We start from the raw sequence: 46,495 nt of genomic DNA on the forward strand, positions 1-46,495 counted from the left end.
CTGGGCCACGTACTTCAGCACCACTCCTGCCTGCTTCACGCCGAGCGCGGCGGTCGGTTCGTCGAGGATCAGCACCTTGGCGCCGAAGTGCACGGCGCGGGCGATGGCGACGCACTGCCGTTCGCCGCCGGACAGCGTGCCTACGGGCTGCTCTACGTCGCGGAGGTCGATGCCCATGTCGGACAACGCCTTCTTGGTGATCTCCTTGCCCTTCTTCCGGTCCAGGAAGCCGAAGCGAGTCGTCGGTTCCGAGCCGAGGAAGAAGTTGCGCCACACCGACATCAGCGGCACGACGGCGAGGTCCTGGTACACGGTCGCGATGCCGCGGTCGAGCGCCTCGCGCGGCGAGGAGAACTTGATCTCCTCGCCCTCGACCTTGAACGTGCCTTGGTCGTGCTGGTGGACGCCCGCCAGGATCTTGATCAGCGTGGACTTGCCGGCGCCGTTGTCGCCGAGCACGCAGGTGACCTCGCCGGCGTTGACGACGGTCGACACGTCGCTCAAGGCGATGACGCTGCCGTAGGTCTTGCCGATGTTCTCGACTTCGATCAGCGAGGTCATCGCTTCACCCTTTCCGCCCGGCGCCGCAGCATGTTGTTCACCAGCACCGCAGCCAGCAGCATCACGCCGAGGAACAGCTGGAACCAGTCGCTGTTCCAGCCCGCGTAGACGATGCCCTGACGCGCCATGCCGAAGATCAGCGCGCCGATCGCCGCGCCCACCGCGGAGCCGAAGCCGCCGGTGAGCAGGCAGCCGCCGATCACCGCCGCGATGATGTACTGGAACTCGAGGCCGATGCCCTGGTTCGCCTGCACGCTCGCGTACCGCAGGATGTTGATCGACCCGACGAGCCACGCGGCGAACGCCGTGGTCATGAACAGCAGGATCTTCGACCGCACGACGGGGACGCCGACCGCGCGCGAGTTCTGCGCGGCGCCACCGATCGCGAAGATCCAGTTGCCGAACCGGGTGCGCATCAGCACGGTCGACGCGACGACGGTGAACAGGACCCACCAGATGATCGACACGTAGAAGCTGGTGCCGCCGAGCTGGAACGTCGAGGCGAACAGGAACCCCGCCGACTCGTAGCCGGCGGTCTCCCGCATGCCCGACACCTGCACGCTGCCCGTCACCAGGCGCGTGACGCCCAGGTTGAGGCCCTGCAACGCGAGGAAGCTGCCCAGCGTCACGATGAAGCTCGGCAGGCCCGTGCGCATCACGAGCCAGCCGTTCAGCGCGCCCACCGCCAACGCGAAGGCGAGCGACACCAGCAGCGACAGCCAGACGTTGAGTCCGAGCCGGGTGGCGAGGAGAGCCGTGACGAGCGCGGTCGAGGCGGTCATGACACCGGCGGACAGGTCGAACTCACCGCCGATCATGAGCAGCGCCACGGCGACCGCCATGATGCCGAGCATGGAGGCGTCGTCCAGCCAGGTGGCCGCGCCGCCGAGGCTCAGGAACTGCTCGGTGACCACCGAGAAGAACAGGAACACCAGCAGTGCGCCGAGCATCGCGCCGATCTCGGGGCGCTTGATCAGCTGGTCCATCGGCTTCGGCTTGCCCAGCCGTTCGTCGGCAGCCGGTGGCGCTGTGGCCGTCACGGTCATCTCCCCGCTTCCCCTTACCTCTTGCCGTTCTTGGCGTACTCCGCGACCTTGTCCACGTTGGACTTGTCGACGAAGCCGGGACCGGTGAGGACGGGCTTGCCACCGCCGAGCGTGTTGGCGTTGTCCTTGAACAGCTTCAGCATCACGACCGGCAGGTAGCCCTGCTGGTACTGCTGCTGGTCGACGGCGAACAGCACCTCACCGGACTTGATCGAGTTGACCACGTCGGCGTTGAGGTCGAACGTCGCGACCTGCGCCTTGGAGCTCGCGCCCTTGATCGCCGAAGCCGCGTTGACGGCGACCTGCGGGTTCAGCGCCAGCACGCCGTCGACGGCCGTGTCGGACTGGAGCTTGGCCTTGATGCGGGCCTCGATGTCGGTCGGGTTGGAGATGTCGACCTGGAGGTTCTCCACAGCGCCGCCGAAGCCACTGCGTGCGCCGTCGCAGCGCTGGTTGAGGCCCGAGTTGCCGGCCTCGTGGATGACGCAGAGCAGCTTGGTCTTGCCGGCGGCCTTGAGCTTCTTGCCGGCTTCCTCACCGGCGATGGACTCCTCCTGGCCGACGTGCGCCATGGCACCGAACTCGGCGCTCTTCGCACTGCCGGAGTTGATCGTGATGACCGGGATGCCGGCCTTCACCGCGTTCTCGATGGAGGTCTTCAGCGCGTCGGGGTTGGCCATCGACACGACGATGCCGCCGACCTTCTGCGACACGGCGTTGTCGATCAGCTTGGCCTGGGCGCCGGGGTCTCCGTCGGAGTTGTAGGTGACGCCGACGCCGAGCTGCTTGCCCGCGTCCTCCGCGCCGACCTTCACCACGCTCCAGAACGCGTCGCCCGCGGTGCCGTGCGTGATGACCGCGACCTTGAGGTCACCGGAGGCGGCCGGCGCGCTGTTGTTGCCCGTGTTCTGCGACTGAGTGCCGGTGGGACCGCTACAAGCGGCGAGCAGAGCGACACCGGCGAGCGCGACGCCCGCACGGAGTACCAGACGAGACTTCATCGTCTCCAGTCCCTTCAGAGGATCTTGCTGAGGTGCGCAAGACTGCGCGCGGTGTCCTGAAGTGGCTTGTCCACGGGACTTCCATCCTTGAGCTGCGTGTCCTGCTCAAGCACGAACCAACCGGTGTAGCCCGCCTCTTGGACGAGCTCCACCAGTGCTTCCACGTCCACGTCGCCGTCCCCGAGCGGCACGTAGATGCCCTGTTCCACGGCATCGGTGTAACTGAGCTCGCCGCTGCGCACCTTCGCCGCGATCTCGCCACGCACGTCCTTGAGGTGCACGTGACCGATCCGGTCCGGGTAGCGGCGCGCCAGCTCGACCGGGTCCGCGCCACCGATGAGGAGGTGGCCGGTGTCCAGGCAGAGCTGGAGATCGGAGTCCGCGAGGAACCGCTCGACCTCCGCCTCCCGCTCGACGTGGGTGCCCACGTGCGGGTGCAGCACGGTCGTGAGGCCGTGTCCTGCGGCGATGTCGCGGATCTTCGCGCAGGTGCCGACGAGGGTGGTCCACTCGTCGTCGCTGAGCTTCGGGGTCTCGTCGTAGCCGTCGAGGCCGGTGGCCGCGGCGAGCACCAGGACCTCGGCACCGCCGGCCTTCAGGATGGCGGCGACGCGGTCGGCCTCGTCCAGGGTGGACTGGACGTCAGTGTGCAGCGTGACCGCCAGGAAGCCGCCGACCAGCGTCAGGTCGTGGCTGCTCAGAAGGGTCTTCAGCTGCTCGGGATCGGCCGGCAGGTAGTCCGGCGGGCCGAGCTCGGTGGCGGTGAGGCCGAGCTCGTGCATCTGGCTCAGCACGGTGTCCGACGGCAGCACGTTGCCCCAGCCGGGCACCTCGCACACACCCCAGGAGATGGGTGCTCCCGCGATCTTCGCCATCCCTCAGTTCCCCTCGATCTTCACCGGCGCGCCACTGCGACGCGACTGCTCACACGCGACGGCCAGGCGGAGGCTGATCAAACTCTCTCGCGCCGGCGACGGATTCGCGACCTCTCCCTTGATGACCTGCGTGAACAGGTTCATCTCGTTCACGTACGCGCGGTGGAAGCGCTCAGGGAAGCCGGGATAGGCGTCGGCGCCCGCCACATGACCGCCCGGTTCCAGCGAGTTGAGCGGGGTGCGCGGGTCGACGCCGGCGACCAGCGAGTCCTTGCTGCCCATGACCTCGATGCGGTGGTCGTAGCCGACCGGGTCGTGGCGGCCGCCGGCCAGCGTGGCGTGCGCGCCGCCCGCGAACTTCAGCAGCACGACGGCGTTGTCGACGTCGTCGGCGTCCGCGAAGGCCTGGTGCACCAGCACGGACCCGCTCGCGTAGACCTCGACGACCGGCTCGCCGACCAGCCACGGCACCGCGTCCAGGTCGTGGATCAGCAGGTCGCGGAAGATGCCGCCGGAGCTCGGCAGGTAGGAGAAGTCCGGTGGGTTCGCGTCGTTGCCGACGGCCCTGACCAGGTAGATGTCGCCGACCTCGCCCGCGCGGATGCGGCGGTGCAGCTCGTAGATCGCCGGGTCGAAACGGCGCTGGAAGCCCACCAGCACCTCGACGCCGGACTTCTCGACGTCCGCGATCAGCGCGGCCATCTCGTCGACGTCGCTCGCGATCGGCTTCTCGCACAGCGTGGGGACGCCCCGGCCGATGGCGGCGCGCAGCATCTCCGGGTGGGTGTCCGTCGGGGTCGCCAGCAGGACGCCGTCGACGTTGCCCAGCAACGTGTCGAGGTCGTCCACGGCCTTGGTCCCGGCGAGCTCCGCCGAGGCCTGCGCGGCGCGACCGGGCACCGGGTCGAAGAGGAGCACCTCGTCGACGCGATCCAGTGCGGCGAGGTTGGTCGCATGCATGGTGCCGATCCTGCCGACACCCGCTACTCCGATCCGCATCGCAGGTTTCCCCTGTTCATCGGTTGGATCCGTTAGAGCGCTCTATTGGTTGGAGCGCTCTAATGCTGTAGCTTGCGTCACACGGGTGTCAAGGGTGCGTTTCCTGCCCGTGACGTGAGGGGAGGTGTTACCGGTGGTCAGGCCGACGATGGAAGACGTCGCTCTGCGGGCGGGCGTCTCCCGCGCACTGGTCTCACTGGTGATGCGCGGCTCGCCCAAGGTGAGCGACATGCGACGCACCGCGGTGCTGAAGGCGGCGGAGGAGCTGGGCTACTCGCCGCACGCGATGGCGCGTTCGCTGGCCTCGCGCACGTCGACCGTGCTCGGCGTGATGGTGTCCGACCTGCACAACGCGTTCTTCGCGGAGGTCGTGGACGGCATCGACGAGGTGGCGCGCGAGCAGGGGTTCGACATCATCATCAACACCGGCGGCCGCTCGCCCGCCCGCGAACGCCGCGCCCTGGAGTCCTTGCTGTCCTTCCGTCCCGCGGGCTTGGTCCTGCTGTCGCCCGTCGTGCCGGCGACGGCCATCTCCAAGGCCGCCGAACAACTTCCCGTCGTACTGGTCGCCCGGTCGTCCCGACTGTCCACTGTGGACACCGTGAACGACGACGGCGAGGTCGGCGCTCGGCTCGCCGTCGACCACCTGGTTTCGTTGGGACACCAGCGGATCGCCCACCTGGACGGCGGCGAGGGAACGCAGGCCGGACCTCGTCGGCGCGGGTACGTCGCCGCGATGGAGGCGCACGGGCTGGTGCCGCAGGTCGTCTCCTCCGAGTACACCGACGCGGCCGGGGCGCGGGCGATCCGCGGGTTGATCGCCGACGGCTCGTTGCCCACGGCCATCCTGTCCTGCAACGACTTCAACGCCGTCGGCGCCATCTCCGCGTTGGAGGACGCCGGGCTGCGGGTGCCCGCCGACGTGTCCGTCGTCGGGTACGACAACACGTCGCTGGCGGCGTTGCGGCACGTCTCGCTGACCACGATCGACCAGCCCCGTGCCGAGTTCGGCCGGCTGGCTGCCTCCGCGCTGCTGCAACGGGTGCGGGACGACCGCACCGAGCCGGTGCGCCATCTCCTCACCCCCTCGCTCGTTGTCCGGACCACGACAGCTTCCCCAGGAGGACCGCGTTGAGCACCATCCCCCACTGGATCGACGGCGCCCGCACCACCGGGGTGTCGTCCCGGACTTCCGACGTCTTCGACCCCGCCTCGGGCTCGGTGGCCGCGCAGGTCGTGCTGGCCGAACAGGCCGACGTCGACCTCGCCGTCTCGTCGTCGCTGAAGGCGGCGCAGTCGTGGTCGGAGTCGTCGCTGGCCACGCGCTCGCGGATCCTGTTCCACTACCGCCACCTGCTGTCCGAGGCGCGTGACGAGCTGGCCGCGATCATCACGTCCGAGCACGGCAAGGTGCTGTCCGACGCCGCCGGCGAGGTGCAGCGCGGCCTGGAGGTCGTCGAGTTCGCGTGCGGCATCCCGCAGCTGCTGAAGGGCGAGCACTCCGAGCAGGTCTCGCGCGGCGTCGACGCGTACTCGCTGCGGCAGCCGCTGGGCGTGGTCGCGGGCATCACGCCGTTCAACTTCCCCGTGATGGTGCCGATGTGGATGTTCCCCGTCGCCATCGCGTGCGGGAACACGTTCGTGCTCAAGCCATCCGAGCGCGACCCGTCGGCTTCGCTCCGGCTGGCCGAGCTGTTCCAGGAGGCGGGCCTGCCCGACGGCGTGCTGAACGTCCTGCAGGGCGACGCCTTCGCCGTCAACGCGCTGCTGGACCACCCGGACGTGGCCGCGGCGTCGTTCGTCGGCTCGACCCCGATCGCCCGGCACGTCTACTCCCGCGGCACGGCGGCCGGCAAGCGCGTCCAGGCCCTCGGCGGCGCCAAGAACCACATGGTCGTGCTGCCGGACGCCGACCTCGACGTGGCAGCGGACGCCGCCGTCTCCGCCGGCTACGGCTCCGCGGGCGAGCGGTGCATGGCCATCTCGGTGGTCGTGGCGGTCGGCGAGACCGGAGACTCGTTGGTCGAGAAGATCGCCTCGCGAACCCGCGCGCTGCACGCGTCCGTGCTGCCAGGGACTCACCCCGACGCGCAGATGGGCCCGCTGGTCACCGGCGTGCACCGGGATCGCGTCCGGTCCTATGTGGACGCCGGTGAGGCCGCCGGCGCGTCGCTGGTGGTCGACGGCCGCGGATACGCGCCTTCCGACGCGCCGGGCGGGTTCTGGCTCGCGCCGACGTTGTTCGACCACGTCTCCACGGACATGACCATCTACACCGACGAGATCTTCGGGCCGGTGCTGTCGGTGGTGCGCGTCGAGACGTTCGAGGAAGCGCTGGAACTGGTCAACGCCAACCAGTACGGCAACGGCACGGCGATCTACACCGGTGACGGGCTTGCGGCGCGCGAGTTCCAACGGCGTGTGCACGTCGGGATGGTCGGTATCAACGTGCCGATCCCCGTGCCGATGGCCTACTACTCGTTCGGCGGGTGGAAGGACTCGCTGTTCGGGGACACGCACGTGCACGGGGCCGAGGGGGTGCGGTTCTACACGCGGGCGAAGGCGATCACGGCGAGGTGGCCGCAGCAGCACGGCGTGAACCTGGGCTTCCCGACCCACGGCTGACCCTGTTCGGCCCATTGGCCGTCTTGTTCGCATTGCGCGAGCGAGGCGGCCTTTTCCATTCGATACGGACTAATTCACACGATTGCCGTAATGAAATTCCATTCAAACTTGATCATGGAATCTTGCACGAAAAGAATCCCTCCACGCATGCAGATACCCGCTGTAGTATCTCCATTCGAACCCGCACACCTCTTTCTCACGAGCGCCACTCGCTCGCCACGAAGAGGAGTAGGCCGCAGGAGGACGCATCAGGATGCCGCTCCACGAGGACACCAGTCCACTCGAGATGGCACGTCGCGCAACCTGCAAAGCCGAGTTCATCGCCGCCCTGAGCAAGCTTCGCAAGGCGAGTGGGCTGTCGTACAGCCAAATCGAGCTCAAGACAGATCATCGCTATCGAGTGTCGAGCAGCACGGCACAAAGGCTGTGCACTGAACAGCTGCCCAAGCACGAGGTGCAATTGCGAGCGTTCCTGATGGCTTGCGACGTGTCCGCAGAGGCGATCGCGGATTGGGTCAAGGAGTGGCAGAGACTGCTGTTCAGCTGATCCGCTGGAGCGCGTGACGGCCTCCTGCGCCAACAGGAGGCCGTACCCCGCAGCTCAGCTGGTCCATAGCCATGCCAGGGCTTTCACGACCTGATAATCCGGTCTCACACAAGCCTAATACCGCAGGCAGCTCGATGCCAGGGTTTGGATCCCTTTTGGACTCATTGGAACGGCCTCGATCTGCTCAGCCTTTCGCACCTGCACGAGAAGTTGACAAATTCTGGCCAGTTGGACGCCGTTGGACTGAGTTGGACTTCCTGTCCACACGACGTGGAAAAAGTGGGACGCCTCAGCCGTTGAGTGATCCTTCGACAGGATGCAAGTATTGCCGGACCGCACTGCGCGAGGTCAACGGTATCGCCAAGTACCGCCAGACCGCATCCCGCGCTCCGGTTGTTCGCTGTACCCCGAAATGAGCTGGTCCACCCGGCGTGCGGTCTCCGCACGCCGGGCAGCCGAAGTCAGGAGAAACTCATGCCTCTCGCTCCCAGCAGGCGCCCTCACCAACACAGACCCTCCGCCCAGCTCAACGGTGTTGTCGTGGCACTCACGCTCATCGCTTTCGGCTTCACCGGTTGGATGCTGACTCAGGGATACACACCCACCATGTCGGTCGCGACGGCCGGTGCGGTCATGGCGATTACGACGACCTTGGGCCGGGCCCGCATCGTCGGGCTCAGGCCGGCGTTGCCGCAGGAGGAGCGATGACCCCGGAACTCGAGCGGTTTCACAGGTTGCTCCGATCTGCCGTGGCAGAGCATCGCCCAGCCGGCCACTTCATGAAGCTGCTCGACCAGAACGGCCCTGCTCCGTGGCCGGACTACGCAGTCGCGATGTTCGAGATGACGATCGATCCAATTGTGAAGCGATCGCTGCGCCAGGCCTAGCAGGAGGCTATGTGGAGGCGTGATTCGCCTCGGAGTCACGAGAGTCATCCGATAACTCCCACATCACTGGAGGAGCTTCGTGCTTCGACAGTGGCCGAGTTCCTCGCTCTGCTGAAGAAAATCCAGGTCCGCTCCGGTCTGTCGCCTGCGAAGATCGCAGATCGAGCAGGCAGCAAGTTGGGCCGCAGTCAGGCTTACTCGATGCTGAACAGGGGGACGCTGCCGACCAAGCCAGAGCAAGTGCGTCTGTTCACCGTCACGTGCGGCCTGTCCGAGCCGCAGGTGTCTCGAGTGATGGAGCTGTGGACCAAGTTGCGGTGAGACGAGGAGAAAGCCCCCGCCGGGAGAGCGGGGGCTTTCTCCGTGCGAACGCGGTCAGGCGTCGACCTTCTCGCGTTCCGGCTCCGCGGGAGCGGCGGGCGGCTTCGGCAGGAACCGCCTGATCAGCGGGAAGAACAGGATCAGCAGGATCACGACGTAGACGATGACCGCCATCGGGCTGTTCACCAGGCCGGTCAGCGACCCGTCGGACAGCTGCAGCGACCGGCGCATCTGCTGTTCCGCGGCCGGGCCGAGGATCACGCCGATGATCGCCGGGAGCACCGGCAGGCCGTAGCGGCGCATGCCGAAGCCCAGCAGGCCGATCACGAACATCAGCAGCAGGTCGAAGATGTCCGCGTTCACCGCGTAGGCGCCGACCGAGGCGAAGAAGAGGATGCCCGCGTACAGGTACGGGCGCGGGATGCGCAGCAGCTTCGCCCACAGCGGGGCCAGGGGCAGGTTCAGCACCAGCAGCAGGGTCAGGCCGATGAACAGCGACGCGATCAGCGCCCACACCAGACCGGCTTCGCGCTGGAACAGCAGCGGGCCCGGCTGGATGCCGTAGGTCTGGAACGCCGCGAGCATCACGGCCGCGACCGCGGTGGTCGGCAGGCCCAGGGTCAGCATCGTGACCAGGGTGCCGGCGGCGGAGGCCGACGCCGTGGACTCCGGGCCCGCGACGCCTTCGATGGCGCCCTTGCCGAACTCGTCCTTGTGCTTGGAGAGCCGCTTCTCCGTCACGTACGACAGGAAGGTCGGGATCTCCGCGCCGCCGGCCGGGATCGCGCCGAACGGGAAGCCGATCACCGGGCCGCGCAGCCACGGCTTCCAGGTGCGCTTCAGGTCCGCCCGCGACAGCCACGGGCGGCCCACCGGGATGGGCGTGAACGGCTTGCGGCGCAGGTGGGCGGCGACCCAGAGGGCCTCGCCGACCGCGAACAGGGCGACCGCCACGACGATCACGTCGATGCCGTCGGCCAGGTGCAGCGAGCCGAACGTCAGGCGCTGCTGACCGGTCATCTCGTCGAGGCCGACCAGGCCGAGGGTCAGGCCGATGAGCAACGACGCCAGGCCGCGGATCCGGGACGCGCCCAGGACGGACGTGACCGCGATGAACGCCAGCACCATGATCGCGAACAGGTCCGGCGCGCCGATGTCGACGGCGTGCTTCGCGACGAACGGGGCCAGCAGGACGATCAGGATCGTGCCGATGATGCCGCCGGTGAAGTGGCCGATGGCGGCAGCGGCAAGCGCTTGCGCGCCACGTCCCTTGCGGGCCATCGGGTTGCCTTCGAACGCGGCCACGACCGCGGCGCTCTCACCCGGTGTGTTCAGCAGGATCGACGTGGTCGAGCCGCCGAACATGCCGCCGTAGTAGATGCCCGCGAACATGATGAACGCGCCGGTCGGCTCCATGCCGTAGGTGACGGGCAGCAGCAGCGCCACCGCCATGGCCGGGCCGATGCCCGGCAGGACGCCGATCGCGGTGCCGAGCAGCACGCCGACCGCGGCGAGCAGGAGGTGCGTCGGCGTCAGCGCGGTGGCGAAGCCGTCGAGGAGCTGGTCCACCTAGAACACCTCCATCAACGGGCCACCGGGGAGGGGGACGCCGAGCAGGTTGTTGAACACGACGAACGTGAAGATCGACAGGCCGGCCGCGATCAGCGGGTCGCGGACCAGGTTGCGGCTGCCGAGCGCGTAGGCCGCGCCCCAGAACAGGATGGCGCCGGAGATCGGGAACCCGACCACGCCGATCAGCGCCGCGTTCGCGAGGAACGCTCCGCACAGCAGCAGGACCGTGCGCCAGTCGGCGGGGGCGGACAGGTCGACGTCCTCGCCGGCTTCCGCCTCGCCCTTGCCGCCGCGCAGCACGTCGCGGGCCAGCAGCACGGCGACGACCAGCAGCAGCGAGCCGACCAGGACCGGCACGGCCTTCGGGCCCACGGGACCGCGCTGCGCGAAGTCGGTGGGGATGCGCAGCGCGTCGGTCAGCACCAGCACGCCGAGCACCACGAGCAGGACGCAGATGCCCAGCTCGGAGCGTTCGCGGAGCCAGCCGCGGGCCTCCGTCTTCGTCACGGTCGTCATGCGAGCCCCAAGTCCTTCAGCACCGTTGCCACCCGCTTGTTCTCGTTGTCCAGGAACGCCCCGAACTCGTCTCCCGGGGCGAACGCGTCGGTCCAGCCGTTGCGCTGCAACGCTTCTCCCCACTGCGGCGTCTTCTGCAGCCGCGTGAACACCTCGACGAGCTTGGCGCGGTCGGTGGGCGAGATGTCCGGCGGCGCGACGATGCCGCGCCAGTTGGTGAACTCGACGTCCACACCGGACTGCCGCAGCGTCGGGGCGTCGATCCCCTGGAGACGGTCCTTGCTCGTCACCGCCAGGACCCGCAGCGTGCCGGCCTGGATCTGGTCGCGGTACTCGCCGACGCCGGAGACGCCGAACGCGACCTTGCCGCCGAGCACGGACGCCAGCAGCTCGCCACCGCCGTCGAACGGGATGTAGTTGACGGTCTTCGGCGGCAGGCCCACCGCCTTGGCGATCAGCATCGGCGCCAGGTGGTCGGGGCCGCCGGGAGCCGAACCGCCGCCGACGGTCACGGTGCCGGGGCTGGCCTTCCACGCGTCGACCAGCTGCTGCATCGACGTGTACGGCGAGTCCTTCGCGACCACGACGATGTCCGGTTCCTCGATCAGCTTCGCGATCGGGGTGGTGTCGAGCAGCGAGTTCGGCGACTTGTTCGTGTACACCGCGCCGACGACGCCCAGGCCCATCGACATGATCAGCTTGCCGTTGCCGCGCTCGCCGACCGTGCGCCCGAGCCCGACCGTGCCGCCGGCGCCGGGCAGGTTGAACACCTCGGCGTTGCGCAGCAGGTCGGCGTCCTCCATGGCCTTCGCCGCCGTGCGGGCGGTGATGTCGTACCCGCCGCCGGGCGAGTTCGGCACCAGCACGCGCAGCGACCGCACCTGGCCGCCTTCACCGCTGTCCGCACCCGGTGACAGCAGCGGCGGCACCAGCAGGACGGCGAGCAACGCCGTCGCCACCGACACCCACACCTTCACCGACACTGTGATCCCCGCCTCTCGTCCGCGTGGTTGGACATGTTGCACTCGTGTAAACCTTGATGTCGCTCTTGCGCTCTCAAGGTTTCTTTCGGTCTTTCTGGTCACAGCTCCACCCGTGGGGAGGTCACGTGCGCCGCCGCCGTTCCCTGGCCAGTCAGCTCCTCGCCTGGCAACTCGTAGTCGTCACGCTGCTGCTGGGCGCGGTCGGCGCGCTGACGGTCGTCCAGACGGGCAGCAACTTCCGCTCGGACGAGGAACGCCGGATGCTGTCCGTGGCCGAGACGGTCGCGGCGAACCCGCTGGTCGGGGAGCAGATGGGCAACTGGCGGCTGCTGTCGGCGCCCGCCGAGACCGCCCGCAGCCTGTCCGGCGCGTCCTACGTGCTGATCCTCGACGCCAAGCGGCTCGTGATCGCCTCGCCGTACCCGGACCAGATCGGGTCCACACTGGACACCAGGACGACCGCGCTCGAAGGCCGGTCGTGGACGGGCACGGTCCGCGACTCGATCGAGGCGCACGTGCCGGTGTTCGACCCGGTCAGCCGCCGCGTGAACGGCATGGTGATCGCGGGGGCGGAGAACCCCGGCATCTTCGCCGGCGCGCTGGAGCAGCCCGTCGACGTGCTGCGCTACCTGGCGATCGCGCTGCTGATCGGCGTCACCGGGTCGTTGCTGCTGGCCAGGCGCGTGAAGAACCAGACGCTCGGGCTGGAGCCGCACGAGATCACCGCGCTGGTCGAGAACCGCGAGGCGCTGCTGCACGGCATCCGCGAGGGCGTCGTCGGCCTCGACGGCCAGAACCGGATCACGCTGGTCAACGACCACGCGAGCGACCTGCTGGTGCTGCCGGAGGACGCGGTCGGCCGGTCCGTCGAGGAGCTGGAGCTCAACGACCGGCTGCGCGACGTGCTGACCGGCCGCGCGACCGGCGTCGACCAGCTGGTGCTGCGGCAGGGCGTCGTGCTGACGTTGAACCGCATGCCGATCGACGGCGGCGAGGGCGCGGTCGTGACGCTGCGGGACCGCACGGAGCTGCTCGAGCTGCGGCACGAGCTCGACGCCTCCCAGCACGCGACGGACACGCTCCGCGCGCAGGCCCACGAGTTCGCGAACCGGCTGCACACGATCGCCGGGCTGATCGCGCTGAAGGAGTACGACGAGGTCACCCACTACGTTCACCGGATCAGCACGGCGCAGGACCAGTGGCGCGGCGAGGTCAGCTCGTCGATCGGCGACCCCGCCGTGGCCGCGCTGCTGATCGCGAAGGCGTCGCTCGCGGCCGAGCGCGGCACGGAGCTGCGGATGGCGCCCGACAGCGTGCTGGGCCGCGTCGACGACGCGTTGTCGGCGGATCTGGTGATGGTGCTGGGGAACCTGGTCGACAACGCGCTGGACGCGCTGGGATTGTCCGGCGGAGCGGGTAGGTGGATCGAGGTGGGTGTGGTGCAGGCGGACGACGAGGTCCAGGTGGTGGTGCGCGACTCCGGTCCCGGGGTGGCGCCGGAGCTCGCCGAGGAGGTGTTCCGGCACGGGTTCACGACCAAGGCGGCCTCGCACGGCGAACGCGGCATCGGGCTCGCGCTGATCAGACGGGCGTGCCTGCGGCGCGGTGGCTCGGTGACCGTGTCGGGGTCGGTCTTCACGGCAAGGCTGCCCTGGTGATCCGGGTGCTCGTCGTCGACGACGACTTCATGGTGGCCAAGGTCCACAGCGGCTACGTCGCGCGCACCGACGGGTTCGAGGTCGTCGGCGTCGCGCACACCGGCGGCGACGCGCTGCGGCTGGTCGCGTCGCTGAAACCGGACCTCGTGCTGCTCGACGTCTACCTTCCCGACCAAAGTGGACTGGAAGTGCTGAAGTCGTTGCGCGCCAACGAGGACGTGGACGTCATCGTGATCACCGCGGCGACCGACGTCGGCACCGTGCGGGGTGCGATGCGCGGCGGCGTGCTGCACTACCTGATCAAGCCGTTCGACTACTCGGCCCTGCGCGACCAGCTGGCGCACTTCGCGTCGCTGCGGGAGAAGCTGCACGGACTGGCGTCGGCCGGGCAGGCGGACGTGGACCAGGTCTTCGGTGCGCGCCCCACCTCGAAACCGTTGCTGCCCAAGGGTCTGACACCGGAGACCGCCCGGCTCGTGGAGACCGCGCTGCGCTCGCACCCGGACGGGCTGTCGGCGTCGGAGTGCGCGTCGGAGATGGGCGTCGCCCGCGTGAGCGCGCGGCGGTACCTGGAGCACTTCGTGTCGACCGGACGCGCGGAGGTCCGGTTGCGGTACGGCGGAACCGGTCGCCCCGAACGGATCTACGCGTTAGTCCCAGGAGCCTGACCGGCCGCGGCCGCGCTTGGTGTCGGCACGGCGCTTCTTCGAGGCGATGCGCCGTTCCTGCGACCCCTTGGTGGGCTTGGTCGCCCTGCGCACCGGAGGCGGCGGCGCGGCGGCACTCCTGAGGACCGCGGCGAGCCGTTCCCTCGCGGCGGCGCGGTTCTGCAGCTGCGCGCGGTGCTCGGACGCGGCGATCGTGAGGACGCCGTCGACGAGCCTGCCCCGCAACCGGTCGAGCATCCGCGCCTTGAGGTGCTCGGGGACCGACGGTGAGGAAGCCAGGTCGAACGAGAGCTCGACACGGCTGTCCGCCGTGTTCACCCCCTGCCCGCCCGGCCCGCCTGACCTGGAAAAACGTTCGCGCAACTCGGACGCCGGGATCACCAGCGTCCGAGTCACGGTCACGTCGTTCATGCGTTCAGGTTAGAAGGTCAGACCCGGAAGTGTCGCGATCTTTATCAGCGCATCCCTGCCGAGAACCGGTTCCGGCCGTGCGACCGGAGCGCTGACGTCCGGTACCGAGGGGTCGTCGCGGAAGGCGCCGAACGGGTCGCTCTGAATCCGGACGACCGTGCCGTCGGGCCGGATCGCGGACAACACCCAGAGCCGGGCACCGTCGTCCCTGCGGTCCAGGTACGTCACCACCTGGGTGGTGCCCACGACCTCGGTGCGGCAGTCGCGGTCCGGCTGCACCATGCCGCACCTGGTCTGGCCCGCGTCGGGACCGGACAGGATGATCGTCAGCCCGCCGCTGCCCCTCGCATCGGTCAGCTTCGCCACCGCGTACCGGTACTGGTCCTTCGAGTAGAACGTGAGCGCTCTGGCCTCACCCACGTCCTGCACCGCCACCCCCGGCGGAACGACGTCCGCGTCGCGCAGGACGCGGGTCAGCTCGGCATCGCGGTCGGCTCGCGTGCCGCCGAGGTCGGCGGACGTGGCCTTCTCGGAGGTCCGGCTCGGCAGCACCGCGACCGTGCCGAACCCGGCCAGCAGCACGAACGCCAGCGCGCCCGCGATCGCGGCACGCCGGCGGACCAGCTTCGTCTTCCCCTTGCGGATCACCTCGGAGGTGTGGATGCGCGACGCCGGCTCGTCCACCAGCAGGTCGCGCAACGCGGCCAGCCCCTTGGCTGCCTGGCTCTTCACCGTGCCCTCCGTCCTGCCGAGGACGCGGGCGGTCTCGGTAATGCTCAGGTCCTCCCAGTACCGCAGCACGACGACCGCGCGTTGCCCCGGTGGCAACGCGTCGAGCGCCTCCCGCAGGTCGAGGTCGGCGGACGTGTCCGCGACCGCGTGCTCGGGCACGGCGTCGACCGTGCGTTCGCGCTGGAAGAACCCGCGCCGGGTCTCGTCGATGGCGGTGCGCACCAGCACCTTGCGCGCATAGGCGTCCAGGCTGTCCTTGCGCACGCGCGACCACGCCACGTACAGCTTGATCAGCGCGGTCTGGACGATGTCCTCGGCGCGGTGCCAGTCGCCGCACAGCAGGAACGCCGTGCGGCGCATCAGCAGAGCGCGTGCGTCGACGTACTCCCCGAACTCGCGGTCCCGGTCCAACTTCCCCTCCTCGGTCGTCGCTTAGTACGCGACGACCGGGCCGGGAGGTTGCCCTGGAACGTCAGAAACGCGGGTGGTCGCCGACGAGCGCGGCGCCGCCCTCCTCGGACTTGGTGATCTCGCCGAGCACCCACGCCGGGACGTGGCGGGCGGTGAGCACGGCCAGCGCGCGGTCGACGTCCTCCGGCGCGACGACGGCGACCATGCCGACGCCCATGTTGAACGCCTTCTCCATCTCCTCGCGCTCCACGCGGCCGCGCTGGGCGATGAGCTGGAACACCGGCGCGGGCGTCCACGTGCCGCGGTCGAGCTGGGCGTGCAGGCCGGCCGGCAGGACGCGGGCCAGGTTCGCCGCGAGGCCACCACCGGTGACGTGCGAGAACCCGCGGACCTCGGTCTCGGCGATCAGCGCGAGGCAGTCCTTGGCGTAGATCTTGGTCGGCTCCAGCATCTCCTCGCCGAGGGTGCGGCCGAACTCCTCGACGTGGCCCTCCAGCGGCATCCGCGCGATCTCCAGCAGCACGTGCCGGGCGAGCGAGTAGCCGTTGGAGTGCAGGCCCGACGAGCCCATCGCGATCACGACGTCGCCGTCGCGGACCCGGTCGGGACCGAGCAGCTTGGACTGCTCGACCACGCCGACGCCGGTGCCGGAGACGTCGTAGTCGTCGTCGCCCATCAGGCCGGGGTGCTCGGCGGTCTCGCCGCCGAGCAGGGCGCACCCGGCCTGGACGCAGCCCTCGGCGATGCCCTTGACCAGCGCCGCGATCTTGTCGGGGACGACCTTGCCGACCGCGATGTAGTCCTGCACGAACAGCGGCTCGGCACCGCACACGACCAGGTCGTCGACGATCATGGCGACCAGGTCGATGCCGATGGTGTCGTGCTTGTCGAGCGCCTGCGCGATCGCGATCTTGGTGCCGACGCCGTCCGTGGAGGAGGCGAGGACCGGCTCCTTCCAGCGGTCGAGCTTGAGCTGGAAGAGGCCGGCGAAGCCGCCGATCCCGCCGAGCACCTCTGGCCGGTGCGCCTTGGCCGCCCACGGCTTGAGCTTCTCCACCGCCTCGTCCCCTGCGGCGATACTGACTCCGGCGGCGGCGTAGGTGGCCTTGGCGCTGTCGGTCACGTCAACTTCTTCCACTTGGATCTCGGGTGCCTCTTCAGGGACGACGCAGAGCGTCTTCGGCACCATAGCCGTTCGGCAGGACGGGAGCGGCCGAGCCCGAGACGCCCTTGAGGCCCTCGAGCAGGTGCTTGCCGATGAGCGCGTCCTGCGGCAGTTCGATCGGGTACTCGCCGTCGAAGCAGGCCGAGCACAGCCGGGTCTTGGGCTGTTCGGTGGCCGCGATGAGCTGCTCCAGCGACACGTACCCCAGCGAGTCGGCGCCGACCGAGCGGCGGATGCCGTCGTCGTCGAGGCCGTTCGCGATGAGCTCGGCCCGCGAGGCGAAGTCGATGCCGTAGAAGCACGGCCACTTCACGGGCGGCGAGGCGATCCGGACGTGCACCTCGAGCGCACCGGCCTCCCGCAGCATGCGGACCAGCGCGCGCTGGGTGTTGCCGCGCACGATCGAGTCGTCCACGACGACGAGCCGCTTGCCGCGGATGACGTCGCGCAGCGGGTTCAGCTTCAGCCGGATGCCCAGCTGGCGGATGGTCTGCGACGGCTGGATGAACGTCCGGCCGACGTAGGCGTTCTTGACCAGGCCCGACCCGTACGGGATGCCGCTGGCCTGCGCGTACCCGATGGCGGCCGGCGTGCCGGACTCCGGCACCGGGATCACCAGGTCGGCCTCGACCGGGTGCTCCTTGGCGAGCCGGCGGCCGATCTCGACGCGGGTGGCGTGCACGCCGCGCCCGGAGATCGTCGTGTCCGGCCGCGCCAGGTAGACGTACTCGAAGATGCAGCCCTTGGGCTCGGGCGTCGCGAACCGGGTCGACCGCAGGCCGTCCTCGTCGATCGCGATCAGCTCACCGGGCTCGACCTCGCGCACGAAGCTCGCGCCGACGATGTCGAGCGCCGCGGTCTCGCTCGCGACGACCCAGCCTCGTTCGAGCCGGCCCAGGACCAGCGGCCGGACGCCGTGCGGGTCGCGCGCCGCGTAGAGGGTGGACTCGTCGGAGAAGGTCAGGCAGTACGCGCCCCTGACCGCGGGCAGCAGCTCCAGCGCGGCCTGCTCGACGCCCTTGTCGGCCGCCGCGTGGGCGAGCAGGCCGCAGAGGATGTCCGAGTCGGTCGTGGCGCCGTTGCGCTCGACGATGCCGAGGCCCTTGGCCTTCTCCAGCAGCTCGGCGGTGTTCACCAGGTTGCCGTTGTGGCCGAGGCTCAACGCGCTGCCGGTGGCCGTCGTGCGGAACGTGGGCTGCGCGTTCTCCCAGGTCGTGGACCCGGTGGTGGAGTAGCGGCAGTGCCCGACGGCCACGTGGCCCTTGAGGCTCTGCAGGACCTGCTCGTCGAAGACCTGGCTGACGAGCCCGAGGTCCTTGAAGACGACGACCTGCGCCCCGTCACCGACGGAGATGCCGGCGGCCTCCTGGCCGCGGTGCTGCAGGGCGTAGAGGCCGTAGTAGGTCAGCTTGGAGACATCTTCACCGGGAGCCCAGACGCCGAAGACGCCGCACTCCTCACGGGGTTCCTGTTCGGGCTGGGAATGGTCGGCGACCACCGAGTTGGCTCCCTCACGAGTGGGGCTGGCTGCACCCCGAGTGTAAGTGGCGCAGGGTGTGGTAGACCCCCCTCGAACCCCTGGTGGGGTGACCAAACTCATGCCTTCGGCCGCACGCGCGCGGGTGTCAGGCCTTCCGGCAGGTCCTCATGTGGGTCACGACGTTCGAGTTGCCGAACGCGCTGCCCTTCTCCTGCTCCACCAGGCAGAGGACCTCGTCTCCGACGTCGGCACCACCGGAGACGTCGCTCTTCAGGTTGGACAGCCTGGTCAGGTCGCTCGGGTCCAGGGCGCCCTTCGGAGCCTCGCCCACCAGCTCGAGCCGGAAGAGCTCGGTCGGGGTGCTGTCGTCGAACGACACGATCTTGTAGCGCACTTCCCCTGCCTGCCAGCTCGCCGCACAACCGGTGAGCAGCAGGCAGCCGAGCAGTGCGGCGGCGAGCTTGCGCATCAGTGCCCCCGTCCGACCTGCAGGACGTCCAGCACGCGCCGGTCGCCGGTCATCTCCTTGAGGTTCATCCGGTTCCAGAGCCAGAAGTAGACGAGCTCGGCCTCACCGGTCACCTGTGCGTCGCCCTCCTCGCCGGGGGCGGCCGCACGGATCTCGGGGGCCTCGTCGGGGGTCAGGGAGATCAGCCAGGACTCGGGGACGTCGGTCGTCCTGACGACGGCCGTGCCGGGGGCGATGTTCGGCACGTCGCCCTCGGTCTTGGCGGCGACGATCGTGGTCAGCACCTCGTCGACGCCGTCGACGCAGAGGCCGGGGTCGGTGCCGGCGACCTGCCGGACCACCGTCTGCGCGTCGAAGCGGCGCAGCACCGTCTCGTGGGCGATGCGGCGGTGCCACACCCACGCGAGGTCGGGGGCGGCCGGCGAGAACGTCCACACCGGGCGGTTCCCCGGTACCGCGGCCAGGATCTCGGCGGCCGCGGTGAGCTGCAGGTCGAGGTACTCCAGCGGCGAGAGGCCGGCGGGCGGCGGGGGCGGCTCCAGCTGGGTGCGGCTGCCGGTGCGCAGGTACTCGGTGGAGGTCTCCAGGAAGCGCGCGAGGTGCACGACGAGGTCCTGGACGGTCCACCCCGGGCGCGTCGGCACCTCGGCCGTCGGATCGGCTTCCGCCACCGCCTTGCGGAACATCTCCGCCTGCTCGACGAACACGGCGGTCCACCGCTGTGCCGTCCACCCCGTCTGCACCATGAACGACATCGTGCCCCAAACAGTCATCGCATGAGCGGGGAACCGGACATCATGCTTCTGCGTCGCATGGATCGAAGACCAACCATGGGGGTGGCGGATGGCGATGTTCGGCGTTGAGCCCGAACTGCTGCGCAACGCGTCGAAGGAGTTCGGCAACGGCTCGGACGCGGTGCGCGAGGCGGCGGAGATGATCTCGATGCTCAAGCTGGACGCCGGTGCGCTCGGCGAGGTCGACGCCGCCGCCGAGTTCGCCGACGCGCTGTCGAAGTTCGCCGGCACGCACTCCCAGGACCTGCAACGCGGTTCCGCGTGGCTCACCGACGCCGCGGAGGGCCTCGTGTCGAACGCCGAGGCCTACCAGCGCACGGAGGAGGACCACGAGACCGTGCTGAAGAAGCTCTTCTCGGGACTGGGGGGCGGCAAGTGAGCTACGTGGACCCGGAGGCCCTGTACGGCAGGCTCGCGGCAGGGGACGTGGGCCGGATCGCCGCCGCCGCGGACCCGATCACCGGTGCGATCAGCGCGGTCAGCCGTGCGGGTGACTCGGTCGCCCGCGGCGGCAGGACAGCCGTGAGCAGCTGGGTCGGTGACGCCTCCGGGAAGTTCACCGCGCGCGCCGACCTGTCCGCCACCGCCGCCAAGGCAGCCGGGGAACGCCTCGGCGCGGGTGTGGACATCGTCCAGGCCGCCTCCCGCGCGTACGGCCAGATGCGCGGTGCCGCGGACCAGGCGATCGGCGTGTGGCGCAGCCGTCCGCCGGGGTTGGACGAACAGCAGACCCGCACGCTCGCCAACCAGGTCAACGACGCCCTGAGCAGGGTGAAATCCGGCTACGAGAACGTGCTGCGGTCGTACGCGGGTGCCCTGGGGAAGATCCCGCCCGGTTTCGAACAGGCGGCAGGAGCGGACAGCGGCTGGAGCCGCGCCGCCCAGCGCGCCGGCGGGCCCCTGCCTCCCGTGCCGCCGCCGGGCAGCGACCCCAAGATGGTCGCCGACTGGTGGAAGTCGCTCAGCAAGGACCAGCAGGAAGCGCTCAAGAACACCAAGTACCAGGAGCTCGGCCAGCTCCGCGGGCTGCCGGCCGACGTGCTGGACCACGCGAACCGCAAGCGCATCCCCGAGGACGTGACCCGGTTCAACCAGCAGAAGGACCAGCTGCAGCGGCAGCTCGCCGACCGGGCGCGCGAGCTGGGCGTCGACCCGAACTCGGCGGCGGGCCAGCGAGCGCTGCGCAACGACGCCCAGGGCTCGCAGCTGATGTCGCAGTACGACGAGGCGGCCAGGCGCGCGAAGAACGCGGAGGACGCGGCCGGTGCGTTGAAGACGGCCGACGAGCTCAGCCAGGAAACCGGCAAGCAGGCCTACGTGCTCGCGTGGAGCCCGGACGGCGCCGGTGCCAAGGAGGGCGCCATCGCCGTCGCGTTCGGCAACCCCGACACGGCCGACAACGTCGCGGTGACCGTGCCCGGCACCACGTCCAAGCTCAGCAGCTTCGGCCTCGACCAGGCCGCCAACCTCAGCGCCGAGATGGGTCCGAACGGCGCGGCGATCCAGTGGCTCGGCTACGACGCGCCCGAGTTCCTGCCGGGACAGGTCAACGACCCGGCCCAGGCGCGGGAGGGCGCGGCGATCCTGGCCCAGGACGTCGAGGGCTACCGGGTGACCAACCCGAACGCGCACGTCACGGTCGTCGGGCACAGCTACGGCAGCACGGTGGTCGGATACTCGGCCATGGACAACGGGCTCAAGGCCGACGACATCGTGTTCGTCGGCTCGCCGGGCGTCGGCGCGTCGAACGTGGACCAGCTGTCGGCCGGTGCCGGGCACGTCTACGTCGGCGGCACCGAGCACGACCCCGTCATCCAGGCCACGAGCGGCGACTGGTTCACCAAGGACGGCTCGTCGACCGGACCCTACGACTCGTCGTTCGGCGCGAAGACGTTCGGCACGTCCGGTGAGTCGTGGATCGGGCACGCGCACTCGTCGTACTACGACAAGGGTTCCGAGTCGCTGCAGAACATCGCGCGGATCGCCAACGGCGACGGCGGCCAGGTCACCGAGCAGCGGTGGCAGGACGCGCCGACGCCGCGGGAGGTGCCGGGCTCGAACCTGCCGGGCATCGGGCCCGTCATCGACTGGGGCGTCAACACCGGCAAGGAGGTCGTCGACATCGGCGAGGACGTCTGGCGCGGCGGCGGCCAGGTCGTGGACGACATCTCGCGCGGCAACTGGGGCGACGCGGCCGGGCACGCGTGGGACACGACCAAGGAGGTCGCGAGCGACGCCGGTGACGTCGTGGTCGACACCGTGGGCAACGCGGTCGAGCTGGGCCGCGACGTCGTCGAGGGCGTCGGCGGCGCCATCAAGACCGTCGGGTCGTGGTTCTAGAACTTCACGACCGGCAGCAGTGGTGACAGGTCGGCTCGGGTCCCGGAGGCGGTGACCCGAGCGCCGTCCAGGGCCTCGTCCCAGCTCAGGTCCCCGGTCGCGAGCTCCAGCCACGTGCGGGGGTCGGTCTCCACCACGTTCGGGGGCGTTCCGCGGGTGTGGCGCGGGCCCTCGACGCACTGCACGGCGGCGAACGGCGGGACGCGGACCTCGACGCTGCGGCCCGGCGCGATCTGCTCCAGGGTGCGCAGGCTCAGGCGGACGGCGGCGGCGAGCACGGGGCGTTCCGGCTGGTCGGCCTCACCGCGCAGCCAGGGGAGGACGGCCTGCACCGCGGCGCGCATCTCGGCGGGGTCGACGGCTTTGGCTGGCACGGCGCCCACATTAGCGAAGGGGCAGCGGCGGTCCCGGCGCTGTTGGTATATGTGGGCGGTGATCAGGAACTTCGCCGTCGTCGGTCCCGGGCAGGCGACCAGGGAGCGGTTGACGGCGGCTCTGCAGGCCGCGCCGGGCATGGCCGTCTACCGGATCGGGCGCGGCGCCGACCCGTTGCCGGTCTCGGCGACCTTCGACCCGGCCGACCAGTCGGGGTGCAGGAGCCTGCTCGACTGGTTCGAGCGCGGTGCGCCGAAGGGCGCGGTGCTGCTGGTCGACGACTGGGCGTTGTGCTCCGAGCAGGACCCGGAGCTCGACCGGACCGTCGAGTGGATCGCGGCGTTCGGACCGGGGCGCGGTGTGCAGACCGTGGTCACCGCCCGGAAGTGGGCCGACCTGCCGTCCCGGCTGCGCGGGCAGCTGCACGGCGAGCCGACGGACTTCCTGGCGCTGCACGGCATCGACGCCGACCTCGACGACATGTGGCAGCGCGACGACCTGACGGCGGCGGCCGGCGTCGACGACCGCGGGTGGCCGGTCCACCTGCGGGTCGGCATCGGCAGTGCCCTGCACCGCGGCAGCCCCGACCAGTTGCGGAGCGCGCTGCTCGGCCTCATGTCCACGCATTCGGCCGACCGCCTGCAGTACGTCCTCGTCGACGGCAACGGCAGTGGCGTCTTCGAGCCGTTGTCGTTCTCGTCCCAGGTCGCGCACACCGTCACGCCGGACGACGAGGCGGTCCTGGCGCGGCTGGTGGACGGGCTGGCGGGCGAGCTCGGCCGGCGCCAGGAGGCCAGGAGGCACGGCGAGACGTCCCCCGAGCTGCTGATCTGCGTCGACGGGCCGGAGGCGGTCTTCCGGCGCGAGCCGCAGTTCCGCGAGATCCTGCTCTCCGTCATGCGCGCGGGACGGTCGCTCGGCGTGCACGTCCTGTACTCCGGCGGCGTCCCGCAGATGCCCCACGAGCTGCCGGAGTGGCCGCTCGCCACGCCGACCTACGACCTCGGCGAGATGCTGGAGCTGCTGCCGCACGCGCCCGGTGCCGGCGAGGCGCGGGAGATCGTGCTGCCGCCGCTGGGCCATGACGGGAAACCGCTGACGCTCGACATGCTGCCGCCGGGGGCGCTCGGCGTGGTCGACAAGCCCTACGAGCACCGCCGCGACGTGCTCGTCCCGCACTTCACCACCGAGCTGCGCCACGGCGCGATCGTCGGCGCGCCCGGCACCGGCAAGTCGACGGCGCTGCGCACGCTCGCCACCGTTCTCGGCGACCTCAGCGCCTACCAGCTGCTCGACGGGCCGGGCGAACCCCTCGACCCGGAACGGCACATCGTCGTCACCGCGCGCACGTGGAACCAGGTGCCGCCGTTCATCCGCGACAGCCTCGCGTTCGGCATCGAGCTGCGCCTCGACGACCCGGCCACGTCGCTCGTCAGCGCCCGCAGCGCCGCGACGGTGCCGTTCCTGCCCGGCATCGGGCTGTCCGTGCGCGACAAGACCGCCGTCCAGATCGCCCTGCCGTGACGGTCTACCGGATCAGTCCCTCCGACCAGAGCGTCCTGGCCTGGTTCGAACGCGGCGGCGAACCCGGCGCGACGTTGCTCGTCGACGACTGGAAGCTCTGCGCGGCGAGCGATCCCGGCCTCGCCGAGTCGCTGCGGTGGATCGTCGCGACGGTCCGCGACGTCCGGGTGGTGATCACCGCCGGAACGCCGGACGAGGTCCCCGCGCACCTGCGTTCGTTCGTGCGCACGGACTTCCTCGCCCTGCACGGGCTGAGCGCGTTCACCAAGGCCGCCGCCTGGAAGGGCGACTGGTCCCGGGTTCCGATCGGCCACGACGGCGGCCCGGTCTCGGTCGGCCTCACGCACTACGACGGGCAGTACCGGACGGGTTCGCACCTCCACGCCACCACGCCGGACACGTTCCGCAGCCTGGTGCTCGGCCTGATGACCACGCACTCGCCGAAGCTGTTCCAGGCGATGCTGATCGACGCGCGCGACACGGACGCGTTCGACGGGCTCGACAAGGCCCCGCACGTCCACAGCCACTTCCACGAGGTGGCGGCGAACCCGGAGCCCGTCACCACGATGCTGCTGGCCGAGTCGGAACGCCGGCTCGAGGTCGTCGGCAACACCTGGACGATCTTCGACCACCGCGGTCTCGACCAGGTGCTCCCGCAGCTCCTGGTCTGCGTCACCGGTCTGGAGGAGATCCTCGCGGAGCACCCGGACTTCGCCACCACCCTGGCGACCGTCGCCGAGGACGTCGGCAAGTCCGGCATGCAGCTGCTGCTCGACAGCCCGCACCCGCTCGCACCGCACGAGGTTCCCGCGTGCACCGTGCCGGCGAACCTCGGCGAGGTGGCGAAGTCGTTGCCGGAGCTGATGGTGCGGGCCGAGCCCGTCCCGGACTTCTTCGCGCTGCACGGGATCGCGGACTTCGACCGGCAGCGGACCTGGCGGCGGCGCCCGGCCCGCGAGCAGCTCCGGGTCACCGCCGGCACCGACGAACACGGTCAGCCGGTCCTGCTCGACCTCAAGAGCGCGAGCCTCCAGGACGGGATGGGCCCGCACGGCGAGGTAGTCGGACCGCACCGCCAGGACCTGCTCCGCGCGTTGCTGCTCGGCCAGATGCTGTGGCACCCGCCGGACGACCTCCAGCTCGTCCTGGTCGACTTCGCCGGCACGGGCGTGTTCGCCGGGCTCGACAAGGCACCGCACGTGCGCGGGCACTTCCGCGGTCTGGTCCCCGCGACCGCCGACCGGCTCGTCGAGGCGCTGAAGGGCGAGCACGAACGGCGCCTCGCCGTCCTCGTCGCCGCCGAGCACCGCACGACCTGGGACTACCGGGCGGCCCGCGACCAGGGCGCCCCGCTGGACCCGTTGCCGGAGCTGCTGATCTGCGTCGACGGTGCTCCCGAACTGCTGCGCGCGCACCCGGAGCTCCTGGAGGTCCTCCAGGAGTTCGGGCGCCTGGGCCGCACCTATGGCCAGCACCTCCTGCTGTCCGGCACGACGCACACCGAGGACCTCCGCAGCGTCCTGACCTACCGCTTCGAGCACACGCCGAAGGGCTGGACCCGGCGCATCAGCAGGTCGGTGGAGAACCTCGTGCTGCCACCGGACCTCGACGACCGGACCAGGTCGCTGCCGCACGCGATGCAGAAGGTCGAACCGCTCCACGACCCGTTGCTGCCGCCGCCGCTGCACGAGTGGTCGAAGCTCACGCTCGACGAGCTCGGCACCATCTCGCCGGAGCACAACGCCGTCCCGCTCGGCCTGCGCGACAACCCGTTCGAGCACTCCGTCGAGGTCTTCCACGCGACCTTCGGGCAGGGCGGCCACGGCGCGATCGTCGGCAAACCGGGTTCCGGCCGCACGACGGCGATGCGGACGCTGACCGAGTCGATCACCAGGACCTTCGGGTCCACCGAGAACTTCCGGCTGGAGGACGGCCCGCTCTACGGCCGTCCCGGCGAACGGCACGTCGTCGTGACCGCATCGACGTGGGCGGAGGTGCCGCAGTTCATCAGGGACGACCTGGCCTGGGGCGTCGAGCTGAAGCTCGCCGACCCGTCCTGGTCGGCCGTGGACGAACGCCGTCAGGCGAACCTCCCCGACCGGCCGGGCACGGGCCTGTGCGTGCGGGTCAAGCGGCAGGTGCGTATCGCGACCTCATGACCGGCGCAACTTCCGTTGCGCGTCATAGAGGTTGCGCGGCGTGACGTCGGTCGTGCCGTACAGCTCCAGCCGCGAGTTCAGCTCGCCGGTGAAGTCCGGCTTGTCGACCTGACCGAAGTCGCGGACCTCCGAGATCGCGACGGTGGCGCTGCACGGCGCGACCTGGTCGATGCGGACGTTGCCCGCGCGTTGGTTCGTGACGGTGACGTTCCAGTGCGTGAACCTGGCACCGTACAACGGACCCGCGTTCGCGCTGCCGCCGTGCGCGCCGACGTTGTTGATGGTGATCTCCGTGCGGACGTTGGCGAACGGCAGTCCGCGGTGGGTGTCGAAGACGTCGTGGTCCATGTGGCCGCGCGTCCAGACGTTGCCGCACGACAGGCTTTCGACGTTCAGGCCGTGGTTGCCCGCACCGGCCTGCGACGGCTCGGACGGCGCCTCGACCACGAACCCGTCGGTCAGGTTGTCGTGCGACTGCTCGCGCGTCGCGTAGGCGTGGTGGTGGCCGCGGCCCGAGACCCGCGTGTTCAGCAGCGAGACACCCTTGGACGACACCAGCAGGAACCCGTTGTCGACGTCGTGGACGTGCACGTCGTCGGCCCAGCAGTCCCACGCGCACTGGAACGCGAGGCCGTTGTACCCCAAGTCCTGCAGGTGCTTCGGCGTAGGGACCTTGTTCATCTCGATCTTGATGCCCTCGACGCCGGCGCCCGTGATCACCGGTGCCATCGTCGTGAGGCGCGCCTTCCACTCCGGGCGGATCTCCAACGGCAACGGCTGCGCGAGCTTGACCCTGTCGCCGCGCACCCACTCCACGCGCACCGGCCACAGGAACGGGAAGTACGACAGCAGCTTGTCCTTGTCGTCCCACCGGTACGTCGTGGTGCCGGGGACGTCGCCGCACATGTGCCTGGGCAGCGAGTAGCCGGAGTCGTCCAGCCGCAGCAGCACTCGTTGCCCGGCCCGCAAGGACCGTCCATTTTCGACAGTCACGACGAACGAACCCCGTGCCGCGGCACCGGACACGGCGGTCAGCGTCTCTCCGGCCTCCAGCTCGTTGCCCGTCCAGCCCTCGAACGGCCAGCGGTGGTCCCTGATCGCGTCGACCAGCGGCCGGTAGCGGTCGCGGTGGCACACCCAGACCAGGCCGCCGGACCAGCTCCAGGCCGAGTTCTCCGAGCCGTACCGGCTGCGATTGATGCCGATGATCTCCTCCAGCGACCGGGTCGCGTAGAAGGTCGTCTTGCCGCTGCCCGCTCCGCGCAGCACCACGTTGTCGTAGCCGATGTGGACGACGTCGTCGATGCGGTACCGCCCGGCCGGGACGAGAACCGTGCCACCGCCCAGCTTCCCGACGAACTCGACCGCCCTGTTGATCGCCGCGGACGCGTCGGCCGACCCGTCGCGGCGCGCACCGAAGAACAGCACGTTCGCGAGCACGGGACGACGAGGGGGCTTCTCGCCGGTGCGGTAGCCGGCGTAGGCGATGTTGGGGATCTGCGGGTGGTCGTGCGGGTTCGCCACGAACTCCTGCCACAGCGAGGCGGGGGACGCTGCGGACGCAGTCCCCGTCGTCGCTGCCGACCCGACCACCGCGACCCCTGTAGCCAGCAGGAATCGTCGCCTGTCGATGTTCATTTCGCCGTCTCCCGGGGGGCCACGGCGGCGGTGGTCAGATCAAACCAGAGATCAGCCGCTCGCGGAACGGACCGCTTCGCTGATCAGCTCGTCCACCTGGTGCAGCATCCGGCGGGCGTCGGTCGGCGTGAACGTGCTCCACGGCGGCTGACCGGCCGTCGACCGGCGTTGCTGGAGGTAGCGGCCCTCTTCGGTGTCGAAGAACGCGACCACGCGCTCGGGCCGCCAGCGTTTGCCGTACTTGTCGCGGGCGGCGGCACCGAAGTTGCCGGTGTGCACGAGCCCGGTGAACATCGTGACGAGCGCCTGGGCGTCGGCCTCGCGCAGGCCGACCCCGCGGAACGCGGCCTCCATCGACTTCGGCGAGCCGTCGGTGCCGGCGATCGCCTTCTCGATGTCCGCGCTGGGCAGCGTCACCGAGAGACCGGTGCCGGCGGGGTGCGAGGGCAGCACCGACAGGACCGCGGAGGCGAGCCCGGAGCCCGCCCACGGCTGGAACGTCAGCTGGTCGTCCCTCATCGTCGCCAGCGCGCCCCAGTCGCCGTTCGCCACTGCCAGGACGCGCAGGCTGTGGCCGAGCCAGAGGCGGCCGTCCGCCTCCCGCTCGGGCTTCACGAACATGCGCAGCAACCCCTCGAGCTCACCGGAGAAGCCGCGCGAGTTGCCCAGCCGGCGGTGGTCCAGCTGCCGGTAGACGCGGTTCTCGAGCTGGATGCGCTCGTCGCGCGTCTTGCCGGGCGAGGGGACCTTGAGCACGAGCGGCATGGGACCGGCGTTCAGCCGCTCCCACACCACGTCGAACTCCTCCGCGGAGAGGGTGATCGGCTCCCTCTCCGCCGGACCGCCGAACAGAGACATCTACCTGCTCATTCGGGAAGACCGCCGATGACCGGCGGTGCGACCATGCGGTCGTCACCGAACACGTCCTCGGTCTCGACCAGGTAGTCGGCCGCCTTGTGCTCGATGTCGTCCTCGCCCTCGCCGCGCTGGCCGTGGGCACCGCCGGCGCCCATGGCACCGCCCCTGCCCGCGGCACCCGCTCCGGCGCCACCGCGACCCGCGGCACCACCGGCGGCACCGCCGCCGGGACCCGAGCCGAAGCCGGAGCCCGTGCCGGACAGGCCACCGGGCTTGAGCGCGCCCTGCTGGCCGGACGAGCCGAGCGACCCGGACATCGGGCCGAACGCCTTGCCGCTGCCGAGCTGGCCACCGCGCACGCCGGTGAGGTCCTTGCCGCCACCACCGGCGACCTTGCCACCGCCACCGGGGACCTTGCCGCCACCGGGGACCTTGCCGCCACCGGTACCGGGACCACCGGCGACCTTGCCACCGCCGGTGCCGGGACCACCGGTGCCGCCGGTGCCGGGCCGGGTGAAGATCGGCCCGCCGGGCGGGGTCGGCGAGGGCGTCGGCGTCGGGGTGGGAGTCGGCAGGTTCGGCGGCGGCGTCGGCGTGTTGACCGGCGGCAGCGTCGTCGGGGGCTGCGTCCACGACACGTGCGTGGTGTCGGTGGGCGGCGTCCACGTCGGAACCGGGTTGCCGGTCGTCGTGGTGGGCGTCCACGAAGCGTGCGTGGTGCCCGTGCTGCCACCCGGCGGCGTGTAGCCGGCGGCCGACGGCGAGGAGTAGCCGGCGCGCGTGCTGCCCGTGCCGGTGTCGGCCGGCGGCGGCGTGTCGATCACGACCTGCGGCGGGTTCGGGAACTCACCGAGCGTCGAGGAGTTCCAGCGGCTGTCGGACTGGTAGTCCTCCATGACCTTGACGGCCTGGGCCGCGGCGTTGTCCGCCGCCGCCTCCTGCCGTTCGTGGTCGAGCTGCTGGCTCACGACGTGCGCCATGCCGACGGGACCGGTCAGCGCGCCGGCCGCGATGTCGAGCAGGCCCGGCTTCTCGGTCGTGACGGGCACGACCTCGGGCATCTTCTTGCGGGCGTCCGCGATGAACTCGCCCTGCAGGCGCGCGGAGCTCTCCATCGTGGTCGCGCCGGTCTCGGCGAACCCCGCCCACTCGGCCAGCGGCGACAGCGCGCCCTGGGCGGCGTCGGAGGCGTCCGACTCCCAGGCAGCGCCCATCTTGGTCAGACCGGAGTGCAGGTCGGAGTCGATCTGCGCGAGCGTCGCGGCGATCGCCTTCCACCCCTGTTCGACGGGGATGGAGGCGGAGACGCCGGGACCGGAGTTGATCATCTTGTACAGCTCGGGGTGTCCGTACCCCTGGAAGCGGTGGTCCGTCATCGGTCAGGCCTCCTCTCAGTCCCTGTCCCGCAGGTGCTTGCCCCACATGGCCGTGTTGTCGCCCTCGGTCTGGCGGTACTGCTCCTCGATCATCTTCAGCTGGTCGATCACGCCGACGAGCTGTTCGCGGTAGACCTTCAGCGCCGCGAGCGCCTTGTCCGAAGTCTGTTCGTTGAACGCCTTCGACGTCTCGCTGCTGATCGGGTCGCCCGCCCAGGGCTTCGTCGGCAGGTCGTGGACAGCCGTCTTGATCTTGGCGTCGAACTCGTCGAGCGCGCGCTGGAACGCGGCCCGCGCCTGCGGAATGGCATGTGGCTCGACGCTCAGCTTGCGCTGCCCGAACTCCGGCGGCAGCGACGTGCTGCCCCCTCCGTCCGCGAGTTGCACGGCACACCCTCCTCAGTACGGCCCCCCAGTATTGGGCCGCGTGTGCTTTTGAAACGACTTTAGCTCTGATGCGTGACGCGAGTGACCGGTTCCCGGTACAAGCCGGGTAGTTCTACTCATCGTCACCTGGTCATGAGAACAGGCCCGACCGCCATCGCGAGCTTCGTCGCCTGTTCGCACGCCCCGTCCACTGTGGCCTTGTCCTCTCCGAACCCGCCCACGGCGTTCACCAGCAACAATTGCCCGTCATTGGCATCGACGTAAACATCGCAGGCCGGACCGGCAGCGCTGTCGCGCTTGTCGATGTACGCCGGGTAACCGGTCACTCGCACAGCGGTGAGCTCCGCCTCGCCGACCGTCTTCTTGAGCCGGTCGACGCCGCCGTTGAGCACCGTGTAGATCGACGACGAGTACGCGGGGTTCTCGTAGTTGTTGCTGCACGTCTTGGTGCCCTCGCCATAGTCGGCCTGCGGGTCGCGCGGCGTCACCAGGCGGACACCGAGCGCCGTCTTCACCTCGTCGGTGTAGAGCGAGCACGGGTCGAGTGCCTTGAGGTCGACGGCCTTCGGCCGGTTGCCGGCCGGGGAACCGGTGGACGTCCCGGTCGCCGGCGCGGGATTGCCCGTGGTGGGGGTTCCGGACTCCGTCGGAGAACATCCGGTCAGGACCGCTGCCAGCACGAACGGGACGGCAAGTCGACGCATGCGGGTCAACGTACCGGGTGGCCGGACACGCACGGTCGCCAAGGGTGTGTCCCGCGTCACCCGGAAGGTGCATTGCCGCGGACCCCAACAAAAGGAAACCTTCTTTACGATACCCCGAAGCGCCGCCGCCCCGATGCGTCGAGGAGCGACATGCTGCGCAACCGACCACTGCCGACACTGGTCGTGGCCGCGGTGGGCCTGGCCCTGCTGGTGCCGGGCACCTCAGCCACCGCGGGACCCGTGCCCGGCACGGGAGCGGCGCTCACGGTGGCCGCGAGTCCCGGAACGACCTCCACCATCCCCGACTGGCGTCTGCAGAGCAGCGCCAAGGCCACGCAGTCCGGTGACGTTATCTCCGGACCGGCCTATTCGGACTCCGGGTGGATGACGGTGCCCGCGCGGTCCACCGTCATGGCCGGCCTGATCGCGAACGGCAGGTACCCGGACGTCACCTACTCGCAGAACCTCAAGCAGGTCGACGCGAACGACTTCAAGGTGCCGTGGTGGTACCGCAAGGTCTTCCAGGCCGACCCGCAGCCGGGCGTGCACACGTTCCTGAAGCTCAACGGCGGGGTGATCTCCCGCGGCGAGGTCTGGCTGAACGGCTTGAAGGTCGCCGGAACGGACACCGTCGTCGGCGCCTACCCGACCTACGAGTTCAACGTCACCACCCTGCTGCGCAAGGGTGACAACGCGCTCGCGATCAAGGCGTCGCCGTCCGATCCGGCCGAGGACCTGGTGATCCACTTCATCGACTGGTCCCAGCTCCCGCCGGACCGCAACCAGGGCCTGTTCCGCGACGTCGACCTGGTGCGGAGCGGCGCCGTGTCGTTGCGCGGCCTGCACGTGCTGACCGACCTGCCGCTGCCGGACCTGACCAGCGCCACCGTGACCGTGAAGGTGGACGCGCGCAACAACACCGGCAGCCCCGTCACCACGACGGTCGCCGGCAGCGCGGCGGGCCAGGGCTACAGCCGGGTCGTGAGCCTGGCCGCGAACGAGACCAGGACGGTGACGTTCCCGTTGAACGTCACGAACCCGCAGGTCTGGTGGCCGTTCCAGATGGGCGCGCAGCCGCTGTACACCGCGACGGCGGCGGCCACGGTGTCCGGTGCGAAATCCGACGAGCAGGCCACGACGTTCGGCATCCGCGAGGTCACCTCGACGAAGGTCAGCGGCAACATCCAGTACCAGGTCAACGGCAAGCCGATCCTGATCCGCGGCGGCGGCTGGGCCTCCGACCTGTTCCTGCGCACCGACCCGCGCAAGATCGCCGACGAGCTGGCGCTCACGAAGTCCATGGGGCTCAACACCATCCGCCTGGAGGGCAAGCCGGAGAACGACGAGCTCTACGACCTGGCCGACCGCGCGGGCATTCTCGTCATGACCGGCTGGGAGTGCTGCTCGAAGTGGCAGGACACCGGCGGTTTCACCGCGGAGGACAAGCGGGTAGCCGGCGCGTCCGCCGAGGGCGAGGCCAAGCGGATCCGCAACCACCCCAGCGTGTTCACGTTCCTGATCGGCTCGGACGAGGCCCCGGTCGCCGACGTCGAGGCGATCTACCTGGACGCGTTGAAGCGCGCCGACTGGCAGACGCCGGTCGTCACCGCCGCCGCCCGGCGCAGCTCACCGCAGCTCGGTGACTCGGGCATGAAGATGGACGGCCCGTACTGGTGGGAGCCGCCGGTCTATTGGTACAACAACCAGAAGGGCGGCAGCGCGGGCTTCGCGTCGGAGATCGGGCCCGGCCTCGCGATCCCGGAACGCGACGAGCTGGAGAAGTTCCTCAGCGACGCGGAGATCACCAAGCTGACCGACTACAACGCGCAGCAGTACCACCTGTCGCCGTCGGGCAACTTCAGCAAGATCGGTCTCTGGGGCACCGCGCTCGACAACCGCTACGGCAAGCCGTCCACTGTGGACGAATTCATCCGCAAGGCGCAGCTCCAGCAGTACGAGACGAACCGCGCACAGTTCGAGGCGTTCGGCCGCGACTTCTCCGACACCGGCGCGAACCAGGCGCAGGGCGTCATCTACTGGATGCAGAACGACCCGTGGCCGAAGCTCTACTGGCACCTCTACAACTACAACCTCGCCACCGCGGGGTCGTACTTCGGCGCCAAGACGGCGAACAAGGCGCTGCACGCCCAGTACTCCTACGACGACAAATCGCTCGCCGTCGTGAACATGGGGCTCGAAGCCAAGCAGGGGCTCAGCCTCCAGGTGACCGTGTTCAACTCCGACGGCACGCAGAAGGCGAACGAGACCCGCTCGGTCCCCGCCAAGGCCAACGGGTCCGTGCGGGTCGGCACGCTGCCGCAGCCGTCGGGCCTGTCCACGGCGTACTTCGTGCGGCTGCTGCTCAAGGACGCGAGCGGCAAGGTGGTCGACCGCAACGTCTACTGGCTGTCGACCAAGGCCGACACGCTGAACTACAACGGCGGCGACTGGTGGTACACGCCGCAGGCCCAGTACACGGACCTGAGGTCGTTGAGCTCGCTGAAGGCCGGCCAGGTGTCGGTGTCCTCGACGACGACGCCCGGTGCGGACGGCAGGCAGACCACTAACGTGACGGTCAGGAACACCGGCACGTCCGTGGCGTTCTTCCTGCGGGCGTCGCTGCGCAAGGGTTCCGGTGGTCAGGAGGTGCTGCCGGTCGACTGGAGCGACAACTACGTCACGTTGTTCCCCGGTGAGACCGAGACGGTCCGGGCCGAGTACCGGACGTCCGACCTCGGCGGCGCGCAGCCGGTGGTCGAACTGTCCGGTCACAACGTGTCGAAGCGCCAGGGCTAGCGCGCGTACCGGTTCGCGACGACGTCGGGCCGTTCCACGGGACGGCCCGCGTCGAGCGACCACGCCAGCCGCACGTACTGCGCGTGCGTCCAGGCCAGCGGAGTGGCCGAGGTGGTGCCTCGGCCGTTCCACACCTGCTCGGGCAGCATGAGGCCGCTGTTCGCGGTGGCCTCGATCTCCCGCAGGCGCTTCGCCGCGGTGGCCCTGTCACCGAGGAGCAGCTCGTACTCGCCGCGTTCACCGGTCAGCAACGGCCACAGCCTGCCGTACGTCCGGGTCGGGGTCGGCCAGGTGATGTTCCACGGCCTGCCGTCCGCCGTCTCGCCGTAGCCGTCCTGCGTGAACCGGTGCCAGTAGCCCTGCTCCCTCAACTGCTGGTCCACGACCCGCACGGTGTTCGCGACCACCGGGTCGTCCGCCCGCTTCACGCCCAGCCTGACCAGTTCGAGGAAGCTCGGGTCGACGACGGCGCGCTGGTCGATGTCGGTGGGGTTGTTGTCGCCGAGGTTGTACTTCGTGCCCGAGTCGGGCTTTCCGTCCTTGGTGACGCGCAGGTAGTACGGCTTGAGCGCGTACGGGCCGGTCGAGGTGGCCGTCCAGCCCTCCACCCGGCGCTGCCACGAGTCGGCGACCGCGAGGTAGGAGTCGGCGTTCTCCCCGTTGCGCCGCAGCAGGTCCGCGAAGCACACCAGCCCGGCGACGGCCGAGGCGATGGTGGCGGGCGAGTAGCCGTCCTGGTTCTCCCACCGCTCCTGCTCGCTGAACGGCGCGTCCGGGTAGTTCACCAGGTAGTCGGCCGAACGGCGCAGTGCGTCCACAGTGGACTGGTCGCGCCGGTCGAGCTGCCAGGCGAGCAGCAGCGGTGCCGCGACCTGGTCGAGCTGGACCTTCAGCCACACCGGCGTGCCGTCGACGCGCGTGTTCTGCGGCAGGTGACCGTCGGGCTGCTGTTGTTTCTGCAGCATGAAGTCCAGGGACCGTTCGGCGAACCCGCGGTCGCCGGCGGCGATCATGGCCGTGGACACGTGGTAGAGGTCGCGCGGCCAGACCAGCGCGTACGGGCCCAGCTCCGGCGCCAGCGAGCGGTCGGACCCGAACGCCCACGGGAAGCTCGGTGACGCGATCGACGCGCCGGGGTGGGTCTTGTCCTCGGTGGCGGCCAGCACCATGACGGACATGTCGTAGAGCCTGCGGTCGGCGGACCTCGGCCGCTTCAGCCCGTCGAGGTAGGTGCGCCAGCCCTGCGCGTACTCCCGTGCCACCGCACCGAAACCGCGGTCCAGCGCGGCTTTCGCGACGCCCTTGCCGAAACCGATGACGACCGTGCCGTGGGCGTGGCGCACCGGTTCGGCCGGCAGCGTGCTGACGACCTCGCTGCCACCCTTCATCGGCACGTGGTCGACCGACAGCCGGACCGGCCGCTGCGCGGTGATCTCGACCTCCGCGAGCACGGCGGCCCGCCGGGGGTCGGTGACGTAGGTGATCTCGGCGTGCCAGCCGTCGCCGCGCAGGCGCTGCCGGAACGTCAACGAGCGCGGGTCGGCGGGTTCGGTGACGGCCTGCCCCGGCTTCCCGTCGACCAGCAGCCGGGTCTCGCGGGTCGCGGGCGTGCTGAGGTCCGGGTGGAAGATCTCCGAGAGCCCCTGGTGTCCCAACGTGAACCACACCGGGCTCGCGGCGGACCTGGCTGTGCCGAACGCCTGTTTGTCCGCCGGGAGGGGAACCACCTCCGCGGCGGCGGCGTGAGCCGGTGGGGCGGACATGACCAGCAGGAGCACGACCAGGGCCAGTGGCTTCATGTCCTTCGGTGTTCCCCGGTCAGGAGATCACCACGCGAGGCAGTTACAGGTCGCCGCGCAGCAGGCTGTCGATGTTCTCCGGCGGCCCCGGCCTGGCGAAGAACCAGCCCTGGCCGGTGTCGCAGCCCAGCCGCCGCAGCCGGGCGGCCTGAGCCGGTGTCTCCACGCCCTCCGCCGTGACGCCCAACGACAGCGCGTGCGCCAGCTGCACCAGCGTGGCGACGATCTGCGCGTCGACCGGGTCCTCCTCGTTCTCGGCCCGCAGCCCCTCCATGAACGAGCCCGCGATCTTGAGCTCGTGGACGGGCAGGTGCTTGAGGTAGGCCAGGTTCGAGTAGCCCGTGCCGAAGTCGTCGATCGCGATGCGGACGCCCATGTCGCACAACGCCCGCAGCGCCTCCAGCGGTTCGTCGGCGGTGCCCATGATCGCCGACTCGGTCAGCTCCAGCTGGAGGTGGTGCGGCGGGAGCCCGCACTCGTCGAGGATGCGCTTGACGTCGCGGACCAGCTCGGGGTCGCGGGACTGCCGCACGGCGAGGTTCACCGACACGAACGGCGCCGCGTCGCCGAACTCCTCCAGCCAGCGCCGCGCCTCCTCGCACGCCTTGCGCAGCACCCACCGGCCCAGCGGCACGATGAGACCGGTCTCCTCGGCCAGCTCGATGAACCGGTCCGGCGCGAGCCGCCCGAACTCCGGGTGCTGCCAGCGCACCAGCGCCTCGACGCCGGAGACCTTCGAGTCCTCCAGGCGCACCAGCGGCTGGTACTCGACGTAGAACTCGCCGCGTTCCAACGCGCGCGGCATGGTGGCCGACAACGTGAAGCGGGCGACCTCCTTGGCGTTGCGCTCCGGGTCGTACAACGCCCAGCGCGCCTTGCCGTCCGCCTTCGCCCAGTACAACGTGATGTCCGCGTCGCGCATGAGGTCCGCCGACGTCGTGCCGGACAGCCGCCGTTCGACGATGCCGATCGACGCCGACACCGACAGCTCGTGGCCCGCGATGCGGATCGGCGCCTCCAGCTCGGTCAGCACGCGGTCCGCGACGTCGACGATGTCCTGCTCGCCGGACGAGCCCTCGACGAGGATCACGAACTCGTCACCGCCCATGCGCGCGACCAGCTTGCCCTCGCCCGACACGGAGTGGTCGAGCCGCCGGCCGACCTCGACCAGCAGCTGGTCGCCGGTGTCGTGGCCGAGCGAGTCGTTGATGACCTTGAAGCCGTCGAGGTCGAGGTAGCAGAGGCCGGCCCGCTGGTGCTTGCCGCGGTTGTTGAACACGCGCCCGAGGCGTTCGAGGAACAGCGCGCGGTTCGGCAGCCCGGTCAGCGGGTCGTGCAGAGCCTGGTAGCGCAGGCGGTTCTGGAGCAGGTGGCGGTCGGTGACGTCCTCGATCATCGCGACCTGGTACTGCGGCTCGCCGTGGTCGTCGCGCACCAGCGACAACGTCAGGTGCGTCCACACCTGCTCGCCGTCGGCCCGGTGGAAGCGCTTCTCGGCGCGGTAGTGGTCGCACTCGCCCGCGATGAGCTGGTCGTAGAGCCGCCACACGCTGCCCGCGTCCTCGGGGTGCATGAGGTCGCGCACGTTGTACTGGCGCATCTCCTCGACGCTGAACCCGAGCATGTCCTGCAGGGCCTGGTTGACGTCGAGGATCCGGCCGTCGATGGCGGCGATGCCGATGCCGATCGCGGCCTCGGTGAACATGGCGCGGAACCGGGCCTCCGACGCCCGCAGCATCGCCTCGGCCTGGTCGCGGGCGTCGAGCACGGCGGCCCTGATCGCCTCCTGCTCGGCCAGCGTGCGTTCCCGCAGCGCGCGGGCGTACCCGGCGGCGAGCGAGCCCTGCAGGGCCGCGAGCCGGGACTGCAACCGCTCGTCGCCGGAGCGCCCCAGGTCGGTGAGCAGGTCGTCGCCGAGCAGCTGGACGGTGCGGCCGAGCGTGTCGGTGCCGGTGAAGTGCGCGTCGACCAGCTTGGCGCCGATCTCGTAGCCGGGGGCGGTGCGGAACGGGCTCGCGAAGAGCGCCTCGACGAGCAGCTCGGTGAGGTGCTGCAGGTGCTGCGCGACCTCGGCCCTGGTCATCGGGACGTAGCTGGACCCGATGACCGCGGTTGCCCAGCTGCGCGCGAACGACTCGGCACCGGCCAGAACGGCCGGGTCCAAAGGAGGACGGTCCTCACGCACTCGCTGGTCAACCCGTTCAGTCATCTTCTCGGCCCTGACGCCACGAACGCGCAGCATACGGCCGGTCGCCGTCCGGAGTCACCTTTGAGCCTTCCGGCCCAGAGCGGCGAAGCCGGGAAATCGTCCGTCCGGCTCCGGGACGTCGTCCGGCGACTCCGGACGCCACGCGGGTACGCGCACCACACCCGGTTCCACCAGCGAGAACCCGTCGAACAGGCGGGTCAGCTCCGCCCTGCCGCGCAGCGTCATCGGCGTGACGTCGTCGTCGTAGATCTTCCTGGCCTCGCGCGACGCCGCGGACTCCTCGTCGCCGTCGTAGCCGGCGTGCGAGACGGCCAGGAAGCTGCCGGGGGCGAGGTGGTCGCGGTAGCCGGCGACGACGCCCCGCGGGTCTTCCTCGTCGGACACGAAGTGCAGCAGCGCGATCATCAGCACGGCCACCGGCTCGTCGAAGTCGAGCAGCTCGCTCACCTCCGGCGAGCCGAGCACGCCGCCGAAGTCGCGGACGTCGGCCTGGAGCACGCCGACCCTGCCGTTTCCGCTCAGCAGCGACCGGCTGTGCGCCACGGCGACCGGGTCGACGTCCACGTAGACGACCCTGGCACCGGGGTCGGCGTGCTGGGCGATCTCGTGCACGTTGCCGACCGTCGGGATGCCGGAGCCGAGGTCGAGGAACTGCCGGACGCCGCGCCTGAGCAGGTGCCGCACGACCCTGCGCAGGAACGCGCGGTGGTGCAGCACCACACCGCGCAGGTCGGGCATGGCCTCCAGGGTCCGTTCGGCGACGGCGCGGTCGACGGCGAAGTTGTGCGCGCCCCCGAGCCAGTAGTCGTAGACGCGCGCGATGCTGGGCCGCTCCAGGTCGACGTCCCCCGGCGCCCAGTTCGGCCGCTCCACCCGCTCACCCCACCCGCGATCGGACCGTTCCAGCCCATCATGCACCCGCCGGTTGGCAGAATGCCGACCTCGTGAGGAAAAGTTTGCTGCTGTCGACCATTCTCGCGTCGATCGGCGCGTTCCTGCTGGTCGGAGGCGTGCTGCTGCTGGTGGACCCCGGCGCGCCGAAGCACGAGGCGATCAAGACGGGCGGTCTGGCGGGCGGTGCGATCGTCGCGCTGTACGCGTTGTGGCTGAACGACCGGCGCCGCAAGGTCGAGGAGGCGCGCCAGGAGCTCGAGAGCCAGCGCATCGAACACGACAGGTCCCGCGTGGCCGACGAACGGTTCGCGCGCGCCGTCGAGCTGCTCGGGCACGACACGGCCCAGGTGCGCGTGGGAGCGATGCACGCGCTGGCCGGCCTCGCGAAGTCCAGGGTCGAGTACACGCAGACCGTCCTCGACATCCTCTGCGCCTACCTGCGCCGCCCGTTCAAGAAGTCGCAGCAGGACGTGGACGCGACGGAGATCGAGCTGGAGGTCCGGCTCACCGCCCAGCGCCTCGTCGAGGACCTGTTGCCGCGCCTGGACGAGAAGAACCCGCCGCTCTACGACCTCAACCTCACCAAGGCGCACCTGGAGTTCATGGACCTGTCGTACCGGCAGGTCGGCGACCTGTACATGCGGGTCGCGCGGTTCGAGGACTCGAACTCCTTCCACCACATGGTGATCCATGGCCACTTCTACGTCACCGAGGCCGAGGCGAACGGCCGCTTCCACCTGCACCACACGGAGATCCGCGGTCGCGCGTGGTTCAGCCGGTTCCGCTCGACCGGGATCGCCGTCTTCACCGACACGAAGTTCGGCGGGGAGACCAAGTTCGCGAACTCGGAGTGGGCGGAGGTGAAGGCGGACGGCTGTACGTTCGCGGTGACGCCCGATCTGCCGGAAGCGTGGAGGAACTGACGGTGAAGTGGTTTCTCGCGGTTGTCTCCGCTGCTCTGGTCACGGCGGGTACCGCGGTCCTGCTCTGGGCGTTGAAGGCGCCGCCGGTGGAGATCGTGAAGACCGCCGGAGTCGCGGGCGGTGCCGTCGTGGCGCTGTACGCGTTGTGGCTCAACGACCGCAAGCACCTGCTGGAGAGCGACAAGGTCGCCGACGAGCGGTTCGCGCGCTCCGTCGAGCTGCTGGGCAACGAGGCGGACCAGGTCCGGGTGGGTGCGATGCACTCGCTGGTGTGGCTTGCCAACTCGACACCGCGCTACACGCAGACGGTCCTCGACGTCCTGTGCGCCTACCTGCGCCGCCCGTTCCACCACCCGTCGTGGGACGAGAACGGCGCCGACCCCGACATGGTGTTCGCCGAGGTCCCCCCGGAGGACCAGCGGGAGCAACAGGTCCGGCGCACCGCGCAACGGCTGATCCGCGACCTGCTCTCGTGGGGCGACAAGAAGAAGCAGTACTTCGACCTCGACCTGACCGGTGCCGCGCTGGAGTACTTCCAGCTGGACGGCAGGCGCGTCAACAGGCTCACCGCCCGCAGGGCCCAGTTCTACGGCATCACCCAGTTCCGCGGCTTGCAGGTGCGCAGGCCCGCGTTGTTCTCCGGCGGGACCTTCCACGGCAGGCTGACCCTCGCGGAGGCGGAGCTCACCGGGGGACTCGCGTTCACCGAGGTCGCCTTCCAGCGCGAGGTGGACTTCCGCGCCGCGTCCGTCGGCACGTTCCTCGCCCTGACCGATCCGCCGCCTCCGAAGCAGCTCGGCGAGCTGGAGCTGCGGCCCGGCACGGCGATGCGCACCACGCACGAGGGCTGGGCGCTATCCGGCGACCCGGAGCCGGCCCGCCCGCGCCTGGAAGACCAGGTCGAGCAGGACGCCCGCGGCGGCGCCGACCGTGCCACCGGTGACCACGACCGTCTCGGCGACGGGAACCTCCCCGCGCAGACCGACGAAGTGCGCGCGGTCGGTCTTCAGGCTGAACGACTGCGGGACCAGCGCGACGCCGAGCCCGAACGCGACGAAGTCCAGCAGTGAGTGGACGTCGTTGACCTCGACGGCGACCCGGCGTTCGACACCGGCGGCGGCGAGGGCGCGGTCGGCCTCGTCCCGCGTGCCCCAGTCGGGGTTGAAGTCGACGAACGACTGCCCGCGCAGCTCGTCGAGACCGACGGACCCCCTTGCCGCGAAAGGACTTCCCGGCGCGCAGGCGAGCACGAGCGGCTCACTGGCCACAGTGGACACCCGCAGGTCGTCGGCGATCCTCGGCTGACGGGTGACGAACGCGAGGTCGAGCCGGCCCGCGCGGACGTCCTCGACCAGCTCGGCGTTGCCGGACTGGCGCATCCGCAGCTCCACGCCGGGGTGGGCCTCGTGGAACCGCGCCAGCACCGCGGGCAGGTGCACCACGTGCAGGCACTGCAGGCTGCCGACGGACAACGTGCCGCGCAGCAGCCCCCGCACCGCCGCGACGGCGTCCCTGGCGGACTCGACGCTGCTCAACGCCCGCCGCGCCTCCGGCAGCAGCGCCCGTCCGGCCTGGGTCAGCTCCACCTGGCGGGTGGTCCGCAGGAACAGCGGCGTCCCGAGCTCCACCTCCAGCGCGCGGATCGACGCCGACAGGCCCGACTGGGCGACGTGCAGGCGTTTGGCTGCCTTGGTGAAGTGGCATTCCTCGGCGACCGCGAGGAAGTGCTGGAGCTGTCTGAGTTCCACGATTCATCACCCGAGCTGCTGAGTCAGATCACTTCCTTGCGTTGGACAGCTTAATGGGAAGGGTCCAGAGTGGTGGTCATGCAGAAGCGTCGTATCGGGGACACCGAAGTCAGCGCCATCGGCCTGGGCGGGATGCCCATGTCCATCGAGGGAAGGCCGGACCGGGCGCGGTCGATCGAGACCATCCACGCCGCGGTCGACGCGGGCGTGACGTTCATCGACACCGCCGACGCCTACTCGCTCGACGACAGCGACTTCGGCCACAACGAGGAGCTGATCGCCGAGGCGCTGAAGGGGCGTTCGGAAGAGGTGTTCGTGGCCACCAAGGGCGGTCACACCCGCGAGCCCGGCGGCGGCTGGGGCCGCGACGGCCGGCCGGAGTACCTGCGCCAGGCCGTCGACGCGTCGTTGCGCCGCCTCGGCGTCGACCAGATCTTCCTGTACCAGTTCCACCGGCCGGACCCGAAGACGCCGATCGCCGAGTCGGTCGGCGTGCTGGCCGAGCTGCTGGACAACGGCAAGATCCGCTACGCGGGCGTCTCGAACTTCAACCCCGACGAGATCTCGCAGGCCAACGAGATCCTGGGCGGCCGGCTCGCGTCCGTGCAGAACCAGTTCTCGCCGTCGTTCCGGTCGAGCGAGCCGGAGCTGGAGCTGTGCGACAAGCTCGGCATCGCGTTCCTGCCGTGGAGCCCGTTCGGCGGCATCGGCAAGGCGGGTGCGCTGGCCGGTCCGTTCAAGGAGGTCGGTGACGCGCACGGCGTGAGCGCCCACCAGGTGTGCCTCGCGTGGATGCTGGCGAAGTCGGAAGTGGTAGTCCCCATTCCGGGTGCTTCCCGCCCGGCCAGCATCACCGATTCCGCCGCCGCCACCCACGTGGAGTTGACCGCCGAGGAGCTGACCCGCCTGGACGGGTGACCTCGGTGGAAAATTGCGACAAATGGTCGCACGATCTAGTCCATGCGGACCTTGATCACCGTAGTCGCGATCGTCGCCGGCCTCACCCCCGCTCCCGCGTCCGCGGCGCCCTCTCCGGAGGGCTCCGCGGACCACACGGCGGGTTCGCAGATCCTCAAGCACGAGGGAACAGCTGACCTGCGAACAGCAGAGGACTCCCCACCCACAGCGGGCAAGGTGCCCGGCATGGACGTCAGCAGCCACCAGGGCGACGTCGACTGGAGGTCGTCCTGGGACAAGGGCGCGCGGTTCTCGTACGTGAAGGCCACCGAGGGCACGGGGTACCGCAACCCGAAGTTCGACCAGCAGTACGGCGGGTCCTACGACGTCGGCATGATCCGCGGCGCCTACCACTTCGCGTTGCCCGACCGGGCGGGCGGCGCCGCGCAGGCGAACTTCTTCGTGGACAACGGCGGCGGGTGGTCGCCCGACGGCAGGACCCTCCCGCCGGCGTTGGACATGGAGTACAACCCGTACGGCGAGACCTGCTACAACATGAACCAGGCCGCGATGACCGCGTGGGTGAAGGCGTTCAGCGACACGGTGTTCGCGCGCACCGGCCGTCATCCGATGATCTACACGTCCACGAGCTGGTGGAACAGGTGCGTCGGCGGCTCGGTGAAGTTCGGCGACGACAACCCGTTGTGGATCGCCCGCTACAGCACCGAGGTCGGTCCGCTGCCCGCCGGGTTCGACTTCCACACCATCTGGCAGTGGCAGGCGGCCGGGTACTTCCCCGGCGACCAGAACCTGTTCAACGGAGTGTTCTCCCAGCTCCAACGCATCGCCGCGAGCTGACGAAGGCCCCGCCGGAGTGACGGGGCCTTCGTCGTGCGGTGCTCGGTTCCGCGGTGCTCAGTCGAACAGGGCCGGGAGGGTGCCCTCCCAGGCCTCGCGCAGCTCGTCGAGCGGGAGCTCACCGAGGTCCTGGATCTCCAAGGCGTTCGACTCCGGGTCCACGACGCCGACCTTGCGCCACGGCAGAGCGCGCGCGGTGCACATGTCGGTGAAGCGCTGCTCCTCGGTCCGCGGCACGGCGACCAGCACGCGACCGGCGGACTCGCTGAACAGCTGGGTGAACAGGTCGCCCTCGAGGAAGACCCGCGCACCCGTCTCGCCGATCAGGCACGTCTCGACGAGCGCCTGGGCCAGACCGCCCTCGGCGAGGTCGTGCGCGGCGGAGACCATGCCGTCGCGGGAGCCCGCGACGAGGACCTCGCCGAGCAGCTTCTCGCGCTGGAGGTCGGCCTTCGGCGGCAGACCGCCGAGGTGGCCGTGGACGACGTGCGCCCACTCCGAGCCGCCGAACTCGTCCTTCGTCTCGCCGAGCAGCAGCAGCGTCTCGCCGGCCTCGGCCCCGATCCCGGTGGGGATGCGGCGCCGCACGTCGTCGATCACGCCCAGCACGCCCACGACCGGCGTCGGCAGGATCGCCGTGGAACCGGTCTGGTTGTAGAAGCTGACGTTGCCGCCGGTCACCGGGATGCCGAGCTCCGCGCAGCCGTCCGCGAGGCCCTTCACGGCCTGCTCGAACTGCCACATGACCGCCGGGTCCTCCGGCGAGCCGAAGTTGAGGCAGTTGGTGACGGCGACGGGCGTCGCACCGGTGCTGCTGACGTTGCGGTAGGCCTCGGCCAGCGCCAGCTTCGCGCCCTCGTACGGGTCGAGCTTGGTGTAGCGGCCGTTGCAGTCGGTCGAGAGGGCCACACCGCGGTGCGTCTCCTCGCCGATGCGGATCATGCCGCCGTCGCTGGGCTGCGCGAGGACCGTGCCACCGCGGACGTAGCGGTCGTACTGCTGGGTGACCCACCGCTTGGAGGCCAGGTTGGGACTGGCCGCCTGCGACTTGATCAGGTCGAGCAGCTCCTCGCGGGCCGGCTTCGGCAGGCTGTCCGGCGTGTTCGCCTGCAGCTCGTCCTGGTCGGCGGGGCGCTGGATCGGCCGGTCGTAGACGGGGCCCTCGTGGGCGACGGTGCGCGGCGGCACGTCGACGACGACCTCGTCGTGGTAGGTGATGACCAGGCGGTCGCCTTCCGTCACCTCACCGATCTCGGTGGCGATGACGTCCCACTTGCGGCAGACCTCCATGAACGCGTCGACGTTGGCCGGCTCGACCACCGCGCACATGCGTTCCTGGGACTCGCTGGAGAGGATCTCCGCGGGCGTCATGCCGGTGGCGCGCAGCGGAACCCGCTCGAGCCACACGTGCATGCCGCCGTCACCGGCGGACGCCAGCTCGCTCGTCGCGCAGGACAGGCCCGCGCCGCCGAGGTCCTGGATGCCGACGACGATGCCCTTCTCGAAGAGCTCCAGGGAGCACTCGATCAGCACCTTCTCCGTGAACGGGTCGCCGACCTGCACGGACGGCAGCTTCTTGCGCTTGCCGGCCGAGTCGTCGAACGTCTCGCTCGCCAGGACGCTGACGCCACCGATGCCGTCGAGGCCGGTGCGTGCGCCGTAGAGGATGACCTTGTTGCCGGCGCCCGAGGCGTGCGCGAGGTGCAGGTCCTCGACCTTCATCGCACCGACGCACAGCGCGTTGACCAGCGGGTTGCCCTGGTACGACTCGTCGAAGACGACCTCGCCGCCGATGTTCGGCAGGCCGAGGCAGTTCCCGTAGCCGCCGACGCCGGCGACGATGCCGGGCAGGACGCGACGCGTGTCCGCGGCGTCCGGCTTGCCGAAGCGCAGCGGGTCCATGACGGCGAGCGGCCGCGCACCCATCGCGAGGATGTCGCGCACGATGCCGCCGACCCCGGTCGCCGCACCCTGGTAGGGCTCGACGTACGACGGGTGGTTGTGGCTCTCGACCTTGAACGTGACGGCCCAGCCGTCGCCGATGTCGACGACGCCCGCGTTCTCGCCGATGCCCGCGAGCATCTTGGAGCGCATCTCGTCGGTCGTGGTCTCGCCGAAGTACTTGAGGTGCACCTTGGACGACTTGTAGGAGCAGTGCTCGCTCCACATGACCGAGTACATCGCCAGTTCGGCGTCGGTCGGGCGGCGCTTCAGGATCTCCTTGATGCGCGCGTACTCGTCGTCCTTCAGGCCCAGCTCCTTGTAGGGCTGCTCCTGGTCGGGCGTGCTCTCCGCGTTCTTGACCGTGTCGACGCTCATGCCTTCACCACCAAGTCGAGCAGGGACAGGAACATGCCCAGTCCGTCGTCGGTCGGACCGGTGAGCGCGTCGATGGCGTGCTCGGGGTGCGGCATGAGGCCGACGACGTTGCCCCTGGCGTTGGTGATGCCGGCGATGTTGTTCCGGCTGCCGTTGGGGTTGTCCCCGACGTACCGGAAGACGACCCGGCCCTCACCTTCGAGGGTGTCGAGGGTGTTCTGGTCGGCCTGGTAGCCGCCCTCGCCGGACTTCAGCGGCACGAGGATCTCGGCCTTCGCGTCGTAACGCGTGGTCCAGGCCGTGGTGTTGTTCTCGACGCTGAGCCACTGGTCGCGGCACACGAAGTGCAGACCGCTGTTGCGGACGAGCGCGCCCGGCAGCAGGTGGGCCTCGGCGAGGATCTGGAAGCCGTTGCAGATGCCCAGGACGGGCATCCCCTTGTTCGCGGCCTCGACCACTTCCTGCATGACCGGCGCGAACCGCGCGATGGCGCCGCACCGCAGGTAGTCGCCGTAGGAGAACCCACCCGGCACGATGACCGCGTCGACGCCCTTCAGGTCGTGGTCGCCGTGCCAGAGCGGCACGGCCTCCCCGTCGGCGTACCGCACGGCACGCTGCGCGTCGACGTCGTCGAGCGTGCCGGGGAAGGTGATGACACCGACCCTCATGCCTCGACCCTGCGCACGGTCCAGTCCTCGATCACGGGGTTGGCGAGGAAGGTCTCAGCGATCTTGGCGAGCGTGGCGTCGTCGACGTCGTCGGCGACCTCCAGCTCGAAGTGCTTGCCCTGGCGGACGGCGGTGATGCCGTCGAAGCCGAGGCGCGGCAGCGCGTTCGCCACCGCCTGGCCTTGCGGGTCGAGAATTTCGGGCTTCGGCATGACGTCGACGACGACTCGGGCCACGACAGACTGCTCCCGGGTTTGAGGGGGCTGGCGGTACCCGGAGAGCCTACCTGACCTGGGTGTTCA

General features: G+C 70.1%; 42 protein-coding genes and 1 pseudogene. 16 read left to right on the forward strand and 27 right to left on the reverse strand.

Going from position 1 to position 46,495, the window contains the following annotated elements; all coding sequences use genetic code 11:
- From VF330_RS04565 to VF330_RS04585, 5 genes are all read right to left on the reverse strand, one after another.
- A partial coding sequence (locus tag VF330_RS04565; protein WP_330850210.1) for an ATP-binding cassette domain-containing protein occupies positions 1-561 on the reverse strand: 561 nt, incomplete at its 3' end.
- The gene (locus tag VF330_RS04570; RefSeq protein WP_330850211.1) at positions 558-1,607 is read right to left on the reverse strand and encodes an ABC transporter permease; all 1,050 of its coding nucleotides are present in this window, start codon (positions 1,605-1,607) and stop codon (positions 558-560) included. The genes VF330_RS04570 and VF330_RS04565, both read right to left, overlap by 4 nt.
- A 14-nt stretch (positions 1,608-1,621) precedes the next feature.
- Positions 1,622-2,608 carry a sugar ABC transporter substrate-binding protein gene (locus VF330_RS04575; RefSeq protein ID WP_330850212.1) on the reverse strand — a complete coding sequence of 329 codons (987 nt, stop codon included), beginning with the start codon at positions 2,606-2,608 and terminating at the stop codon, positions 1,622-1,624.
- 14 nt (positions 2,609-2,622) lie between these two features.
- Positions 2,623-3,483 (reverse strand): TIM barrel protein, encoded by an 861-nt coding sequence (locus VF330_RS04580; RefSeq protein WP_330850213.1) that lies wholly within the window; start codon positions 3,481-3,483, stop codon positions 2,623-2,625.
- Between the two features lie 3 nt (positions 3,484-3,486).
- The gene (locus VF330_RS04585; RefSeq protein WP_330850214.1) at positions 3,487-4,482 is read right to left on the reverse strand and encodes a Gfo/Idh/MocA family protein; all 996 of its coding nucleotides are present in this window, start codon (positions 4,480-4,482) and stop codon (positions 3,487-3,489) included.
- Positions 4,483-4,615: 133 nt separating this feature from the next.
- On the opposite strand from VF330_RS04585, the gene VF330_RS04590 reads away from it, so the two are divergent.
- From VF330_RS04590 to VF330_RS04615, 6 genes are all read left to right on the forward strand, one after another.
- Positions 4,616-5,617 carry a LacI family DNA-binding transcriptional regulator gene (locus VF330_RS04590; RefSeq protein WP_330850215.1) on the forward strand — a complete coding sequence of 334 codons (1,002 nt, stop codon included), beginning with the start codon at positions 4,616-4,618 and terminating at the stop codon, positions 5,615-5,617.
- Positions 5,614-7,107, forward strand: a complete 1,494-nt coding sequence (locus VF330_RS04595; protein ID WP_330850216.1) for a CoA-acylating methylmalonate-semialdehyde dehydrogenase — start codon at positions 5,614-5,616, stop codon at positions 7,105-7,107. The genes VF330_RS04590 and VF330_RS04595 overlap by 4 nt, the downstream gene beginning before the upstream one ends.
- A 253-nt stretch (positions 7,108-7,360) precedes the next feature.
- On the forward strand, positions 7,361-7,654 hold the full coding sequence (locus tag VF330_RS04600) for a hypothetical protein (RefSeq protein ID WP_330850217.1): 294 nt from the start codon (positions 7,361-7,363) through the stop codon (positions 7,652-7,654).
- A 540-nt stretch (positions 7,655-8,194) separates the two neighbouring features.
- Positions 8,195-8,362 (forward strand): hypothetical protein, encoded by a 168-nt coding sequence (locus tag VF330_RS04605; RefSeq protein WP_330850218.1) that lies wholly within the window; start codon positions 8,195-8,197, stop codon positions 8,360-8,362.
- Positions 8,359-8,541, forward strand: coding sequence for a hypothetical protein (locus tag VF330_RS04610; protein WP_330850219.1), 183 nt, complete (start codon positions 8,359-8,361; stop codon positions 8,539-8,541). The genes VF330_RS04605 and VF330_RS04610 overlap by 4 nt, the downstream gene beginning before the upstream one ends.
- Before the next feature lie 90 nt (positions 8,542-8,631).
- Positions 8,632-8,862 carry a hypothetical protein gene (locus tag VF330_RS04615; protein ID WP_330850220.1) on the forward strand — a complete coding sequence of 77 codons (231 nt, stop codon included), beginning with the start codon at positions 8,632-8,634 and terminating at the stop codon, positions 8,860-8,862.
- Positions 8,863-8,916: 54 nt separating this feature from the next.
- Here VF330_RS04615 and VF330_RS04620 read toward each other — a convergent pair whose 3' ends face one another.
- Genes VF330_RS04620 through VF330_RS04630 form a run of 3 tightly spaced genes read right to left on the reverse strand, consistent with a single transcriptional unit; the run spans position 8,917 to position 11,915 of the window.
- A complete protein-coding gene (locus tag VF330_RS04620) occupies positions 8,917-10,431 on the reverse strand; it encodes a tripartite tricarboxylate transporter permease (RefSeq protein WP_330850221.1) in 1,515 nt (504 codons plus the stop codon).
- Positions 10,432-10,950 (reverse strand): tripartite tricarboxylate transporter TctB family protein, encoded by a 519-nt coding sequence (locus VF330_RS04625; RefSeq protein WP_330850222.1) that lies wholly within the window; start codon positions 10,948-10,950, stop codon positions 10,432-10,434.
- The gene (locus VF330_RS04630; protein ID WP_330850251.1) at positions 10,947-11,915 is read right to left on the reverse strand and encodes a Bug family tripartite tricarboxylate transporter substrate binding protein; all 969 of its coding nucleotides are present in this window, start codon (positions 11,913-11,915) and stop codon (positions 10,947-10,949) included. The genes VF330_RS04625 and VF330_RS04630 overlap by 4 nt, the downstream gene beginning before the upstream one ends.
- 143 nt (positions 11,916-12,058) lie before the next feature.
- Here VF330_RS04630 and VF330_RS04635 point away from each other — a divergent pair, with 143 nt between their 5' ends.
- Both VF330_RS04635 and VF330_RS04640 read left to right on the forward strand, forming a co-directional pair.
- The gene (locus tag VF330_RS04635) at positions 12,059-13,591 is read left to right on the forward strand and encodes a sensor histidine kinase (RefSeq protein WP_330850223.1); all 1,533 of its coding nucleotides are present in this window, start codon (positions 12,059-12,061) and stop codon (positions 13,589-13,591) included.
- Positions 13,588-14,259 carry a response regulator gene (locus VF330_RS04640; RefSeq protein WP_330850224.1) on the forward strand — a complete coding sequence of 224 codons (672 nt, stop codon included), beginning with the start codon at positions 13,588-13,590 and terminating at the stop codon, positions 14,257-14,259. Before VF330_RS04635 ends, VF330_RS04640 begins: the two co-directional genes overlap by 4 nt.
- On the opposite strand, the gene arfB is transcribed toward VF330_RS04640, so the two are convergent.
- From arfB to VF330_RS04670, 6 genes and pseudogenes are all read right to left on the reverse strand, one after another.
- On the reverse strand, positions 14,242-14,670 hold the full coding sequence (gene arfB, locus VF330_RS04645; RefSeq protein WP_330850225.1) for an alternative ribosome rescue aminoacyl-tRNA hydrolase ArfB: 429 nt from the start codon (positions 14,668-14,670) through the stop codon (positions 14,242-14,244). The genes VF330_RS04640 and arfB overlap by 18 nt on opposite strands.
- Positions 14,671-15,354: 684 nt before the next feature.
- A pseudogene (locus tag VF330_RS42040) lies at positions 15,355-15,762 on the reverse strand (SigE family RNA polymerase sigma factor); the annotation flags it as partial.
- Positions 15,763-15,874: 112 nt separating this feature from the next.
- A complete protein-coding gene (gene purM, locus VF330_RS04655; RefSeq protein ID WP_330850227.1) occupies positions 15,875-16,936 on the reverse strand; it encodes a phosphoribosylformylglycinamidine cyclo-ligase in 1,062 nt (353 codons plus the stop codon).
- Between the two features lie 34 nt (positions 16,937-16,970).
- Positions 16,971-18,476: an amidophosphoribosyltransferase gene (gene purF, locus VF330_RS04660; protein WP_330850228.1), complete on the reverse strand. Its 1,506-nt coding sequence runs from the start codon at positions 18,474-18,476 to the stop codon at positions 16,971-16,973.
- A 127-nt stretch (positions 18,477-18,603) separates the two neighbouring features.
- Positions 18,604-18,927 carry a hypothetical protein gene (locus VF330_RS04665; protein WP_330850229.1) on the reverse strand — a complete coding sequence of 108 codons (324 nt, stop codon included), beginning with the start codon at positions 18,925-18,927 and terminating at the stop codon, positions 18,604-18,606.
- Positions 18,927-19,700 carry a maleylpyruvate isomerase N-terminal domain-containing protein gene (locus VF330_RS04670; RefSeq protein WP_330850230.1) on the reverse strand — a complete coding sequence of 258 codons (774 nt, stop codon included), beginning with the start codon at positions 19,698-19,700 and terminating at the stop codon, positions 18,927-18,929. The genes VF330_RS04665 and VF330_RS04670 overlap by 1 nt, the downstream gene beginning before the upstream one ends.
- Positions 19,701-19,776: 76 nt before the next feature.
- Between VF330_RS04670 and VF330_RS04675 the strand changes: the two genes are divergently transcribed.
- Positions 19,777-20,100 (forward strand): type VII secretion target, encoded by a 324-nt coding sequence (locus VF330_RS04675; protein WP_330850231.1) that lies wholly within the window; start codon positions 19,777-19,779, stop codon positions 20,098-20,100.
- Positions 20,097-22,061, forward strand: coding sequence for an alpha/beta hydrolase (locus tag VF330_RS04680; RefSeq protein WP_330850232.1), 1,965 nt, complete (start codon positions 20,097-20,099; stop codon positions 22,059-22,061). The genes VF330_RS04675 and VF330_RS04680 overlap by 4 nt, the downstream gene beginning before the upstream one ends.
- Here VF330_RS04680 and VF330_RS04685 read toward each other — a convergent pair.
- Positions 22,058-22,405 carry a sterol carrier family protein gene (locus VF330_RS04685; RefSeq protein ID WP_414675336.1) on the reverse strand — a complete coding sequence of 116 codons (348 nt, stop codon included), beginning with the start codon at positions 22,403-22,405 and terminating at the stop codon, positions 22,058-22,060. The genes VF330_RS04680 and VF330_RS04685 overlap by 4 nt on opposite strands.
- An 88-nt stretch (positions 22,406-22,493) precedes the next feature.
- Between VF330_RS04685 and VF330_RS04690 the strand changes: the two genes are divergently transcribed.
- Both VF330_RS04690 and VF330_RS04695 read left to right on the forward strand, forming a co-directional pair.
- Positions 22,494-23,960 (forward strand): hypothetical protein, encoded by a 1,467-nt coding sequence (locus tag VF330_RS04690; RefSeq protein WP_330850234.1) that lies wholly within the window; start codon positions 22,494-22,496, stop codon positions 23,958-23,960.
- A complete protein-coding gene (locus VF330_RS04695) occupies positions 23,957-26,119 on the forward strand; it encodes an FtsK/SpoIIIE domain-containing protein (RefSeq protein WP_330850235.1) in 2,163 nt (720 codons plus the stop codon). Before VF330_RS04690 ends, VF330_RS04695 begins: the two co-directional genes overlap by 4 nt.
- Here VF330_RS04695 and VF330_RS04700 read toward each other — a convergent pair.
- The 5 genes from VF330_RS04700 to VF330_RS04720 form a co-directional block, all read right to left on the reverse strand.
- Entirely contained in the window at positions 26,114-27,757 is a 1,644-nt protein-coding gene (locus tag VF330_RS04700) for a glycosyl hydrolase family 28-related protein (RefSeq protein ID WP_330850236.1), read from the reverse strand. The genes VF330_RS04695 and VF330_RS04700 overlap by 6 nt on opposite strands.
- Before the next feature lie 51 nt (positions 27,758-27,808).
- The gene (locus tag VF330_RS04705) at positions 27,809-28,615 is read right to left on the reverse strand and encodes an ESX secretion-associated protein EspG (protein WP_330850237.1); all 807 of its coding nucleotides are present in this window, start codon (positions 28,613-28,615) and stop codon (positions 27,809-27,811) included.
- 8 nt (positions 28,616-28,623) lie between these two features.
- Positions 28,624-29,991: a PPE domain-containing protein gene (locus tag VF330_RS04710; protein ID WP_330850238.1), complete on the reverse strand. Its 1,368-nt coding sequence runs from the start codon at positions 29,989-29,991 to the stop codon at positions 28,624-28,626.
- A 15-nt stretch (positions 29,992-30,006) separates the two neighbouring features.
- Entirely contained in the window at positions 30,007-30,378 is a 372-nt protein-coding gene (locus tag VF330_RS04715) for a transcriptional regulator (RefSeq protein WP_330850239.1), read from the reverse strand.
- 122 nt (positions 30,379-30,500) lie between these two features.
- Entirely contained in the window at positions 30,501-31,082 is a 582-nt protein-coding gene (locus tag VF330_RS04720; RefSeq protein WP_330850240.1) for a DUF3558 domain-containing protein, read from the reverse strand.
- A 150-nt stretch (positions 31,083-31,232) separates the two neighbouring features.
- Here VF330_RS04720 and VF330_RS04725 point away from each other — a divergent pair, with 150 nt between their 5' ends.
- Positions 31,233-33,878, forward strand: coding sequence for a glycosyl hydrolase 2 galactose-binding domain-containing protein (locus tag VF330_RS04725; RefSeq protein ID WP_330850241.1), 2,646 nt, complete (start codon positions 31,233-31,235; stop codon positions 33,876-33,878).
- On the opposite strand, the gene VF330_RS04730 is transcribed toward VF330_RS04725, so the two are convergent.
- From VF330_RS04730 to VF330_RS04740, 3 genes are read right to left on the reverse strand one after another with little or no spacing between them, the layout of a single operon-like run.
- The gene (locus VF330_RS04730; protein WP_330850242.1) at positions 33,875-35,677 is read right to left on the reverse strand and encodes a glycoside hydrolase family 15 protein; all 1,803 of its coding nucleotides are present in this window, start codon (positions 35,675-35,677) and stop codon (positions 33,875-33,877) included. The two genes, VF330_RS04725 and VF330_RS04730, sit on opposite strands and share 4 nt — an antisense overlap.
- Positions 35,678-35,720: 43 nt before the next feature.
- Positions 35,721-37,886: a putative bifunctional diguanylate cyclase/phosphodiesterase gene (locus tag VF330_RS04735; protein WP_330850243.1), complete on the reverse strand. Its 2,166-nt coding sequence runs from the start codon at positions 37,884-37,886 to the stop codon at positions 35,721-35,723.
- 54 nt (positions 37,887-37,940) lie between these two features.
- On the reverse strand, positions 37,941-38,759 hold the full coding sequence (locus VF330_RS04740) for an SAM-dependent methyltransferase (protein ID WP_330850244.1): 819 nt from the start codon (positions 38,757-38,759) through the stop codon (positions 37,941-37,943).
- A gap of 71 nt (positions 38,760-38,830) precedes the next feature.
- Here VF330_RS04740 and VF330_RS04745 point away from each other — a divergent pair, with 71 nt between their 5' ends.
- The gene (locus tag VF330_RS04745; protein ID WP_330850245.1) at positions 38,831-39,703 is read left to right on the forward strand and encodes a hypothetical protein; all 873 of its coding nucleotides are present in this window, start codon (positions 38,831-38,833) and stop codon (positions 39,701-39,703) included.
- An 854-nt stretch (positions 39,704-40,557) separates the two neighbouring features.
- Here the strand turns inward: VF330_RS04745 and VF330_RS04755 are convergent.
- Positions 40,558-41,451 (reverse strand): LysR family transcriptional regulator, encoded by an 894-nt coding sequence (locus VF330_RS04755; RefSeq protein WP_414675335.1) that lies wholly within the window; start codon positions 41,449-41,451, stop codon positions 40,558-40,560.
- A gap of 78 nt (positions 41,452-41,529) precedes the next feature.
- Between VF330_RS04755 and VF330_RS04760 the strand changes: the two genes are divergently transcribed.
- Together VF330_RS04760 and VF330_RS04765 are read left to right on the forward strand one after the other, a co-directional pair.
- Positions 41,530-42,369, forward strand: a complete 840-nt coding sequence (locus VF330_RS04760; protein ID WP_330850247.1) for an aldo/keto reductase — start codon at positions 41,530-41,532, stop codon at positions 42,367-42,369.
- Between the two features lie 42 nt (positions 42,370-42,411).
- Positions 42,412-43,206, forward strand: a complete 795-nt coding sequence (locus VF330_RS04765; protein ID WP_330850248.1) for a lysozyme — start codon at positions 42,412-42,414, stop codon at positions 43,204-43,206.
- A 57-nt stretch (positions 43,207-43,263) separates the two neighbouring features.
- Here VF330_RS04765 and purL read toward each other — a convergent pair whose 3' ends face one another.
- The 3 genes from purL to purS are packed head-to-tail and all read right to left on the reverse strand — an operon-like array spanning position 43,264 to position 46,429.
- Positions 43,264-45,525 (reverse strand): phosphoribosylformylglycinamidine synthase subunit PurL, encoded by a 2,262-nt coding sequence (purL, locus tag VF330_RS04770; RefSeq protein WP_330850249.1) that lies wholly within the window; start codon positions 45,523-45,525, stop codon positions 43,264-43,266.
- The gene (purQ, locus tag VF330_RS04775; RefSeq protein WP_330850250.1) at positions 45,522-46,193 is read right to left on the reverse strand and encodes a phosphoribosylformylglycinamidine synthase subunit PurQ; all 672 of its coding nucleotides are present in this window, start codon (positions 46,191-46,193) and stop codon (positions 45,522-45,524) included. Before purQ ends, purL begins: the two co-directional genes overlap by 4 nt.
- Positions 46,190-46,429 (reverse strand): phosphoribosylformylglycinamidine synthase subunit PurS, encoded by a 240-nt coding sequence (gene purS / locus VF330_RS04780; protein ID WP_030465889.1) that lies wholly within the window; start codon positions 46,427-46,429, stop codon positions 46,190-46,192. The genes purQ and purS overlap by 4 nt, the downstream gene beginning before the upstream one ends.
- Positions 46,430-46,495 lie beyond the last annotated feature (66 nt).

This window comes from Lentzea sp., from assembly GCF_036380075.1.
GTDB lineage: Bacteria > Actinomycetota > Actinomycetes > Mycobacteriales > Pseudonocardiaceae > Lentzea.

Excerpts from the sequence above, each read along its gene's own strand:
- VF330_RS04570 (WP_330850211.1), bottom strand. The coding sequence starts at position 1,607 with ATGACCGTGACGGCCACAGCGCCACCGGCTGCCGACGAACGGCTGGGC.
- VF330_RS04575 (WP_330850212.1), bottom strand. The coding sequence starts at position 2,608 with ATGAAGTCTCGTCTGGTACTCCGTGCGGGCGTCGCGCTCGCCGGTGTC.
- VF330_RS04580 (WP_330850213.1), bottom strand. The coding sequence starts at position 3,483 with ATGGCGAAGATCGCGGGAGCACCCATCTCCTGGGGTGTGTGCGAGGTG.
- VF330_RS04585 (WP_330850214.1), bottom strand. The coding sequence starts at position 4,482 with ATGCGGATCGGAGTAGCGGGTGTCGGCAGGATCGGCACCATGCATGCG.
- VF330_RS04600 (WP_330850217.1), top strand. The coding sequence starts at position 7,361 with ATGCCGCTCCACGAGGACACCAGTCCACTCGAGATGGCACGTCGCGCA.
- VF330_RS04610 (WP_330850219.1), top strand. The coding sequence starts at position 8,359 with ATGACCCCGGAACTCGAGCGGTTTCACAGGTTGCTCCGATCTGCCGTG.
- VF330_RS04625 (WP_330850222.1), bottom strand. The coding sequence starts at position 10,950 with ATGACGACCGTGACGAAGACGGAGGCCCGCGGCTGGCTCCGCGAACGC.
- arfB (WP_330850225.1), bottom strand. The coding sequence starts at position 14,670 with ATGAACGACGTGACCGTGACTCGGACGCTGGTGATCCCGGCGTCCGAG.
- VF330_RS04665 (WP_330850229.1), bottom strand. The coding sequence starts at position 18,927 with ATGCGCAAGCTCGCCGCCGCACTGCTCGGCTGCCTGCTGCTCACCGGT.
- VF330_RS04670 (WP_330850230.1), bottom strand. The coding sequence starts at position 19,700 with ATGACTGTTTGGGGCACGATGTCGTTCATGGTGCAGACGGGGTGGACG.
- VF330_RS04675 (WP_330850231.1), top strand. The coding sequence starts at position 19,777 with ATGTTCGGCGTTGAGCCCGAACTGCTGCGCAACGCGTCGAAGGAGTTC.
- VF330_RS04685 (WP_414675336.1), bottom strand. The coding sequence starts at position 22,405 with ATGCGCGCCGCGGTGCAGGCCGTCCTCCCCTGGCTGCGCGGTGAGGCC.
- VF330_RS04700 (WP_330850236.1), bottom strand. The coding sequence starts at position 27,757 with ATGAACATCGACAGGCGACGATTCCTGCTGGCTACAGGGGTCGCGGTG.
- VF330_RS04705 (WP_330850237.1), bottom strand. The coding sequence starts at position 28,615 with ATGTCTCTGTTCGGCGGTCCGGCGGAGAGGGAGCCGATCACCCTCTCC.
- VF330_RS04710 (WP_330850238.1), bottom strand. The coding sequence starts at position 29,991 with ATGACGGACCACCGCTTCCAGGGGTACGGACACCCCGAGCTGTACAAG.
- VF330_RS04720 (WP_330850240.1), bottom strand. The coding sequence starts at position 31,082 with ATGCGTCGACTTGCCGTCCCGTTCGTGCTGGCAGCGGTCCTGACCGGA.
- VF330_RS04725 (WP_330850241.1), top strand. The coding sequence starts at position 31,233 with ATGCTGCGCAACCGACCACTGCCGACACTGGTCGTGGCCGCGGTGGGC.
- VF330_RS04730 (WP_330850242.1), bottom strand. The coding sequence starts at position 35,677 with ATGAAGCCACTGGCCCTGGTCGTGCTCCTGCTGGTCATGTCCGCCCCA.
- VF330_RS04735 (WP_330850243.1), bottom strand. The coding sequence starts at position 37,886 with ATGACTGAACGGGTTGACCAGCGAGTGCGTGAGGACCGTCCTCCTTTG.
- VF330_RS04760 (WP_330850247.1), top strand. The coding sequence starts at position 41,530 with ATGCAGAAGCGTCGTATCGGGGACACCGAAGTCAGCGCCATCGGCCTG.
- VF330_RS04765 (WP_330850248.1), top strand. The coding sequence starts at position 42,412 with ATGCGGACCTTGATCACCGTAGTCGCGATCGTCGCCGGCCTCACCCCC.
- purL (WP_330850249.1), bottom strand. The coding sequence starts at position 45,525 with ATGAGCGTCGACACGGTCAAGAACGCGGAGAGCACGCCCGACCAGGAG.
- purQ (WP_330850250.1), bottom strand. The coding sequence starts at position 46,193 with ATGAGGGTCGGTGTCATCACCTTCCCCGGCACGCTCGACGACGTCGAC.